The 51,070-nt window shown below is 41.3% G+C and carries 43 protein-coding genes and 1 tRNA gene; 37 read left to right on the top strand and 7 right to left on the bottom strand.

Annotated features, from left to right (window positions below; all coding sequences use genetic code 11):
• Positions 1 to 309 precede the first annotated feature (309 nt).
• The gene (locus AB3329_RS08760) at positions 310 to 1,140 is read right to left on the bottom strand and encodes an alpha/beta hydrolase (RefSeq protein WP_368395580.1); all 831 of its coding nucleotides are present in this window, start codon (positions 1,138 to 1,140) and stop codon (positions 310 to 312) included.
• A gap of 274 nt (positions 1,141 to 1,414) precedes the next feature.
• Here AB3329_RS08760 and AB3329_RS08755 point away from each other — a divergent pair, with 274 nt between their 5' ends.
• The 27 genes from AB3329_RS08755 (at position 1,415) to AB3329_RS08625 (ending at position 35,610) form a co-directional block, all read left to right on the top strand.
• Positions 1,415 to 3,877, top strand: a complete 2,463-nt coding sequence (locus tag AB3329_RS08755) for a bifunctional DnaQ family exonuclease/ATP-dependent helicase (RefSeq protein WP_368395578.1) — start codon at positions 1,415 to 1,417, stop codon at positions 3,875 to 3,877.
• Between the two features lie 31 nt (positions 3,878 to 3,908).
• Positions 3,909 to 4,373 (top strand): cell wall elongation regulator TseB-like domain-containing protein, encoded by a 465-nt coding sequence (locus AB3329_RS08750; protein WP_368395576.1) that lies wholly within the window; start codon positions 3,909 to 3,911, stop codon positions 4,371 to 4,373.
• 52 nt (positions 4,374 to 4,425) lie between these two features.
• Complete coding sequence (locus tag AB3329_RS08745; protein ID WP_368395574.1) at positions 4,426 to 5,604, top strand: pyridoxal phosphate-dependent aminotransferase; 1,179 nt, start codon at positions 4,426 to 4,428, stop codon at positions 5,602 to 5,604.
• Between the two features lie 27 nt (positions 5,605 to 5,631).
• Positions 5,632 to 6,978: an asparagine--tRNA ligase gene (asnS, locus tag AB3329_RS08740; protein ID WP_368395573.1), complete on the top strand. Its 1,347-nt coding sequence runs from the start codon at positions 5,632 to 5,634 to the stop codon at positions 6,976 to 6,978.
• 68 nt (positions 6,979 to 7,046) lie between these two features.
• The gene (locus tag AB3329_RS08735) at positions 7,047 to 7,427 is read left to right on the top strand and encodes a RidA family protein (RefSeq protein WP_368395571.1); all 381 of its coding nucleotides are present in this window, start codon (positions 7,047 to 7,049) and stop codon (positions 7,425 to 7,427) included.
• A 565-nt stretch (positions 7,428 to 7,992) separates the two neighbouring features.
• On the top strand, positions 7,993 to 9,840 hold the full coding sequence (locus tag AB3329_RS08730) for a hypothetical protein (protein WP_368395569.1): 1,848 nt from the start codon (positions 7,993 to 7,995) through the stop codon (positions 9,838 to 9,840).
• A gap of 3 nt (positions 9,841 to 9,843) precedes the next feature.
• Entirely contained in the window at positions 9,844 to 10,737 is an 894-nt protein-coding gene (locus AB3329_RS08725) for a hypothetical protein (protein WP_368395568.1), read from the top strand.
• Positions 10,738 to 11,176: 439 nt separating this feature from the next.
• Positions 11,177 to 13,009, top strand: a complete 1,833-nt coding sequence (locus AB3329_RS08720) for a DUF2194 domain-containing protein (RefSeq protein WP_368395566.1) — start codon at positions 11,177 to 11,179, stop codon at positions 13,007 to 13,009.
• 9 nt (positions 13,010 to 13,018) lie between these two features.
• Complete coding sequence (pelF, locus tag AB3329_RS08715) at positions 13,019 to 14,440, top strand: GT4 family glycosyltransferase PelF (RefSeq protein ID WP_368395564.1); 1,422 nt, start codon at positions 13,019 to 13,021, stop codon at positions 14,438 to 14,440.
• Positions 14,428 to 15,858, top strand: coding sequence for an exopolysaccharide Pel transporter PelG (gene pelG / locus AB3329_RS08710; protein WP_368395562.1), 1,431 nt, complete (start codon positions 14,428 to 14,430; stop codon positions 15,856 to 15,858). The genes pelF and pelG overlap by 13 nt, the downstream gene beginning before the upstream one ends.
• Before the next feature lie 93 nt (positions 15,859 to 15,951).
• Entirely contained in the window at positions 15,952 to 17,316 is a 1,365-nt protein-coding gene (locus AB3329_RS08705) for a DUF4832 domain-containing protein (protein WP_368395560.1), read from the top strand.
• 37 nt (positions 17,317 to 17,353) lie between these two features.
• Positions 17,354 to 18,367 (top strand): UDP-glucose 4-epimerase GalE, encoded by a 1,014-nt coding sequence (gene galE / locus AB3329_RS08700; protein WP_368395559.1) that lies wholly within the window; start codon positions 17,354 to 17,356, stop codon positions 18,365 to 18,367.
• Positions 18,368 to 18,548: 181 nt separating this feature from the next.
• Positions 18,549 to 19,439 (top strand): RNase adapter RapZ, encoded by an 891-nt coding sequence (gene rapZ / locus AB3329_RS08695; protein ID WP_368395557.1) that lies wholly within the window; start codon positions 18,549 to 18,551, stop codon positions 19,437 to 19,439.
• Entirely contained in the window at positions 19,436 to 20,413 is a 978-nt protein-coding gene (locus AB3329_RS08690) for a YvcK family protein (protein ID WP_368395555.1), read from the top strand. Before rapZ ends, AB3329_RS08690 begins: the two co-directional genes overlap by 4 nt.
• Entirely contained in the window at positions 20,410 to 21,321 is a 912-nt protein-coding gene (whiA, locus tag AB3329_RS08685) for a DNA-binding protein WhiA (protein ID WP_368395553.1), read from the top strand. Before AB3329_RS08690 ends, whiA begins: the two co-directional genes overlap by 4 nt.
• Positions 21,322 to 21,538: 217 nt before the next feature.
• Positions 21,539 to 22,936 (top strand): C69 family dipeptidase, encoded by a 1,398-nt coding sequence (locus tag AB3329_RS08680; RefSeq protein WP_368395551.1) that lies wholly within the window; start codon positions 21,539 to 21,541, stop codon positions 22,934 to 22,936.
• A gap of 269 nt (positions 22,937 to 23,205) precedes the next feature.
• Positions 23,206 to 24,714, top strand: a complete 1,509-nt coding sequence (locus AB3329_RS08675) for a zinc ABC transporter substrate-binding protein AdcA (RefSeq protein WP_368395550.1) — start codon at positions 23,206 to 23,208, stop codon at positions 24,712 to 24,714.
• Positions 24,715 to 25,041: 327 nt separating this feature from the next.
• Positions 25,042 to 25,992, top strand: coding sequence for a zinc-binding alcohol dehydrogenase family protein (locus tag AB3329_RS08670; protein WP_368395548.1), 951 nt, complete (start codon positions 25,042 to 25,044; stop codon positions 25,990 to 25,992).
• Between the two features lie 275 nt (positions 25,993 to 26,267).
• A complete protein-coding gene (locus AB3329_RS08665; RefSeq protein WP_368395547.1) occupies positions 26,268 to 27,005 on the top strand; it encodes a polyphosphate polymerase domain-containing protein in 738 nt (245 codons plus the stop codon).
• 136 nt (positions 27,006 to 27,141) lie between these two features.
• Entirely contained in the window at positions 27,142 to 27,825 is a 684-nt protein-coding gene (locus AB3329_RS08660; protein ID WP_368395546.1) for a DUF4956 domain-containing protein, read from the top strand.
• A gap of 429 nt (positions 27,826 to 28,254) precedes the next feature.
• Complete coding sequence (locus AB3329_RS08655) at positions 28,255 to 28,593, top strand: cupin domain-containing protein (RefSeq protein WP_368395545.1); 339 nt, start codon at positions 28,255 to 28,257, stop codon at positions 28,591 to 28,593.
• A gap of 3 nt (positions 28,594 to 28,596) precedes the next feature.
• Entirely contained in the window at positions 28,597 to 28,902 is a 306-nt protein-coding gene (locus AB3329_RS08650) for a cupin domain-containing protein (protein WP_368395543.1), read from the top strand.
• Between the two features lie 448 nt (positions 28,903 to 29,350).
• A complete protein-coding gene (gene wecB / locus AB3329_RS08645) occupies positions 29,351 to 30,505 on the top strand; it encodes a non-hydrolyzing UDP-N-acetylglucosamine 2-epimerase (protein ID WP_368395542.1) in 1,155 nt (384 codons plus the stop codon).
• Positions 30,505 to 31,293, top strand: coding sequence for a hypothetical protein (locus AB3329_RS08640; RefSeq protein WP_368395541.1), 789 nt, complete (start codon positions 30,505 to 30,507; stop codon positions 31,291 to 31,293). The genes wecB and AB3329_RS08640 overlap by 1 nt, the downstream gene beginning before the upstream one ends.
• A 142-nt stretch (positions 31,294 to 31,435) precedes the next feature.
• Positions 31,436 to 32,746 (top strand): glycosyltransferase family 2 protein, encoded by a 1,311-nt coding sequence (locus tag AB3329_RS08635; protein WP_368395539.1) that lies wholly within the window; start codon positions 31,436 to 31,438, stop codon positions 32,744 to 32,746.
• Positions 32,747 to 32,754: 8 nt separating this feature from the next.
• On the top strand, positions 32,755 to 33,858 hold the full coding sequence (locus tag AB3329_RS08630) for a family 8 glycosyl hydrolase (RefSeq protein ID WP_368395537.1): 1,104 nt from the start codon (positions 32,755 to 32,757) through the stop codon (positions 33,856 to 33,858).
• Between the two features lie 372 nt (positions 33,859 to 34,230).
• Positions 34,231 to 35,610, top strand: coding sequence for a collagen binding domain-containing protein (locus AB3329_RS08625; RefSeq protein WP_368395535.1), 1,380 nt, complete (start codon positions 34,231 to 34,233; stop codon positions 35,608 to 35,610).
• 352 nt (positions 35,611 to 35,962) lie between these two features.
• Here the strand turns inward: AB3329_RS08625 and AB3329_RS08620 are convergent, their stop codons facing one another.
• The 4 genes from AB3329_RS08620 to yghU all read right to left on the bottom strand — a co-directional run bounded on the left by AB3329_RS08620 (position 35,963) and on the right by yghU (position 38,771).
• On the bottom strand, positions 35,963 to 36,205 hold the full coding sequence (locus AB3329_RS08620) for a type B 50S ribosomal protein L31 (RefSeq protein WP_067061030.1): 243 nt from the start codon (positions 36,203 to 36,205) through the stop codon (positions 35,963 to 35,965).
• A 181-nt stretch (positions 36,206 to 36,386) separates the two neighbouring features.
• Complete coding sequence (locus AB3329_RS08615; RefSeq protein ID WP_368395534.1) at positions 36,387 to 37,334, bottom strand: DHH family phosphoesterase; 948 nt, start codon at positions 37,332 to 37,334, stop codon at positions 36,387 to 36,389.
• Between the two features lie 9 nt (positions 37,335 to 37,343).
• Positions 37,344 to 37,778 (bottom strand): GNAT family N-acetyltransferase, encoded by a 435-nt coding sequence (locus AB3329_RS08610; RefSeq protein ID WP_368395532.1) that lies wholly within the window; start codon positions 37,776 to 37,778, stop codon positions 37,344 to 37,346.
• Positions 37,779 to 37,979: 201 nt separating this feature from the next.
• The gene (gene yghU / locus AB3329_RS08605) at positions 37,980 to 38,771 is read right to left on the bottom strand and encodes a glutathione-dependent disulfide-bond oxidoreductase (RefSeq protein ID WP_368395530.1); all 792 of its coding nucleotides are present in this window, start codon (positions 38,769 to 38,771) and stop codon (positions 37,980 to 37,982) included.
• Between the two features lie 375 nt (positions 38,772 to 39,146).
• Between yghU and add the strand changes: the two genes are divergently transcribed.
• The 10 genes from add to AB3329_RS08555 all read left to right on the top strand — a co-directional run bounded on the left by add (position 39,147) and on the right by AB3329_RS08555 (position 46,279).
• Positions 39,147 to 40,166: an adenosine deaminase gene (gene add / locus AB3329_RS08600; protein ID WP_368395529.1), complete on the top strand. Its 1,020-nt coding sequence runs from the start codon at positions 39,147 to 39,149 to the stop codon at positions 40,164 to 40,166.
• Between the two features lie 41 nt (positions 40,167 to 40,207).
• The gene (locus tag AB3329_RS08595) at positions 40,208 to 40,651 is read left to right on the top strand and encodes a flavodoxin (RefSeq protein WP_067061047.1); all 444 of its coding nucleotides are present in this window, start codon (positions 40,208 to 40,210) and stop codon (positions 40,649 to 40,651) included.
• Positions 40,652 to 40,909: 258 nt separating this feature from the next.
• The gene (gene sufB / locus AB3329_RS08590) at positions 40,910 to 42,295 is read left to right on the top strand and encodes a Fe-S cluster assembly protein SufB (RefSeq protein ID WP_368395528.1); all 1,386 of its coding nucleotides are present in this window, start codon (positions 40,910 to 40,912) and stop codon (positions 42,293 to 42,295) included.
• A complete protein-coding gene (locus AB3329_RS08585; protein WP_368395526.1) occupies positions 42,288 to 43,028 on the top strand; it encodes a VTT domain-containing protein in 741 nt (246 codons plus the stop codon). Before sufB ends, AB3329_RS08585 begins: the two co-directional genes overlap by 8 nt.
• A gap of 2 nt (positions 43,029 to 43,030) precedes the next feature.
• Entirely contained in the window at positions 43,031 to 43,300 is a 270-nt protein-coding gene (locus AB3329_RS08580; protein WP_368395525.1) for a chorismate mutase, read from the top strand.
• Complete coding sequence (locus AB3329_RS08575; protein ID WP_368395522.1) at positions 43,297 to 43,680, top strand: fluoride efflux transporter FluC; 384 nt, start codon at positions 43,297 to 43,299, stop codon at positions 43,678 to 43,680. The genes AB3329_RS08580 and AB3329_RS08575 overlap by 4 nt, the downstream gene beginning before the upstream one ends.
• A complete protein-coding gene (locus AB3329_RS08570; RefSeq protein WP_368395521.1) occupies positions 43,673 to 44,002 on the top strand; it encodes a CrcB family protein in 330 nt (109 codons plus the stop codon). The genes AB3329_RS08575 and AB3329_RS08570 overlap by 8 nt, the downstream gene beginning before the upstream one ends.
• 263 nt (positions 44,003 to 44,265) lie before the next feature.
• On the top strand, positions 44,266 to 44,613 hold the full coding sequence (gene rplS / locus AB3329_RS08565; RefSeq protein ID WP_067061068.1) for a 50S ribosomal protein L19: 348 nt from the start codon (positions 44,266 to 44,268) through the stop codon (positions 44,611 to 44,613).
• A gap of 148 nt (positions 44,614 to 44,761) precedes the next feature.
• Positions 44,762 to 44,833 (top strand) — tRNA-Arg (locus tag AB3329_RS08560).
• Between the two features lie 237 nt (positions 44,834 to 45,070).
• Complete coding sequence (locus AB3329_RS08555) at positions 45,071 to 46,279, top strand: FtsW/RodA/SpoVE family cell cycle protein (protein ID WP_368395519.1); 1,209 nt, start codon at positions 45,071 to 45,073, stop codon at positions 46,277 to 46,279.
• A 305-nt stretch (positions 46,280 to 46,584) separates the two neighbouring features.
• Here AB3329_RS08555 and AB3329_RS08550 read toward each other — a convergent pair whose 3' ends face one another.
• Together AB3329_RS08550 and AB3329_RS08545 are read right to left on the bottom strand one after the other, a co-directional pair.
• Positions 46,585 to 48,051, bottom strand: coding sequence for an InlB B-repeat-containing protein (locus AB3329_RS08550; protein ID WP_368395518.1), 1,467 nt, complete (start codon positions 48,049 to 48,051; stop codon positions 46,585 to 46,587).
• Positions 48,052 to 48,389: 338 nt separating this feature from the next.
• Positions 48,390 to 50,705 carry a Spy0128 family protein gene (locus tag AB3329_RS08545; protein ID WP_368395516.1) on the bottom strand — a complete coding sequence of 772 codons (2,316 nt, stop codon included), beginning with the start codon at positions 50,703 to 50,705 and terminating at the stop codon, positions 48,390 to 48,392.
• Positions 50,706 to 51,070 lie beyond the last annotated feature (365 nt).

Below are 51,070 nucleotides of genomic sequence, written 5' to 3'. Positions count from 1 at the left end.
AATACTATCAAGTAAGTGAGATTTAATCTGATGTAGCATGATTTTTCCCTTTTTATTTTTAGTCTAGCATAGAAAAAAGTAACCTACCACAAAATATGATAGGTTACTTATCTTAATGACATTGGACCTTTGTCCCAGCCTCTTCATTTTGTTTTTTTAGATAAAAAGCTGTTAAAAATGCGAAAGGAGCGTCCCTGCCAGAACGACTGGAAAGTACAGTCGGCTGTTAGGCATAAAGCTCACTCTCCAATTTCTCAGTTCGGGCTGAGCTCACTCTGCAGCCTTTAAGCTGTGTTCAGCTCATTATAATCAGTCTTTTAGAGTAAACTGTAAAAATTCAACAAAATGATCGGCCCAGTGTTTTTCATGGTGAATCTCATTAGCCATAATACGTAGCCGAATATTCTCCAAAGGCAGTCCTGTTTTTATGAGAGACTGGTAATAGTGAAGACTGCAGTCAATGTAGGCCTGATTCATATTTGGAGCAAAGGCCTCATCCACCTCATCACCTTCTTTTGTTCCAACCTGAATGTAGACTTTGCTTTTTTGATTGAGACCATGGTGATTGCAGTAGCGCAGGAAATCCCGTTCACTAAACCATGAGGCCAATGAGAAGACACCTAAGCTGCCAAATATGTGTGGATAAGCAGCTCCCATATAGGCTGTGATAATACCGCCCATAGATGAGCCGGCAAGCAAGGTATGGGCTCTGTCCGGCTTAGTACGGTAGTGCCTGTCAATAAAGGGTTTAACAGTATTAACGACCCATTCTCCATACTCCATACCATCTCCTCCTACACTGGCCGTTTCCGGTGTCGATCCCACATCAGTCATCCAGGGGGCATATTCATTGAGTCGGTTTTCTTCAGCATTATCAATGCCAACGATAATGAGCTTAGGAAATTCCTTATGCTTTTTTATAGTCGGGATAATTTTCCAAGAATAGCCGGAAAAAGATTCCCTGCTGTAAAAAATATTCTGGCCGTCATGCATGTACAGAACAGGGTAGTCAGCCCATTCTTCCTTTTTATAATCCTTGGGAAGCAGCACCCGGATTCGCCGCTCTTCATCATAATAAGGCACATACAAATAGTGTTCTTTCATTTCGAGATAGTAATTGTTCAGTTTGGTCCGTCTCATGATTACTCCTAAGTATTGCAAATTCTTCTGTCTGAGTTTTCATTATACCATAAAGAGCCTGAGAAAAACACTTGGCTAGACCTCCGGAGCAGCTCTGCATTTGCTGGTCCAAAGCGTACAAAATGGCTGTATAAGTTGCTTAAAGCAGATTTCACTGTATTTTTAGGCTGTTTCTCTTTAAAAATTATGGGATTGACAGCCTCTTTTGTCTGTCAGAGAGGAAGCTGACTTACGGCTGATAAAAGCCGGCTTATTATGGTATAATCTTAGTGTTATGACTGATAAGAATGATAGAAAATACGCTATTGTTGATTTAGAAGCAACCAGTGCCAGTTCTTCGGCGATGATTATTCAGGTGGGAATTGTCATTATCAAAAATGACAAAATTATAGAGACATACCAAACGGATGTCAATCCTCATGAAAAATTAACGCAGCATATTACTGAACTTACAGGAATCACAGATAAGCAGCTGGCACTGGCTCCAGAGTTTTCTCAGGTGGCTCCGGCTATTTATGATTTGATAAAAGACTGTATCTTTGTCGCCCATAATGTCAAATTCGATGCCAATCTGTTAGCCGAACATTTATTTCTGGAAGGTTTTGACTTACGTACGCCAAGAGTTGATACAGTAGAGCTGGCTCAGGTTTTTTATCCGCATTTTGAAAAATATTCTCTGACCAGTTTAGCAGCAGAACTCCAGCTTGATTTAACTGATGCTCATACAGCCATTGCAGATGCACAGGCAACTGCTCAGCTTTTTTTTAAAATAAAAAAGAAGGTGGAAGCTCTGCCAAAAGAAGTTTTGGAAAAACTGCTGCCTTTGGCTGACAGTCTCCTATTTGAATCGCGTATTCTGCTTGACGATGCGCTGATAAAAGCTCCTCTGCTGTCAAAAACAGATTATGTTGAAACAGGTCAGTTAGTTTTAAGAAGGATAAAAGCACAAAAAGACAGCCGGGAATTATCGCAGGATTTTTCGGTCAATATTGCCTTGCTTGGGCTGGATGTACGCGAAAAGCAGGAAGCCTTTGCCCAATTAGTTGAGGACGGACTTAAGGACAGCCGTCCCAGCTTTTTAGAAGCTCAGGCCGGTCTTGGTAAAACCTATGCCTATTTGCTGCCTCTTTTGAGTAAAACCTCTGGGGAACAGCTTATTGTTTCAGTACCGACAAAGGTGCTGCAGGATCAAATTATGGCTAATGAAATCCAAAAGATTGAGGCTGTCTTCCGTATTCCCTGCCACAGTATTAAAGGGCCAAATAATTACATTAAGCTGGATGCTTTTGCAGAAAGTCTCAGACAGAAACATGATAATCGGCTGATTAACCGCTATAAAATGCAGATTATGATCTGGCTGCTGGAAACAGAAACCGGAGATTTGGACGAGATTCGGCAGAAGCAGCGATTTGAGAGTTACTTTGACTCTCTCAGGCATGATGGTAAAATCAGCAGAAAATCTCTTTATGCCACAGTCGATTTTTGGCAAAAAAGTTATGAAAAAGCTAAGACCAGCCGTCTGTTGCTGATTAACCACGCTTATTTTCTGGAACGTGTACAAGATGATAAAGCTTTTATTAAAAAGAAAGTTCTTGTTTTCGATGAAGCTCAAAAACTGTTACTCAATTTAGAAAATTTCTCACGAAAAAGCTTGAACCTAAATTATTTTTTATCAGTTATCCAAGAATTAAGTCATAAAAGCCATAAGCTTTTAGAAAACCGTCTGCTGGAAAGTCTGGCCTTTAATCTGGACGATCTTGTGACACAGTTTCATCAGACAAATAAAAACCGTCTGACCTCACAGGCAATCGGCCGCCTGCGTCAAAATTTGCTAGAGCTGAATTTAACAGAGCTGGCCCCGCTCAAAGAGCTGTTTGCTGAGCCCTTTACTGAATTTTGGCTGTCTTCAGAAATGGATCAGGAAAAGCGCCAAATCCACCTGAACGCCGGCAGAGAAGATTTTCTTGACTTTAAACATTTTTTGCCGGAAGTCAAAAAGCTTTATTTCATTTCAGCTACCTTAGATATCAGTCCCAAAGTTCATTTGGCGCAGCTCTTAGGATTCAGGGAAGCTGTTTTTGCGGGACTGTCCAAAACGAAGACTGACAGTCAGCACATCTGGCTTGATACAACGATGCCGATACTCAGTCAGCTTTCTTCAGCGGATTATGCGCAAGAGACTGTTTGGCGCCTGCTCAGACTGTTAAGACTGAAAAAACCAATTTTAGTGCTTTTCACTTCTGTTCAAAGTATGATGACGGTTTCCCATCAATTAGAAAAAACCGGTGTTTCACATTTAACTCAAGGGAAAAACGGTTCTGCCTCAAAAGTGAAACGAAAGTTTGAAGAAGGTGACAGCCAGCTGCTTTTGGGCACAGGAGCTTTTTGGGAAGGGACGGACTTTGTTGCCGCTGATCGGATGATCGAAGTCATAACGCGTCTGCCTTTTGATAATCCTGAAGATTTTTTTGTTAAAAAAATGAATAGCCGTTTAAGGCAAGAAGGGAAATCACCTTTTTACGATTACAGCCTGCCCTTGATGATTTTGCGGCTGAAACAGGCAATCGGACGAACCATGCGGAGAAACAGCCAGCGTTCCGCTGTCCTGATTCTGGATAAACGCGTCTCACACGCGTCCTACAGTTCCATGATTTATCAAGGTCTAAATGATGAATTTTACCTTTCTGAGCAAAAATTTGCTGACTGTCTGGCTGAAATAGAAAATTTTTTGATATAATGTTATCAATAGTGTATTTTAGGAGATAGTCATGAAAAAGGCAAAGCTGTTTAAACGGAGTCTGTTTGCTTTTAGCTTGTCTGTTTTTCTGGTTCTGCTGGCAGTTTTTTTGGTTTTATTTTTTGCAATGAAACCTAGCTTTGATGCTCAGCATTCTGCTGAAAAGATAGCGAGAAAACGGACAAATTTGGTGCACTTCACTGATTTTCAGCTTTATCACGGAAAAGAAACGTACTACAGTTTGTTTGGCACAACAAAATCCGGGATTAAAAAAGTTGTTGCTGTTGCTAAAAACGGTAAGAAGATTCATATCTATCGTTTAAACAGCGGTATCAGTCAAAAACAAGCGAAGCAAACAGCAAATGAAAATGGAGCTAAAAAAATAAAGACAATCACTTTTGGTGTTTACGATGATTTTCCTATATGGGAAGTTACTGCAGAAAATGGCTATTATCTTATTGATTTTGAAACAGGTGATTTTGTAAAAAAGAACTGACCAGCCTCTGCACAAGCAAAAAATGGACTGGTTTTATAAATAAGGAGGAACTATGGAACTAGCAAGGCGAGTATTGGATATGGAAGAAAGTGTCACTTTTGCAGCCGGAGCTAAGGCACAGGCATTAAAAGCCAGCGGGCGTGATATTTTAAGCTTAACTTTAGGAGAACCGGATTTTGTGACACCAGAGAATATTCGGCAGGCAGCTCAGGCTGCTATTTCAGACGGCAGGTCAAGTTTTTACACACCTGCCGGCGGTTTACCCGAATTAAAACAAGCGATCGCTCACTATTTTGAAACATTTTACGGATATTCTGTCAAGCCTAATCAAATCGTCGCCGGAACAGGTGCTAAGTTTTTGCTTTATACATTCTTTATGACAGTTTTGAATGAAGCAGATGAAGTGATTATTCCTACGCCTTACTGGGTCTCTTATGCAGATCAGGTTAAGCTGGCAGCAGGAGAACCGGTTTTTGTTCAGACCAGTGAGGAAAATTCTTTCAAAATCACAGTTCCTCAGCTGGAAGCAGCAAGAACATCTAAAACGAAGGTTCTTCTTCTTAATAGTCCGTCCAACCCGACAGGGATGATTTATTCTCCGGATGAGCTGGAAGCAATCGGCAACTGGGCTGTTGAGCATGATATATTGATTTTGGCAGATGACATTTACGGCCGGCTGGTATATAATGGCAATCAGTTTACATCGATTTCTACTATTTCAGAAAAAATAAAAGCCCAGACTATTGTTATTAACGGATTATCCAAGACCTATGCCATGACTGGATGGCGGGTTGGTTTTGCAGCCGGCAGTGAAGATATTATTGCCGGTATGGCCAAAATTGTCAGTCAAACAACTTCTAATTTGACAGCTGTATCACAGTACGCAGCTATCGAAGCCTTGACTGGGCCTCAGGATTCCATTGAAGCTATGCGTCAGTCTTTTGAAAAGCGGTTAAACACAATCTATCCTCTGCTTGAACAAGTACCGGGATTTGAACTTATTAAACCTCAAGGAGCTTTTTATCTGTTTCCTAATGTCAAAAAAGCCATGGCCTTGAAAGGTTATAATGATGTGACTGATTTTACGGCCGCAATTTTAGAAAAGGCAGAGGTTGCTCTGGTGACGGGAGCCGGATTTGGCGCTCCTGAGAATGTACGTCTCAGCTATGCTGCCGATCTTGCAACACTGGAAGAGGCAGTCCGCCGCCTTAAAGCTTTTATGGAGAGATAACAAAAAAGAGATTAGAAAAGAGAAAATATGTCGAAAAACTACGTTTCTATTGCTGATGTTAAAGACCATGTTGGTCAGGAAGTGACAATTGCCGCTTGGGTTGCTAATAAATCCGGCAAAGGGAAGATTGCCTTTCTCCAGCTTCGTGACGGTACAGCCTTTTTTCAGGCTGTAGCTTTTAAGCCAAATTTTATCGAAAAATTTGGCCAAGACAAAGGAGAAGAAAAATTCAATACAATCCGGCATCTTAACCAAGAGACAGCGATCCTTATCAGAGGGATTGTCAAAGAGGATAAACGTTCAAAATTCGGTTACGAGCTTGATGTGCTTGATCTTGAAGTGGTAGGTGGCAGTGAGAACTACCCTATTACACCTAAAGAACACGGAACAGACTTTTTGATGGATCACCGTCATCTATGGCTTCGTTCACGTAAACAAATGGCAATTATGCAAATTCGAAATGCTATTATTTATACGACCTACGAATTTTTTGACCGGAATGGATTTATTAAATTTGACAGCCCGATTTTATCCGGCAATGCTGCTGAAAATACAACTGAACTGTTTGAAACCGATTATTTTGGGACACCGGCCTTCCTCAGCCAGTCGGGCCAGCTCTATTTAGAAGCCGGCGCCATGGCTCTTGGACGTGTTTTTGACTTTGGCCCGGTTTTTCGAGCTGAAAAATCGAAAACCCGCCGGCATTTAACAGAATTCTGGATGATGGATGCAGAATACGCATTCTTAAGTCATGAAGAGTCACTTGACCTCCAGGAAGCCTATGTCAAAGCCTTAATTCAAGGTGTTTTAGACCGTGCTTCTCAGGCTTTAGAGACCTTGGAGCGCGATACAGATCTGTTAAAAAAATATATTGAGGAGCCTTTCAAGAGGATTTCTTATGATGATGCCATTGATTTGCTTCAAGAACATGAAGCAGACCAAGATACGGACTATGAGCATTTAGGACATGGCGATGATTTTGGATCGCCGCATGAAACTTGGATTTCTAATTATTTTGGCGTTCCTACTTTTGTCGTTAATTATCCGTCAGCTATTAAGGCCTTCTATATGAAACCTGTCCCGGACAATGAAGATCGGGTCCTCTGCGCCGACCTTCTTGCGCCGGAAGGTTATGGAGAAATTATCGGCGGCTCTGAACGTGAAACAGACTATAATCGCCTACTTAAAAAGATTCAGGAAAACGATCTTAATCCGGCCGACTATGATTTTTACCTTGATCTTCGTAAGTATGGTTCGGTACCGCACTGCGGCTTTGGTCTGGGGCTGGAGCGTTTGGTAACCTTTATTGCCGGCACCAAGCATATCCGTGAAGCCATTCCTTTTCCGCGTATGCTTCACCGTTTGAAACCATAAATAAGCAGCAGTCAACTATTTTGGACTTAAAACAGCTTTTTGTACACTGTAAAATGAAGGAGAGTATTATGGGAAACATCATTCATACTGATAAAGCACCGGCGGCCATCGGCCCTTATGTTCAGGGAAGGATAGCTGGTCCTTTTCTCTTTGCTTCCGGCCAGATTCCTCTGTCTCCCTCTACAGGCGAAATTATCGGCAGCACGATTGAAGAGCAGACTCAGCAGGTCTTGAAAAATATCAGTGCGATTCTGGAAGAAGCGGGAACAGATTTTGACCATATCGTCAAAGCAACTTGCTTTTTGAATGATATCAATGATTTTGCTGCATTTAACCAGACCTATGCTCAGGTTTTTAAAGATGACTTTCCGGCTCGTTCGGCAGTTGAAGTTGCTCGTCTGCCAAAAGATGTTAAAGTTGAAGTGGAAGTCATCGCCTATATTGACTAAATAACAAAACAAGGTGACTTGCAGTAACAGTGTGCTGCTCACCCTAAGCCGCTATATTTTCGTTAAAAAGAACATTTGGATTGGAGCAGATATCACTGCTCTGGTCTTTTTTTATTCCTGCCGATTTTTGGTTTATGTGTTTTTTTAATGGAGGAGCGGCTGGGTATTGAGAAACAGTAAAATCTCAATAAACGGATTTAGAAAAATAAGATGACTGGTTAAAAAGATCTGTACAGTCTTGCTATGGACATCTCAGCCAATGCCTTTGTAGCGTTAGACTAAGTTTTTATTTTCCTTTATCATATCATTTGAAAGAACAAATACTTTGAAGAATACGATAATATTTGAAAATATTACGAAAAGGAGTTAAAATAGAAACGGTGCGGACATGAAGTGTAATAATCCGAATAACATTGTAATAAATTACAATGGTTATTAAAAATTGAACAAGGGCCGAGCTTCAGAAAAAGACAGTCTGCTTTCATGCTGCTTGTCGCATGAGTCAGTTCTCTATTTTTGACAGCTTTCAGCTGCCTTCTGTTCTGATGTAAAAGGAGAGGTCAACTTGAAAACATTATTAATTGGCAACACAAAGGCTGTTACAAAGTCTTTCATCGAGGCAGCATTTCCAAAAAGCCGGGTCTTGATTTTAGGAGAAACCAGTTTAAAAACATCCCGACTGGATAAAATCACTGTCTTTTCAGATTATGTTAAAGAAAACTTTATCGAAGAAGTTTTTGAATCTTATGAGTTTGATCAAATCATTTATTTTTCTAACACTCTGTCATTTAAAAATGACAGTGTCGGTGAGCTGGAAAGGCTGCAGGCAGTTCTTCGTTATACGCAGGATCAGGAGAACCTGAAAGTTATTTATCTCACTGGTCCCGAAATTTCCAGCTATAAACAGGTGCTGGACAGAACTGCTGAGGACTTATGTCTGAATTGGAATAAGCGTTCTAGTTCAGGTATTAAAGTCCTCCATAGCCCTTATCTTTATTCAAAACAGTCAGTGCAAATCTTGGCAGGACTCTTGAAAGATACGGGCGATCAAGAAATAAAGGAGCTTTCCGAAAATTCTCAGGAAATAGCTAATTTTATCGATTTAGAGGAGCTAGCTGACCTTTTTTATAAGATTTTAGACAGCTGGGATACCAATAGCGATGTGTTCACAATTACCAATCCTTATAAAATAACTTTGCAGGAAGCAGTTTCTGCATTTAACCAACTTGCTGAAAGAGAAGTCATTTCATTCAAGAAGAAACAAGCCCAAAAGCGTGTTTATACGGAAAAACAAGAGGATATCCTCAAAAAACGCTACGGTTGGACGATGGCAGCTTCCGTTTTGGATAGGCTTCCTGAGCTCTATCAGCTTGCTGTCAAAGAAGCGAAAAAAATTCAAAAGCGGCGTCGGATAACTCATATTTTGCGAAGGGTCCGCTCTCAGGGACAGATTCAAAAATTGGGAGAAGTTGGAGTTCTCTTTCTATTATCTGAAATTCTTAATTCCTATACGAGCGCCAATCTGCAATTCAGACTTGTAGATATTCGCTTGCTTTTTGTAGTGCTTATCAGTACAGTGTTTGGAACTTATTTTGGTTTATTTGCTGCGGGACTGTCAGCTTTGGCTCTCTTTTTCTCCAATATGGCTTCGGGTACTGACTGGCGGATTATGCTTTACAACACTGAGCAGTGGGTGCCGTTTATTGCTTACCTGTTTGTTGCCGCTGTTTGTGGTTTTGTACAGACCAAAAATCAGGATGAGAACCGCTCACTGCAAAAGGAAAATGCTGTTTTAAAGGAGCAAAACACGTTTGTACAAAGTGTCTATGCCAATATTATACAAGATAAGCAGAAACTAAAATACCAAATTATCAGCAGCCGTGATGGGGCAGCGAAATTGTTCCATGTCTTTGAGGAGATGGACAATCATCCCTATGAAGATATTCTGCGTAACAGTACAGCTATTTTGGCGGAGTGGCTGGATTCTGATGATGTTCGTATTTATACCTTCCGAAACAGTGTGTTTACCGGGCAGCTTCAGGCTTCTTCCAAAGAACTTCCTGCTGGACAGCAGACCGTAGAATTGATGGATTTCCCTAAGGCTATCCGGCAAATCAAAAATGGCGATATCTGGGTGAATAAATCGTTATTGAAGCAGTATCCGACTTATGCTGTTGGAATCAGAATAGCAGGCAAGCTGCAGCATTTACTGTGGATTTCTGATATTAATCATGCTCAGCTGAGCCAGTACCAAATTAATGCTTTTCATATGGTCAGCCAAATGCTGAAATCAGCTCTGGAAAAGGCTTACTATCAAGAAAAATTTCAACGAAATATTGCTCAGGAGCATTCTCCGTTTGATAGTTCCGGCAATGACAGTGTCATTCATATTGAAGATAGAAGGGCTGATTAGCATATGGAAACAAGACTTGGTTTATTTATCCTTATTTTTTATCTGCTGCTTTGTTTAGGCTTCTATCTGTTTATTCGTAAAAAATTTGCCTTTCCGGCCTATTATATAATTTTTATCTGCGGATTACCGGTCATCGGTCTTTTGCTGATTGGGATTACGGCTGCTACACGGCAGGCGGGTTCTGGCAGAATAGACATGGACGATGACGAAGACGATATCAAACAGGAAGGGCCTAGTGACCGGGAGCTAATCCCAAATGATGAAAAAGACAGTAAAAACCTGATTTCTTTGGAAGAAGCCCTTCTTTTGGAAAATTCTGATTTGGCCAGAGATATTCTATTGGATATTATCGGTGAAAATCCGGAAGAATTTTTGGATTTGTTCTACTTGGCCAGACTTAATGAAGATGCTGAGGTTGTCCATTATGCTACGACAGTTATTGCAGAACTGTCTAGGCAGTATGATTTAAAAATAGCTCAGATGGAAAAGGCGCATGCCAAAGAACCGAATAATCTGGAGATTTTATCAGAATACTGTACTTTGATGAACTCTTATTTAAACAATGCATTTGTAACGGGACAGATGGCTCAGTCATTGCGCTTGGACCTGATAGGACTCTTAGAGGAAAAAATTCGATTGAAGGAAAGTTTGGCTGATTATGCTAATCTGGTTGAACATCTTTTGACTGTGCAAAATTATGACCGTGCTCAAACCAATATAGACTACATGATGCAAAACTGGCCCGAAAATGAAAAACCCTGGCTGCTTCAGCTGCAGCTTTTTCTTGGATTGCAGCAAGGAGATGAAGCGGTGGCTTTAGCCCAAAAAATGAAAGAAAAGAACATCTATATTTCTGCCGAAAATAGAGAAATCGTTGACTTTTGGCAGGCGGCATAAAATGAACACGCCCTAAGAGCTGTGCAAAAAAGATATAGCTAAATTTAGAATTGATTTCAAGATAGCTAGCCGTAGACGTCTGAAGGTTTTGTCGTCTTGGCAGCCGACCGTACCCTTCTAGTCGTCTTGGCAGAGGGGCGCAGACGAAATCGAAGATTTCTGGCTTACCGTCATTTTTGCTTTGCTCTTTTAACGGGCTTTGTATCTTGGTGTAATTGAACACGGCCTAAACGCTGCGGGAAAAAGCATGGTCAAAAATAGAACTGATTTCACAGTTAGGCAGCCGTAAACGTCTGAAGGCTTTGTCGTCCTAACGGCCGACCGCACCCTTCTAGTCGTTCTGGCAGGGGTGCGTCTGCGAAATCAGAGATTTCGGACTTACCGCCTATTTTCCTTTTGCGTTCTTAACGGCCTTTGTATCTTGGTGAGGAGTGAGAGAGTGAAAAAGAAAAGAAGGAAAATTTTCCGAAAAGAGGCTGTTTTTGTTCTAATTATTTTTTTAGCTATTACGGGCTTTCTTTTCGTACAAAAAAGAGGAGAAGTCTACAAAGTAGATTCGCAAAATGATACGTATCTCACAGGGGATGTTCCCTCCAGCAGTGAAGTGTTTGCGTCTTTAAGTAAGGATACTTTGCTTATTGTTGATTCAGCAGATCCTTCCAGTCTGGCTGCTCAAGAACAGTTTGAACAGATTCTAAAAGATATGAGAATGGGCTATCAGACTGTTGATGTCGAAAAAGAAACTATTCCTGATTTTTCAGCTTATCAAAAAGTCGTTATTCTGTTATCAGCACTTGATCTTATGCAGGAGCGAACTCCCGATTTAATGGCTTGGGTCTCTGACGGCGGCAATGTTCTGTTTGGGACAACTTTATTTCAAGAGGAAATCTTAAAGGGAATCGATCAGGATTTGGGTGTTGTGGATTCAAAGGCTGAAAATGCAGTAGTTACCAGTGTTTTTATTGATGAAGCTTTTATGATTGGCGGCGGGAAAGCCTATAAAATTGATGAACCCTTTGATGCTGCCAGAACAGTCTCTCTGACTGATGACAGCAAGGTTTATGCTTGGATTGATGATGATGCTAAAAATCCGCTGGTTTGGGAAAAAGACTACGGTTCCGGTCATTTTGTCATTGATAATTTAGGTTTTTATAATAAATCCGTTCGCGGGATACATGCTGCTTCTTACAGTCTGCTGACTGATATAGCAGTTTATCCTGTTATTAACGGATCAACTTATTATTTGGATGATTTCCCTTCTCCTGTTCCAGCTGGAGATGCCAGCTTCATTAAGCGTGACTACAATATGTCGGTCTCAGATTTTTACACCAATGTCTGGTGGCCGGATTTATTGAAGCTCCATGAAAAGTACGCTATCAAGTACACTGGTCTGGTTATTGAAAATTATGAGGACGATACTTCCGGAAACATTAAGCGTCAGGATGATACAGAGAGATTTAGCTATTTCGGCAATTCTCTGCTGGCAAATGATGGTGAAATCGGTTATCATGGCTATAATCACCAGCCTTTCAGTCTGGATAATGTTGATTATGGTGATATTTACCCTAACTATAAAACCTGGGCCAGTACAGAGGCTATGGCGGCGTCTTTGACAGAATTAGACAGTTTTATTAAAGATCTTTTTCCTAATATCGAGACGTCAGTTTATATCCCGCCGTCTAATGTTCTTTCGGCTGAAGGCCGGCAAATGCTGGTCAGCCAGTTTCCTCAGATTAAAAGTATTGCCAGCAATTATTTTTCGGATGACCTTGCTTACAGTCAGGAATTTGAAATTGCCGATGACGGAATGATTGAACAGCCACGGACGGTTTCAGGGACAATTTGGGATGATTACACTAAATTGACAGCTTTTTCTGAATTAAACATTCATTTTGTCAATAATCACTTTATGCACCCTGACGATGCCTTGGACGAAGACCGAGGTGCTGCAAATGGATGGGCAAAGATGATTGAGAGCTTTGAGAGCGATGTTGCCTGGCTGCAGGCATCTGCTCCTGGTTTACGTAATCTGACAGGATCTGAGCTTGCCGGAGCTGTGCAGCGTTATGCTATTTTAAAAGTCAGTCAGACCCAAAATGAGAATCATTTGGCTATTGAACTGGAAAACTTTCATGATGAGGCTTATTTAATGGTTCGGCTTAATAATGATGCCAAACCGGGGTCCGTTTCAGGAGGGGACTTAAGCCATCTGACCGGCAACCTCTATCTTTTGCATGTCAAAAGCGGGACAATCTCAATTGAATTAAATTAAGGAAATACGATGAAAATTTGTTTAGTTTTAGAAGGGTCTTACCCCTATGTTCACGGCGGTGTGTCGACTTGGGCCCACCAGTATATAACTGAAATGAAGGAACATGAGTTTATTATCTGGGCTATCGGGGCCAAGAAGAAGAAACGCGGTCAGTTTGTTTATACACTGCCTGAAAATGTTGTGGAAGTCCATGAAGTTTTTTTGGATGATTTAGATACGGATAAGAATGGAGCGTCTCGCCGCGGCCGAAAACAGCTGACAAAAAATGAATTTCAGGCCTTATCCCAGCTGGTATCCTGTGAGCAGCCCAACTGGTCGACTCTGTTCAAACTTTTCCAGTTGGGACAGCTACACCCAACCGAATTTTTAGAAAGTGAAGACTTCCTGCAAATGGTTAGGGAAATCTGCTCAGAAAAGTATCCTTTTATTCCTTTATCAGATGTCTTTCATACCATGCGTTCAATGCTGCTGCCTCTGCTTTGTCTCCTGACTAAAGAAGCACCAAAGGCTGATCTTTATCATGCGATCTCAACAGGTTATGGCGGTGTTTTAGCAACACTTGGCGGCCATGTTTATCACAAACCGGTTCTTTTAACAGAACATGGCATCTATACGCGTGAAAGAGAAGAGGAAATTATTCGAGCTGATTGGGTCTTACCTTCTATGAAAAAACAGTGGACTGATTTTTTCTATATGCTGTCAGAAGTAATCTATTCACGGGCTGACCGTGTCACCAGCCTTTTTACAAAAGCTCGGGAGACGCAGATTGAAATTGGCTGTGAGCCAGCTAAGTGTCAGGTCATTTCTAACGGTATTGACTATGACAGTTTTTCCAAAATCGCACGAAAAGAAGCTGACGGCTGGATTGATATCGGAGCAGTTATTCGCTTAGCAGCGATAAAAGACGTAAAAACACTGATTTACGCCTTTTATGAGGTATCCTCGCGTCTCCCTAATGTCCGCTTGCATATTATGGGGGGCGTAGACGATCAGGAGTATGCGAATGAATGTTATGCTTTGGCAGACAAACTGCAGCTGGATAATCTTATTTTTACAGGACGGGTCGATATTAAAGCCTATATGGAAAAATTGGACTTTACGGTTCTGACAAGTATTTCTGAAGGGCAGCCCTTATCTGTTTTGGAATCAATGGCTGCGGGGCGGCCCTGCGTAACAACAGACGTCGGCTGCTGCCGGGAACTGCTTGAAGGAAAACCAGATGACTCACTTGGTCTGGCAGGCTACTGTGTCCCGCCGACTTACCGCGAAGGTTTAGCTGAGGCAATGATAAAAATGAGTGAACATCCTATCGCCAGAACACAGATGGGAGCCATTGCTCAAAAGCGTGCTGAGCGCTATTATCAATATCCGCAAATGATTCAGCAGTATCGACAATTATATAAGGAGTATGAACGTTCATGGCAGGTATAGGTTTTGAACTAAGAAAAATTCACAATCGGGAAGGATTGCTGTCGAAGCAGAAGGCTTACAGTTATGCCGGTATTATTTACGGGGGACCGGTTATCTTAGGGATAGCGCTTAATGCTGCTGTTGTTTTTCTAAGCTTCACGGGGAAAATGGATAACAGTCAGCGTGACGGTCTGATGGTCTTGCTTTCTTATGCAATTTTAGCATCCTTGGCAGTGTCTAATCTGTTCTCTTTTATTGTTACGCGCTATATTTCGGATATGCTCTACGAACATAAAACAGAACGCATTTTACCTTCATTTTACGCTTCCAGTGCCTGCGCTTTGCTTCTGGGAGAAATTTTATACGGAACTTTTCTGACTGTTTCAGGTATTTCCCCCTTGGAGATGATTTTGTCTTTGCTGCTGTTTGGGGAATTAACGCTTATCTGGAATGCTATGAACTATTTGACGGTCATTAAGGATTACCGCAGTATTATCATAGGTTTTTTGGCTGCCATTGTCACTACCCTTCTGCTTGGCTTTTTCAGTCTCTCTCTGGCTTTTTCAGACGGCCTGCTTTGTAGTGTTGTTTTAGCTTACGGCCTGATACTTTTGTGGCTGGTTTGGCTTTTAAACCGATATTTTCCTGCTAATCACCGGCCTTCTTTTGAATTTTTAAAATGGTTTGATTCCTTTTTTGATTTATGCAAAGTCGGTATTTATTTGTTTATCGGGCTTTTTGCCCATATTATTGTTATTTGGTTCAGCCCTTTAGGCAGAGAAATGGCAGGCATTTTCCGCAGTGCTCCGGCTTATGATATTCCGGCTATGTTTGCTTTTTTGACCACCCTTGTGTCAACTGTTAATTTTGTGATATCCGTTGAGGTTTTCTTTTATCCGAAGTTTAAAACCTATTACCGGCTCTACAATGAAGGGGGAAATCTTTTAGAAATTGAAGAGAGTGAAGTAGAGATGCTGGAGGTTCTTAATAACGAATTAAAGTATTTGGGTTGGAAACAGTTGTTAGCTACTATTTTGATTATGTTTGCTGGAACGACACTTTTAGATTATTTGCCTCTAGGTTTTAATGGTCAGATGCGGGGCTATTTTCAGACTCTCTGTCTGGCTTACGGTCTTTATGCTGTCGGCAATGCCTATTTGATGGCCTTGCTTTATTTTGCTGATTATAAGGGAGCTAAGAAATGTGCAGGACTTTTTGCTGCGGCTAGCCTTTTCTTGACTATTGCTTCGCAGTTTTTTGATAAATATTTTTATGGTTTTGGCTTTCTTGCAGCATCAGCCTTGCTGTTTATCTTTGCCTCTGCCAGATTAAATGCTTTTACAGAAGACTTACCCTACCATGTGCTGGGCAGACAGCCGCTGAAGCATGCAGAAAAGAGCGGTTTTTTCACACATTTGGCAAACTGGCTGGGGGAATGAAGAAAGAACCTTTAATCGATAAATAGCTTGTTTAAACAGCGGTAATTTAGTATAATGACAGGGATATTTTACTAACTTAGAAAAGGCGGGATAATGAAAAAGAAAGTGCTGATAAGTTTTATCGTTCTGACTGTTGTCGGTTTAAGTTTTTTAATTTCAACTTATTTCATGAAAAGATCTATATATAAAAGGACTTATTCCTATTCGGATAACGTTTTAGCCAATCCCTTGATGGGGTACGCACCATCCGCCCTTGAAGATGTAGTATCTGATGATATCAGCTTAGTGTATGTGGACATTACCTGGAAAGAGCTGGAAGCTGAAAAAGGGGTTTATAATTGGGAAGCCATTGAAGAAGAAAACCAATTTGCCAGATGGCGGGATGAAGGTAAGCACATCGTCCTGCGTTTTGTTTTAGACTATCCGTCTGATGACAGACATCAGGATATTCCTGAATGGCTGACAGATGAGATGGCTGATCCAGGCGACTGGTACCGTTCTGAACTTGGTAAGGGCTTCTCACCGAATTATGCTGACGAAAATTTGATTAGCTATTACCAAAGGGCTGTAGAAGCAATGGGAGAGCACTGGGGAAATGAAGAGCTGATCAGTTTCATTGAACTTGGCGGCTTAGGACATTGGGGAGAATGGCATGTTGACCTTGAGGCTGGTATCAGACAGCTCCCTGATGCATCTGTGAGAGAACAGTATATAGAACCTTGGCTGTCTGCCTTTCCCAAGGCGGATTTGCTGATGCGCCGTTCTTTTAAAGCTGCTGAGAAGTACCAGCTTGGCCTTTATAATGATATGGCCGGCAATCTGACCAGTACCAATGAATGGCTGGACTGGATTGAGTCAGGCGGTGTTTACGACCAAACAGGAGAAAAAGATATTGTGGCCATGCCGGATGCTTGGCAGGAATCGCCAATTGGCGGTGAATTTACCAGCTCTAATACGATGAAGACTATGCTGGTGAAGAATTTAGAACAGACCGTCCGTCTCATCCGGGAGTCTCACACAACTTTTCTCGGTCCTAAAATTGCTCAGAATGTCAGCGATAACAAAAAAGGCTATAACACAGTTTTAAAAAATATGGGCTACCGTTTATGGCTCTCTGCAGCAGATCTGAAGGAGAGCGGCAGCAGTACAAAACTGACTATGACATGGAAAAATTCTGGGGTAGCCCCTTTTTACAGGGACTGGCAGGCTTATGTCTATGTTCAGGATCTTACAGGGAGAGTGGTTGAAAAGGCGGAACTCCCTCTTGAGCTGACCAGTTTGCTGCCGGATACAGAGCAAACAGTCTCCGTAGATTTAACGACAAAAGATGTGGTTGATGCTACTAAAAATCAATACCGTATTTCAATAGGAATTGTTGATCCAATGACAGGCAAAGATACTGTCTATTTTGCAGTGAAAGGTCAGGAAGAGCAAAATCGCTTGGTTTTATTTGAGTGACAGGCGTCCTGCTATTATTTAGAAAATGAGGTAAAATATGTCTATTTTAGTAACTGGAGGTGCCGGCTATATCGGCAGTCATACTGTTGTCGAACTGATTGCAGCGGGATTTGATGTGGCTGTAGTTGATGATTTTTCTAACAGCTCTCCTGAAGTATTAAACAGGTTGAAGATGATTACGGACCGGAAAATTCCTTTTTATGAAGGCTCAATCTTGGATAAAGAGTGCCTAAATCAAATTTTCAGGGAGAATGCGATTGAGTCTGTTATTCATTTCGCAGCATTTAAAGCCGTCGGCGAGTCTGTTGAGCAGCCCTTGAAGTATTATCATAATAATATTACAGGCACTATCACTCTTTTAGAGACGATGGCTGAAAACAGGGTTAAAAACATTGTGTTTAGTTCCAGCGCAACCGTATACGGCATGCATAATCCTTCCCCTTTAACAGAAGATATGCCGACTTCGGCAACCAATCCCTACGGTTATACAAAAGTCATGATGGAACAAATTCTGAATGATGTTGCAGCGGCAGATCCGGAATGGTCGCTGACCAATCTGCGCTATTTTAATCCTATTGGTGCCCATAAAAGCGGTCTGATTGGGGAAGCACCAAATGGTATTCCAAATAACATTATGCCTTATATTACTCAGGTTGCGGTCGGAAAACTGAAGGAATTGAATGTTTTCGGCAATGATTATGATACATCTGATGGTACCGGTATCCGAGATTATATACATGTTGTTGACTTAGCAGAAGGCCATGTTCTTGCTGTGAAAAACAATCTTAAACGAAAAGGAGCCAAGGTCTACAATTTAGGGACAGGGAGTGGATACAGCGTTCTTGATTTGGTTAAAACGTTTGAAACCATCAATCAAGTAACGATTCCTTATACGATTAAAGCACGACGTGCCGGCGATATAGCGATTTGCTATGCTGATCCGAGTAAAGCAAGGGCAGAACTGGGCTGGACGGCTAAAAGGGACTTATCAGATATGGTAAGAGATGCCTGGAGATGGCAAAGCCAAAATCCTGACGGCTATCAAAAATAAGTCTGGTGTTCCTGGTTGCAATAAGAAAGAAAAACACGGCTTTGCCGTGTTTTTATGCTATAATGGAAATTAGAACACAACTTATAGCTGGCTGACAGTAATAAGGCTGCTTCTAAGTCTGACAGACTGAGAGTTCTGCTAAAAACTGCAGTCAGCAACCATATCCAATAAGGAGCGAAATATGCCTGATAATAAAACCAGTCTTGTGATTGTCACAGGAATGAGCGGTGCCGGAAAAACAGTTGCTATCCAGTCATTTGAAGATTTAGGCTATTTTACTATTGATAATATGCCGCCGGCTCTGGTTCCTAAATTTTTAGAACTGGCTGAAACAAGCGATGACAACGACAAAGTTGCTTTGGTTGTTGATATGCGCAGCCGTCATTTTTTTAAAGAATTGCAGAAAATTCTGGATGAAATCGAGCTGAATCCGGCGGTTGATTTGCGCATACTTTTTTTGGATGCGACAGACAGCGAACTAGTCTCCCGCTATAAAGAAACCCGCCGCAGCCACCCGCTTGCCCCAGCTGGCCGCGTCATGGACGGGATTAAGATGGAACGAGAGCTTCTGGCTCCTTTAAAAAATTTAAGTCAGAACGTCGTCGATACGACAGATTTAACACCGCGGGCGCTGCGAAAAACGATTTCAGAACAGTTTTCCAGCGAGACAGACCAATCTGCTTTTCGGATTGAAATCGTAAGCTTTGGCTTTAAATACGGTCTGCCTTTGGATGCTGACTTGGTCTTTGATGTCCGTTTCCTGCCTAATCCTTATTATAATCCGCAAATGCGCGAACTGACCGGACTGGATCAAAAAGTCTTTGATTATGTCATGACGCATGAATCCTCAAAAAGCTTTTATCAGCACCTGTTGGACCTGCTTGTCCCTATTCTTCCGGCCTATCAGAAAGAAGGAAAATCTATTTTGACAATTGCAGTTGGCTGTACAGGCGGCCAGCACCGCAGCGTTGCCTTTGCCCACCGTTTGGCTGAAGAGCTCAAGACCAACTGGACGGTTAACGAAAGCCATCGCGATAAAAACCGCCGTAAGGAGACCGTAAATCGCTCATGAAAAAACCTAAAATAACTGTTATTGGAGGCGGAACCGGCATACCGGTTATTCTCAACAGTCTTCGCTTGGAAGATGTGGATATCACTGCAGTTGTAACTGTAGCCGATGACGGCGGTTCATCCGGTGAAATACGGTCAGCCATGCAGCTGACACCGCCGGGAGACCTGCGTAATGTTTTGGTCGCCATGAGTGATATGCCCAAATTTTATGAAAAAGTATTCCAATACCGCTTTAAAGAGCAAGATGGAGCTTTGGCCGGTCACCCTTTGGGGAATCTGATTATCGCCGGAATCTCTGAAATGCAGGGGTCAACTTACCATGCAATTCAGCTTCTGACAAAATTTTTCCACATCACGGGGAAAATCTACCCTTCAAGTGAGCAGCCACTGACACTGCATGCTGTCTTTCAGGATGGCCACGAAGTCGTAGGAGAAAGTCAAATTGCAGATTATAAGGGGATGATTGATCATGTCTATGTGACCAATACCTATAGCGATGAAGTACCTAAAGCCAGCCGCAAAGTGGTAGAGGCCATTATGCAAAGCGATATGATCGTTCTTGGGCCTGGCTCGCTTTTTACCTCTATCTTGCCTAACTTAGTTATTCCCGAAATCAGACAGGCGCTTGTCGATACTGCAGCAGAAGTAGCTTATGTCTGCAATATTATGACCCAGTACGGGGAAACAGAGCGTTTCACAGATGCAGACCACGTCGCTGTTCTCAACCGTCACCTCGGAAAAGATGTCATTGACACCGTTTTGGTCAATGTTGAAAAAGTACCGCAGGACTATATGGATTCAAATAAGTTTGATGAATATCTGATTCAGGTTGAGCATGATTTTCAAGGCCTAAGCCAGACGGTGAAGCGTGTAATTTCTTCAAATTTTCTGCGCTTAGAAAACGGCGGGGCCTTCCATGACGGAGAATCTGTTGTTGAAGAATTGATGAATTTAGTAAGGATGCGAAAAAGATGACCTTTACCCGGACAGTCAAGGAAGAGATTCTAAGTATACAGACAAACGACAAAAACGAATTGTCGGCAATTATCAAAATGTCCGGCAGTCTCAGTCTGACTGACCACAGCCTTAACTTATCCATAACGACTGAGAACGCAAAGATTGCCAGATATATCTATGCTCTTATTGAAAGCATTTACCATACTGTACCTGAGGTCAGCTACCATCAAAAGCCCAATTTACGCAAAAACCGAATTTATACCGTATTTTTAGCTCAGCAGGTAGCAGAGTTGCTATCCGATCTGAAATTGGCCGATTCATTTTTTGGCCATGCAACTGGAATTGAACCCCATATTTTGGACGATGATGAAGCCGGCCGTTTTTATTTGCGTGGGGTCTTTCTTGCTGCCGGAACTATTCGCGATCCTGAGTCAGGGAAGTATCAGCTGGAAATATTTTCAGTCTATCAGGATCATGCTGAGGATTTGGCCGATCTGCTGCACAAATTTATGCTGGATGCTAAAGTGATTAACCGTAAAAACGGAGCTGTAACTTATCTGCAAAAAGCAGAAGACATCATGGATTTTCTTATCCTAATCGGTGCAATGCATGCGAAAGAGGCCTTTGAGGAAACAAAAATAATGCGTGAAACACGCAATGATTTAAATCGTGCCAATAATGCAGAGACAGCCAATATTGCTAAAACGGTGGCAGCCAGCATGAAAACAATCAGCAATATCCTTAAAATAAAAGAGACCGTCGGTTTTGAAGCACTACCAGCCGAACTCAGGCAGGTTGCCCAAATCAGACTGGACCATCCGGACTATTCTCTGCAGGAAATTGCTGACAAATTGGATACACCTCTAAGTAAAAGCGGGGTCAATCACCGCCTGCGCAAGATTAATAAATTAGCAGCTGAACTGTAGAAGCGCCTGTTGCTGTATAAAACATAAGGTTAAGGGCAGCTGTTCTGTTCCCTTACGGTTGCCGCTGCGTCCGTTTTCCGTTTACATTCAAAAACAGACTGTCTTTTTTGCTTTGCTGTACATATTATGTGAAGTATCAGGAGGGTGCACTCATGAATGAAGCGCCAGATCCACTTGATTTGCATTTCGACAACATTTATCAAAAGGAGAAAACCAAATGGGCTGTACAACAATTTTAGTGGGGAAGAAGGCAAGCTATGATGGCTCTGCCCTGATTGCCAGAACAGAGGATTCACAAAATGGCAGTTTTTGCCCAAAAGCATTCAAGCTTATTCAGCCAAAGGACCAACCTGCTGAATACCAGTCAGTTTTGTCATCATTTAGGCTGCCCTTGACCGAGGAGCCTCTGAGCTATACCTCTGTTCCAAATGCTCTTGCTGATGAAGGCATTTGGGGAGAAGCTGGGATTAATGAAGCGAATGTTGCCATGAGCGCAACTGAAACAATTACCAGCAATGCGCGTGTGTTAGGTGCTGATCCTCTTGTTGCCTCTGGCATCGGAGAAGAAGATATGCTAACCTTAGTCTTGCCTTATATTCGATCAGCAAGGGAAGGGGTTGAGCGTCTGGGAGCCTTGCTTGAAAAATACGGCACTTACGAGGCCAATGGTGTAGCCTTTGCCGATCTTAATGAGATTTGGTGGTTGGAAACCGTTGGAGGCCATCACTGGATTGCCCGCCGTGTGCCGGATGACTCTTATGTGACGAATCCTAACCAGCTGGGAATAGATTATTTCGAGTTTAATAATCCTAAAGACTATCTCTATGCCAGTGATTTACGACGTTTTATTGAAGATTATCATTTGGATTTGACCTATACCCATGAGCATTTTAATCCGCGCTATGCTTTTGGCAGTCAAAGCGATAAAGACCGCCGTTATAATACACCGCGCTCATGGATTATTCAGCGCTTTTTGAATCCCGACGTCCAACAAGATCCTCAGTCTTTTTTCCTTCCTTGGTGTCAAAAACCTTATCGTAAAATAACAATAGAAGATATAAAATATGTCTTAAGCAGTCATTATCAGGATACCATTTACGATCCATACAGTTCTGCAGGCAGCCAGACGAGCAGGCGGCTTTTTCGTCCAATTGGGATTAACCGGACCAGTCAGACTGCTATCCTGCAGTTACGTCCTGATCAGCCTCAGGAAACAAGCGGTATTCAGTGGCTGAGCTATGGCTCGATGCCATTTAACACGATGGTTCCTTTTTTCACTCAGGTAAGCACAACACCGGCATATTTTGCAGAAACAGGAGAGAAAGTGACCACAGATAGTTTTTATTGGACAAATCGCCTGATTGCCGCTCTGGCAGACAGCCGCTTTCAGGAGCATGAAGAGGCTGTTATGGCTTACGTGGAGGAAACTATGGCGCGAGGTCATGCCATGATTAATAAAGTAGATCGTGCTTTGGCTGACGGCCGCTCTGTCGATTTTGAAGCTGAAAACCAAGCGATGAGCGACTTTGTCGAAGAGGCTACTCAAAACCTGCTTAGTCAAATCCTTTTTAAAGCCAGTAATTTAATGACTAACCGTTTCTCTGCCAGTGACTAAAGAGTCAGCTCTAAGTGACGCAGAAACAGACAGGGGCTATCCCTAAATTAGAAACAGAGACAACCGGCATTGTTTGCCGGTTGTTTTGCTATCGCTGATTTCCTTTTTGTTTAGGCAGCTTTCTGGTTTTTCAGCCATTATAATAAAACCAAATTATCTGCTGGCTTTAAAATTATTTTTTAGATTTTGAATAAAAATAGTGACAAACCTAAAAAGTTTTGCTATACTTAACTGGTAAACAATTAACTGGTTAACAAAAAGGAGGCCTTATGAAAAAGCAATTGGTTTGGCTGCTGAGTTTAGTCAGCCTGTTTTTAATCGGTTCAGCTGTATCAGTTAAAGCTGTTTTTGCAGATGAAAAACTGAATCTTGTGACAACTTTTTATCCCATCCATGAGTTTACTAAAGCCGTTGTAGGAGGTGAAGGCAAGGTCACAATGCTGATCAAAGCAGGAACAGAGCCGCATGACTTTGAACCGACCACTAAAAATGTGACAACCATCTCTGATGCCGATGTTTTCGTTTATATGGACGATAATATGGAGACTTGGGTGCAGGATGTCAAAAAATCTTTAGATTTAGATAAGCAGACCGTTATCAAGGCGACCGGAGATATGCTGCTTATGGCAGGCAGTGAAGAAGGTGAAGAAGAAGGGCATGAGGGACACTCTCACGCATACGATCCGCATGTCTGGCTCTCACCAAAGCGGGCAGTAACTCTTGTAGAAAATATCAGAGACAGCTTAATTAAAAAATATCCGGATAAGAGCACTGTCTTTACTGACAATGCCGCAGCTTATATTGAAAAACTTAAGAACTTAGATCAAGATTATACGGAGGCTCTATCTCAGGCTAAACAAACAAGCTTTGTAACCCAGCATGCTGCCTTTGGCTATTTAGCGTTGGATTACGGTCTGGAACAAATTCCTATTACCGGTGTTTCGGCTGAGACTGAGCCCAGCGCGAAACGTCTGGCCAGCCTGACAAAATATGTTAAAAAGTACGATATCAAATATATTTATTTTGAAGAAAATGCTTCCAGCAAAGTTGCAAAAACATTAGCTGATGAAGTCGGAGTTAAAACTCAAGTGCTCAATCCTCTGGAAAGTTTGAGCAAGAAACAAATCGAAGCAGGAGAAGACTATTTTTCTATTATGCAGGCCAATCTCAAAGCTCTGCGATTAACAACAGATGTTTCCGGCAAGACCATTAAGGCCGAAAAGGATACTGAAAAAACAGTGGCCAATGGCTACTTTGATGATGATGATGTAACCAACCGTTCTCTTAAGAACTGGCAAGGTGAATGGCAGTCTGTCTACCCTTATTTGACAGATGGTACACTGGATGAAGTGTGGGATTATAAGGCAAAGGCAAATAAAGATATGTCTGCCCAAGAGTATAAAGCTTACTATACAACCGGTTATCAGACCGATGTTGAAAAAATCACAATTGATGGTAAGAAAAAAACAATCACTTTCCAGCAAAATGGTCAAGAACATACTTATACCTATAAATACAAAGGGTATGAGATTTTGACTTATAAAAAAGGAAATAGAGGCGTACGTTATCTTTTTGAAGCAACAGACGATAATGCAGGAGAATTCAAATATGTCCAATTCAGCGACCACGGCATCACCAGCCAGAAAGCTGAACATTTCCACCTCTACTGGGGCGGAGAAAGTCAAGAAAAGCTGCTGGAAGAGCTGGAAAACTGGCCGACATATTATCCGGCAGATTTAAGTGGCCGAGAAATCGCTCAGGAAATTATAGCACATTAATGCTTGAAAAAGTGCGTCAAACGCATCCATCTAAAAAAAATTAAAGAGGCAGGAACTTTTGTCCCAGCCTCTTACTTTTTGAAAGGAACTGTACCTAGTGCCTGTCACTTTATTTTTATTGATTGTTGGGAGCTCTGTCAGCTGAGCAGCGATGATGTATTTTTTAGTATAAAGTAAAAAAGCTCTGCCTGCTGAGAGTATGGGCTGGCTTATGTTATGCCGTTTGATGTTTTGATATTTCTTTTACTTCTTAGTTCTCTACTTTTATTTACCATTTTTTTCTGCTTATGGTATATTATAAGTAAAAAGCAGAAGGGATATCGTCTTATGAAGGCAGCAGTTGTTTATCAGGCCGGCGGACCTGAAGTTCTTGTAGTAGAAGAGAGAAAGAAGCCAGAGCTTAAGGAAGGCTGGAGTTTGATTAAAGTTCTGGGGTTTGGTCTCAACCACTCAGAAATTTTCACAAGGCAGGGTCTGTCACCCAGTGTTACTTTTCCACGCATCTTAGGGATCGAATGTGTCGGTCAAATTGCGGAAACCACATCTGATGACTTTCAGATTGGTCAAACGATTGTTTCGATTATGGGAGAAATGGGTCGGGATTTTGATGGCTCGTATGCAGAATACACACTGCTGCCAAACAGCCAAATTTACCCTGTAGAAAGCCAGCTTCCTCTGGAGGAGCTGGTAGCTTTGCCGGAGACATATTACACTGCTTATGGAGCGCTTAAAAACCTGCAAATTAAGGCAGGTGATATAACCCTTATCAGAGGTGCTGCATCGGGAGTGGGTATTGCCATGCTGAGATTAATTAAGGCTAAGTTTCCTAATAATCAGGTTTACGGCAGCAGCCGCAGCTTATTAAAAGAAAAGGAACTTCTGCAAAAGGGTTTTGATGGTATCATTGTTGATCAGCAAAATACATTGCAGACGTCGCGGAGCTTTGATAAGATTTTAGAGCTGATTGGACCGGCTTCGATCAAGGATTCTTTCAGTCATATTAATGAACATGGCATTGTCTGTTCTAATGGCCAGCTTGGCGGGAAGTGGTATTTAGAAGAATTTGATCCGATTATGGAACTCAAAAACAACAGCTATCTGACCAGCTTTTATTCCGGCAGTGTCAGCCAAAAAGGGATACAGGAACTGCTGGATTATGTCAGTCAATATCATGTTGATGTCCGACCCGAAAAAATTTTTTCACTGGAGCAGATTGCTGAGGCACACAGCTATCTGGAAAGCCGCTCAGGATTAGGCAAAGTGATCGTTCTTAACTAAATTGTAAAAGACAGTTATCTAACTGTCTTTTTTGTTTAATAAAAAAATAAGGAAAAGGCTGTATTCTAATAAACATGATTTCATTCATTCGGTAATATTCAGATAACATCATAAGTTATGCATGCTTACAATATGAGCTTTAAGCTTTGTGTTGGAAGAACTCTGAGGAAAAGCAGTTTTGCTTGGATCAGGCACTGTCTTTTGAAGTCACTGAATATTAGTTTTGTGTTTGATTTATTTAAATAAACTGTTGTTAGAAATAAAGGAGAACAAACATGTCTAAAGAATTTGAAACCAGTTTTAAACGTATTGAAACGAAATATATTGTAAACGCAGAGAATGTCTCTTCTTTGCTTGCAGACTTGAAAGAATATCTGGTCGAAGATGATTTCCCCAGATCCACTATTACCAATATCTATTTTGACAATCAGGATTTTCAAGTCATACGTGATTCTATTGATGAGAAAAACGGCCGCGAAAAAATCCGTATGCGGACGTATGCGGATAATCCAACAGCAAACAGTCGCGTTTTCCTTGAATTGAAGAAAAAAGACGCCAAAGGTGTCGGTCACAAGTACCGCATTGCATCAGACTTATTTTCGGTTCTTCAGTTCATGGAAGACGGGAAAACAACCAATGCAACGGTCGATGACAAAGAGCTCATTAATGAACTGACAGCCTTAAAAGAACGTTACAACAACTTGGTGCCCAAAATGTATATCTATTATGAGCGTTACTCTTTAAAAGAAAAACACTCTATCGAAGGCTATCCACAGACAAAAGTCCGGGTTACAATTGATCAAAATCTAATTTTCCGCGACTATGATGTCACTATGCTGACAGAGCATTATGGGAGAGATTTAGTCGGAGAGGGGAAAGTGATTATGGAAATTAAGGCGCCGGGAGAACAGCCGGCATGGCTTCAAGAGATTTTAAAAAAGCATCAGATTGAACCGATTTCTTTTTCAAAATACGGCACAGCTTACCGCAAGTCACAAGGAATTTTGCAATAGCAGAAGCCTGATTTACTGTTCAAATGACTAATAGAGTTTTATCGCTCTGACAATATTCACCTGTCAAGTAAAGGCTTTTACTTGCTACAGAATTATATGAGCTTAAACATAAGAAGAAAGAAAGGACGGCAGAGAAATGACAGAATTATTTGACAGTGTTTACACACAGACAACAGCAGCAGTTGAGCCACGAATGCTTTTCTTATCTTTGATAACCGGTCTTATTTTAGGAGCAGCTCTAGCCTGGGTTTACAAATACCGCACTTTTTATACGAAAGAGTTTGTTGCCACCCTGATTTTACTTCCAAGTATTATTAGTTTAATTATCTTTTTGGTTAACGGCAGCTTAGGAACCAGTGTGGCGGTCGCAGGGACCTTCAGTTTGGTTCGCTTCCGTTCAGCAGCCGGCGGGGCCAGAGAATTGCTTTCACTCTTTCTGGCAATGGCGATCGGTCTGACTGTAGGTATGGGCTACCTTTTGCTGGCTCTCCTGTCAACGGCACTCTTTCTTATCATTTGGCTGCTTATGGAAAAATTTTCTTTATTCAATACCAAACAGACCAGACGGTATCTAACGGTAGAGGTACCTAAAGAAAAAGAAGAAGAGATGCGAATCAGCACCATCCTTAAGAATAGCTGCAATAGCTCAGACCTTATTTCTGTCAGCAGTTCTAAGGAAGGAAGTTACTTGCGTTTAGATTATGAGGTTGATTTAAAAGATGGTGTGGACGATTATTATCTAACTAATCAGCTGATTCACAGTGTTAACCGTATTGACCTCTCTCTAAGCAAAAAACTTAAGAAGAAAAAGAATCTTTAATGATTTAGAACGTTTCCAGCTGAAGGCTTTGCCGCCTTCACATCCGACTGCCCCCCTTCTAGTCGTTTTGGCAGGGGTGCGTCTGCGAAATCAGAGATTTCGGACTTACCGCCTTTTTGCTTTGCCTTTTAACAGGCTTTGTATCTTGACGAATTGAACACGCCCTAAACGCTGCGGGAAAAAGATGTCCTGACTTAGAATCTGTCGATTCGTCAGTCAGTCCCCTATTTTCCTTTTGCGTTTTTAACGGGCTTTGTATCTTGACTGGGAATTGTGGTAAAATAAAATTATCTGTTAAGGCAGTGTAAGGACTGTTTGGCAGTCAGTGGGCTAGAGGTTTGAAATTGGCTGGAGTAATGGCCCGTCTTTAACTAAGCGGGCAAAATTGTTTTCCAGTATTCATTCTGTGTAAAAAAAGGAAGTATGATAATGGCTTATATTAATAAAATTAAACAGGCACAGGTTCTTGATTTAAAAAAAGAAGTTCCTATAGAAGAAGATCAAATACTGTCTTGTACCTTGGTGCAGCGAAAAGATTTGGGACTGACTGTATTTTCACTGGACAAGGGGCAGGAAATCGGACGCCACACTGCATCAGGAGATGCGATGGTTAATATTTTAAGCGGCAAGGCTAAGATCACGATTGATCAGGATGACTTTATCGTCAGAGCCGGTGAAACGATTGTCATGCCGGCAGATATCCCCCATTCCCTGTATGCAGAGGACGCTTTTCAAATGCTGCTCACTGTCGTTAAGAAAGAGAATTGAATCATGAAAATTAATCTCAGTCAGATGGTTCGGTATCATGATGCTCAAATTACCAGCCGCTCTTTATCAAAAAAACTGGGTCTCAGCAACTCGATAATGATTTATGCTATGGATAAAGGGGAGACAATAAGCAGTGAGAACAGTCTGCGAACAAAAATTATTCAGGTTTTAGATGGCCGTTTAGAGGTAGCACTTGCTGACGAAACAGCGCAGATTTTATCCAAACAGGATTTAATGGTTATTCAGCAGCACCAGACTCACGCTTTTAAAGCCATACAGAGAAGCCAATTTTTACAGATAGAATTATAGGAATTTAAGCTGGGTGTGCCGGCAAATATGATGGCAGTAGACAGTCAGGGAATAAGACAGGTGTTAAAAACCTCGAATAAATACATGTAAACTCTTAGAAGTGTTGTGTTTATCAGCATACTTTTAGGAGTTTTTTTTATTGGGCAAAAAGGAAAAGGCAGAATCTTTTTCTCAGAAAGAAGAAGTTATTATTACAACTTTATAACAAAAACCTTAATTATTTATCCCAAAATGCTGTATTATCAAGGATTAAGAAGGGAGCAGCAAAAAAATAAAAAATATAATTTTTAACCAATCAGAAATATAAGAATCATTTGTTTTTAATATTTCTGTGAGATAATCACAAAAGTGCTTTTTGAGCTTTGATTATCAAGGTGTTCCGTTTAGTAACAAATTAACCAAAGTGTAAAAAAGACAATCAATTTATAAGGATTATTCTTATTAAGCTATGAAAAAAGTAAAAGTAATGCTTGTTTTCGGAACAAGACCGGAAGCGATTAAAATGGCTCCTCTTGTACATCAGCTAAAGAAGCAGAACGATTTTTTTGAGACAATTGTCGTTGTTACCGGCCAGCACCGAGAAATGCTGGATCAGGTTTTAAAAGTCTTTGCCATCACAGCAGACTACGATTTGGACATCATGGAAGCCAATCAAGGTTTAACGGATATCACTGCTAATATTTTTACGGCTTTGGATCCTGTTTTAAAAGAAAGCAGGCCGGATCTTGTGCTGGTTCACGGAGATACCACAACAACTTTTGCTGCTGCTACAGCAGCATTTTACAATCAAATTAAAGTCGGCCATGTCGAGGCCGGGCTTCGGACTTGGGACAAATATTCTCCTTTTCCTGAGGAAATGAACAGACAGCTGACTGATGCTGTAGCAGATCTTTATTTCGCTCCGACTGAAGAAAGCAGGCGGCACTTATTAAAAGAAAACCGTCCTGAGGAGACCATATTTGTAACAGGTAATACGGCTATTGATGTCTTGAGCCTGACTGTTAAAGACGGTTACCGCCATCAGCTTTTGGACAGCCTTTCTCCTGACCGCAAAATGATTTTGGTGACCATGCACAGGCGTGAAAATCAAGGGAAACCCATGCAGCAGGTGTTTAGGGCTCTCAGAGAGATTGCAGATTCTTACGATGATATTGATATTGTTTATCCGGTTCATCTCAGTCCGGCAGTTCAAAAAACAGCTCAGGACTTTCTTAGCGGCCATGATAAGATTCACCTAATTGCCCCTTTAGATGTTGCTGACTTCCATAATTTTGCTGCCAGAAGCTATTTCATTATGTCTGATTCAGGCGGTGTACAGGAGGAAGCGCCGTCTCTGGGGAAACCAGTACTTGTTTTGCGTGATAGGACAGAACGTCCTGAGGGTGTTTCGGCAGGAACCCTGAAGCTGGTTGGGACAGAAGGTCAAAATATTAAAAAAGCTGTAACAGAGCTGCTGACAGATTCAAAAAGCTATCAGCGGATGGCTCAGGCGGCTAACCCCTATGGTGATGGGGATGCTGCCAAACGCATCACACAGGCCATTGCTTTTTATTTCGGTCTGTCGGATAACCGGCCTCTTGATTTTGGAATTAAGGAGTCATAATGTATCAAAGAAAGTATCTTATTTTAGAAACATTGGGCCTCGTCTTACTGAGTGGGGCGATTGTTGCCTTTACGCTTACTCTGGCCGACGGCTTTTTATATGAAATTGTACTCCTGCTTATCCTTGCTTTGCTGAGTGCCGTTTTTCTCAGTGATATGATGGCAACATGGCTTACTTTATTTTCATTGGCGCTCTCGACCATTATTTTAGTAGCCGGTGTTGTTTATATTCCGCTTTATCAGAGACTTTTGCTTGCTCTTACCTTTCCGCTTGTTCTGGGGTTGGCTAAACGGCTGGCCTATCAGCACCATCTGCGCCTATCCAAAGTCAAAGATGAAACACAAAAAGCCTATCATTATTATCAGGATTATGCTGCAATGATTGAGACTGAAAGTGAAGAAGAACTGCAGATTTATCTGATGCACTGGGCTCACAATGACTATTTTGAGCAAATTCATTCTAAAGAATTCCGCCGAATGCTGAAACGAATCAAGATGACATTGCACAGATACTGCAATTACGGTTCAAAGATTTTTTATTTATCGGATGGTGATTTCATTATCTTTTCTTCCGATAGTAATGATAGTTTTCAGACATTTTTTCAAGAACAGGTTTTGCCTGAGTTAGCAACTCTGCATTTTCGCAACACCAAGAGTGTCCACGAAATTCAATATCAAGGTGGCTATCTTTTGCTTAATAAAGCTAATCTGCATGACTACCAAGATTTTGACGATGCCCTAAACCATTTGCTCAGACAACTGGAAACTGATATTATTGTAGAATATTAACAAGGAGCTTCTATGTTAACGGATATTTTTTTCATTTTTGCTTTAGTACTGAGTTTGTTTTTTGCGGGCTGTTTTTTAATTTTATTTATTTGTTATCTAGTTATTTATAATAAAGTCAATAAAAACTTTAAGGTGGTTAAACATGATTAGTCAGATTATTATGATTGTAACGCTGGTTTCAATCTGGTTTTCACTGGCCTGGAGTCTGATGACTCTATCTTCAGCTACACATTTTTGGCTGAAACACAGTAATTTTAAGGTTAATACTGATCCTTTAGAGGAGTATCCTGTAGTAACAATTGTTGTTCCTGCACATAATGAAGATGTCGTTATTGCACAAACAGCCAGTGCGATTTTGGATATGAACTACCCTCACGATAAAGTCGAACTTTTGCTGTTCGCGGATAATTGTGATGACAATACCTATTCAGAATGTCTGAAGGTAGAAGCACTGCCTAAGTATGCCGGCAGGGATATCACGATTATTGACCGAAAAGGGACAGGCGGAAAAGCCGGAGTGCTTAATGATGCTTTAAAGATGGCTAAAGGTGATTATATCTGTGTCTATGATGCGGATGCGATGCCTGAAAAAAATGCTCTCTACTTTTTAGTTAAGAAAGTTTTAGAAAATCCTGACCGTCATGTTGCTGCCTTTGGCCGCAATAAAACACGCAATGCTAAGCAGAATTTTTTGACACGCTGCATCAATCAGGAAATTGTTGTTACTCAGCGTATTCAGCACGTCGGCATGTGGCATCTGTTTAAAATAGGCCGCATTCCGGGTACAAATTTCATTATTAACCGTGAGTTTGTCGAAAGTATCGGCGGCTGGCGCAATGGTGCTTTAACAGAGGATACAGATATCTCTTTTAAAATTATGCAGAGTGGAAAACTGATTGCACTTGCCTATAATTCTGAAGCCTTTCAGCAGGAGCCTGAGACAGTAAAAACTTACTACATGCAGCGCAAACGCTGGGCAAAAGGCAATTATGAAGTCGTTCTGGCTAATTTTAAGCACCTTTTTGATAAAAGCAATTGGCGGGTAAAACTGGAAGTCTTTTACTATTCTTGTACGTTCTTCTGGTTCAATGCAGCCATTATTTTGTCTGACCTTGTTTTTCTGGCTAATATTACGGCTATGGGGATTCATCTGTTTGTTCCAGATGTTCGGCTGCCTTTTACCTTTGATTCAAGCAACATCTATATCACCCAGCTAATGCTCTTTAATTGGATATTGATGATTTTACTTTATCTTTTACAAATTAACATTTCCTTAGCCACACAGTTTGGACAGGCTACAGTCAGACAGGTGTGGCTGGCCTTAGCTGCCTATTTTACCTATGCGCAGCTGTTTATTATAGTATCTATAGATTCCGTTATCTCAGTAACTTTGGATAAAATTTTCCGGCGTGATGGGACGAAATGGGTTAAAACAAAACGATTTGCAGGTTAGGAGAAGATGTGAAGCGAACAAAATTTAGATTTATTTGGTTTACAGCGGTTTTAGCAGCCTTAGTAGCTATTATGTTTTATGCCAGAAAGGACAGCACAAGCATTTTGCAAAAAAACAGCTATAAGGAGTGGCAGCAGCACTTTGTTGTTGCAGGCCAGGATTATGCCTATGTCAAAACAAGCACGGACAAAGACAAAGATATTGTCCTGTCCGAAGCACAGGGCTATGGTATGCTGATTGCAGTTGATGCGGCAGAAAAAGGTCAAGCGCAGCAGACAGATTTTGAAAAACTGTACCGCTATTACCTTTCTCATAGGGAAGGAGAGACTCAGCTGATGTCCTGGCGGCAGACAGTTATTGACAATCAAGTTGGTGCTGAAGCTAATAATGCCACAGATGGCGACCTTTATATTGCCTATTCTTTGATAAAAGCGGCGAAACAATGGCCTAAAAAGTCTGATGAATACCTGCAGCAGGCTCAGGCGATTTTACAAGATATTCTGACATATAATTATAACAGCGAACAAAAAATTCTGACTGTCGGCAACTGGGCGGCTGCTGACAGTAAATTCCATAATCTTGTCAGAACATCGGACATCTTACCAGCTCAGTTTCAGGCTTTTTATGATCTTACAGGCAACCAAGACTGGCTGACGATTAAAGATTCAATGCTTTCCAAATTAGAGACTATCAGCCGTCAATATGAAACCGGACTTATTCCTGATTTTATTTGGGTTGACGGCGATTCAGTATCTCCTGCAGCGCCCAACGATATCTCAACAGAAAATGATGGGGACTATTCATACAATGCTTGTCGTCTCCCCTATAATTTAGCTCAAAGCAAGGATGATAAGAGTCAAAAAATAGTAACAAAAATGCTGGACTTTTTTATGGAGGAAGACAGTATTAAAGCAGGTTACAGTTTGGAAGGACAGCCTTTAAATCAGTATCAGGCCTCCAGTTTTTCCGCTCCGGTTTTTTATGCGGCAAATAAAAATAATGATTACCGCAAACTGGTTCAGCAGAACAAATACATTTTCATGACTGAACTCTCTTCCGAAAATTACTATGAAGCAGCTTTAGTCACTTTAGTCGCTTTAGAATCATTATAATATCAAAAACTCTTGGAGAAAGCCTAGTCGGCCGACCTCTCCAAGAGTTTTTTTAAAATAAGATACAAAGCCCGTTAAGAACGCAAAAGGAAAATAGGCGGTAAGTCCGAAATCTCTGATTTTGCAGACGCCTTCTTCAAGTGTATTTGTCTTCTTCTTTGTTTCAGGCTCAATGAACAAAAAGTGATAATTTGAATGAGCAAATGATTCATTTTTTAGATTATTAGAAGTATGAAACATTTTGGTTACAAATATTACATAACGTTTAGGAAACCTCAAGAAAGATTGTTTCTTTGTTATTTCTATGTTAAAATGGCAGGTATAGATGTTATTGCTACATCTATATTTATAAATAAAGAGGTTTTAACAATTATGGAAATGAAGCGAAAACTTTTAAGTTTACTTACATTTTTAGTGGCTTTAATAGGGATCTTTTCATTAAGTCAAACAGTTAAAGCAGAGTCGGTTACAAATTATACTAACACGGCTACTGTGACGAAAGAAGACGGGACTTTGCTGTCAGAAAATGCTTCGGTAGGTTACTGGGAGCCTTTAGCGGTTAGTAACCGTATCACTTTTCCCGATGAACAAGCTATCAAAGCAGGAGACACTTTAACGCTCAAATTGCCTGAGCAGCTGAGTTTTTCCACCACTATACCTTTTGAGGTCATGCATGACAGCGGTGAGTTAGCCGGTCAAGCTATTATTAATTCTGAAACAGGCGAGGTTACTGTGACCTTCACTGATATCTTTGAACGCCTCCCGCTTGATAAGCAAATGTCTTTAAATTTCAATGTGCTGGTCAATCACGATACAGTTCCTACGAATACCCCTATTAATATCACTTATGAAGGAATGGTTTATCCGCTGATAGTGGAAGAACATACGGTGGTACCTGTCAGTCCTGTTATTACTAAAACGGGCTATCAGGATAATCTTGATTCCAGTATCATCCACTGGCGTGTTTTAATTAACAGTCAGCAAAGTTCAGTTGAAGATCTGACGATTGCTGATACACTTGGCGAAGGTCAGGAACTGATTCCGGAATCAATGACTGGTGTTCAGGTTCAGTTTGTTGACGGGGATCCAGTCGATTCACTTGATGAGGCGGCTTCGCGTCCTTATCATTATGACTTTTCAGCAGGTATTACTTATACAAATGATGCGTTAGGAAAAACGAACGGTTTTACCTATACTATAGGAGGGACCAGTAACAATGCGGTCTTCCTTTCCTACAAGACGCGTTTGACTTCTGCGCAGGCTGCTGGCACGGATATGACAAATTCTGTTGCGATTTCAGGTCAAAATGTTACCTATACCACTGAGACAGGCTATGCCCGTATTGAAGCTGCTTACGGCAGTGCGTCATCAAGGATTCTTCCTAATGTGTTTGAGGAAACAACAACGACTACGCAGACAACAACAGAAAATGCAACGACAACTTCAGCACCAACAACAACAGAAAATACTGAAACAACAACAGCAGGGACGACAACGGAAAGTCCGGTAAGCACATCAGAATCAGCTACAACAAGTCCAACCAGCAGCGGTTCTGAAAGCACTGATACAACAAGTTCAGTTTCTGAAGGCAGTCCAGCAGCAACAACTGTCTCATCACAAGCTAAAAAAGCCAAGAAAGCTTCTCTTCCTAGCACAGGTGATGAAAACAGGTTTTTACTGCCCGCCATTGGTGCCATTGTAATCAGTGTTACAGTTTGGTTTTTCATTGGCAAAAAAGCTAAGAAAAATTAAGGATTACAATTTACATAAATGATAAACGAGGCTGGGACTTTTGTCCCTGCCTCGTTTCATTTTGCTGCACAAGGAATAACGACCTCCTACTCAACTGTGCGGAGGAGGGACAAAATTTAGCTGCCTGCAGCTGAAATGATAATAGCAGAGGCGCTGACTGAACAGCAGCAGGTCAGATGCCAAAAGTATCTACGGATTTAGTTAATTTATGCAGTCATGAGCTTAGTAAATGATTTTGTCCTGTTTTGTATTATATACAATATCATATTAAACGGAATCAAAGATAAAAAAAGCCAAATTCGATTTTCTCGAACTTGGCTTAATATCTTTTTTAGCCGGTAAATGCGGCTGCTTATTTGAGACCGTATTTCTTGTTGAAACGATCCACACGGCCGTCTGCTTGTGTAAACTTTTGACGTCCAGTGTAGAAGGGATGTGAGTCTGATGAAATTTCAACACGAACAAGCGGGTAAGTTTTTCCTTCAAACTCTACAGTTTCATTAGAAGTACGTGTAGAGCCGCTAAGAAACTGATAACCGGTAGTAGTATCCATAAAGACGACAGAGCGGTATTCTGGATGAATGTCTTTTCTCATTTTAAATTCTTTCCTTTCTGCCATGACAGTCGCCTGCCATAGTTGTTAACCATTTTATTTTATCAGAACTTAGATAGCTTGACAAGCTTTTTATTCAAAAAAATAGATTATTAGCTTGAGGCTGATAGAGGCTGATAGATAATGCTTAAAAAGATAAGACAAGATTTTTGGCCTCTGATTCTTACGGCTCTGAACTGTATTTTAACAGTGCCTTAATTTCTTGATAAATGACTTCGTTTTCCTCAAGGCTGTATGAATTCGCACCGCTGGCCAAAGGATGGCCGCCGCCCGCATGCCGCTTAGCGATGTCGTTGATGATATGTGATTTGCTGCGCAGGCGCACACGATAGTGGCCGTCAGGCTGTTCCACAAATATGGCCCAGACCTCCACGCAGTTGATTTTCCCTGGAGTAGCGACAATGGCAGATGTTTCAGGATCAGTAATATCAAATTTTTTCATCAGTTCCTGAGTTAGAACCAGACGAGCCGCACCATTTTCGTCAATTTCAAGATTAGATAAGGCATAGGCCTGCAGTTTTGCAATTTTTAAAGAAAAACTGTCCATTTGTCGTGCGATAGCTGCAAAATCAAAATGATAGTTTCTCAGCTGGCTGGCTATAGCGAAGGTTTTACTGCTGGTAGAAGGGTAGAGGAAACGCCCGGTATCACCGATAATTCCAGCATAAAGAAGGCGTGCTGCCTCATCAGAAAGTTTTAGCTGCAGGGTCATAGCAAAATCGGCGATAATCTCGCTGCTGCTGGAAGCGTCAGTATCAACATAGATAAGATCTCCATAGGCGTCGTCGTTAGGATGATGATCGATTTTAATGAGAAAATCTCCCCCTATATAGCTGCTGTTATCAATTCTCGGCCTGTTAGCAGTATCAGTTACAATTACCAGAGCATTTAAGTAATCGCTGTCACTTACAGTTTCCATATGTCCCAGCCAGGCTAGTGTAGGTTCATCGTAACCTGGAGTGATGACCTTTTTATCCGGGAAGTTGTGTTTAATGATTTCTTTGAGACCAAGCTGGCTTCCCAAGGCATCAGGGTCAGGTTTCATGTGCCTATGGATAATAATTGTATTATACTGCTTAATTTTTGCTAAGATTTGTTCAAATAGTGTCATAAAAAAAACTCAGTTCCTTTTTAAAATCATATCGATATGAGGGATGCCGTCTTCCAAGTAGCGGTCAGAGGCCGTTTGAAAACCAAAAGAGGCATAAAAATCTTTGAGGTAGAATTGTGCTTGAATACAGACAGGGAGTGCAGGGAAGCTTTCTTGGCAGACTTGCAGAGCCTGCTTAACCAGTTCCCTTCCAAGGCCGTTTTTTCGGCAGTTCCTTGCGGTTAAAACGCGCCCTAATGCGACACTTTCCCCTCTGGGGATTATCCGGCAGTAAGCCTGGATGTCACCGGCTTTTTTCCAAAAAAAATGCAGAGCTTCCAAATCATGTTTATCTACTTCTTGGTAGGGACAATTTTGCTCAACAACAAAAACGGCGACCCGTTCTTGGTAGATAGCGAAGAGTTCAGATTTTGTCAGTTCCTCAAATCTTTTACAGACCCACATAAAGTTCCTTTCTTTACGATGTTATTATACCATAAAAAAAGAGCGGCCCGAAAGCATAACATAGTAGCTTTCCGGTTTTACCGTTCTTTTAAAAGCTGAGAAATATCTCAAAACTGTTACAAAGCAGGAGCTTGGACCGGAGATTGGTCCAGAAGCTGAGGCTGTACTTTTAGAGACAGCAGCCAAAACAGCTCTCCTCTGTTATTTAATATCTTGGTATTTTGCCTGTAAACCGCGGATGACAGCAGGTCTTTCAGCAATTTTTTCAGTCCAGGCTTGTAAGTTTTGATAGGATTGGACATCAAGAAATTCCCCTGCTCTGTCCCAAATTTTATCTTGGGCCAGACGTCCGTACCATGACCAAATGGCAATATCTGCGATAGTATAGCTGCTTCCGGCGATATAAGGTTTAAGTGCCAGTTCTTTATCAAGCAGATCGAGCTGCCGTTTAGCTTCCATAGCAAAGCGGTTAATACTGTATTCAATTTTTTCCGGTGCATAATGGAAAAAGTGACCAAAGCCGCCTCCAAGAAACGGTGCAGCGCCGGTCTGCCAGAAGAGCCAGTTTAAGACTTCAGTCCGCTGGAGAGGATCTGTCGGAATCAGCTGATTGAATTTTTCAGCCAAATAAAGAAGAATATTGGCTGACTCAAAGACACGAATGGCTTTGTCCCCTGACTTATCAAGCAGAGCTGGAATTTTTGAATTGGGGTTGATTGCGACAAAGTCTGAACCAAACTGATCTCCTTCACTGATTGCGATTCGGTAAAGGTCATATGCTGCCTCAGTGATTCCCAGCTCCTTAAGTTCTTCAAACATGATGGTCGCTTTTATGCCATTTGGTGTGCCAAGGGAATAAAGCTGAAAAGGATTGCTTCCAGTTGGCAGTGTCTGTTCAAATCGGGCTCCGGCTGTAGGCTGGTTAAGGCTGCCCCACTGTCCGCCCATATTGACAGGATTTTTCCAAATTTTAGGTGGTTGATAATCTGACATTATTTTCTCCTTTTAAAATATAAGAGTATATGAACCGCGTATAAACAAAAAAAGAACAAATGCATGACAGCTGTTCTACACCGGATTTCGGATTCAATTCAAGGCAGCCAGAAAGGCAAAAAGAAAAATACCGGTCAATCATTAAAGTCTGTCATTTCTTACAACAATTCTGCTCAAGGCGTTTTGGCGTATCAGTCAGCATACTTGTGATATCTTAAATTTTTAAGAAATTACCGATCGTTGTGCTAAACTGCTTTTACTTTAGAGAGACGCCTTTGTTTTAACGATGTGATAAGCATAGCAAATTTACACTTGAATTTCAAATAAATTGTGTTAAGATAATAAAAATATCATTTTGCTACGGGAGGGCTGATAATGGATAAACAATTGCTGCAAGATTTAGCAAAAACCGAGCTGCACTGTCATTTAGACGGATCGATTTCGATGGAGACAATTCGTCTTTTGGCTGATATGGCTGGAATTATGCTGCCGCAATCAGATAAGGAGCTAAAAAGGTTAGTCACTGTGCCTGAGAAGACCGAGAGCCTGACCGATTATCTGAAGACTTTTGATTTTATCCGCCCGCTTTTACAGACTAAAAAAGCTCTGCAGACAGCTGCTTATGATGTTGCCAGACAGGCTGCAGCTGATAACGTCATCTATATTGAAATCCGTTTCGCACCGGAGCTGTCTATGGATCAGGGCTTATCTGCGTCGGAGACTGTCTTTGCTGTTTTAGAGGGCTTAAAACAGGCCAAAGCAGATTTTGGCATTCGGGGAAAAGTTATTGCCTGCGGGATGCGTCAATCCACTAAAGAACTGACTCGAGACCTTTTTGGGCAGTTGGCAGAACTTTCAGAGGCAGGATTTGCTGGCTTTGATTTTGCTGGTGATGAGCATGGCTTTCCTCCTGCAGAAATTGAGGATTTAATCCGCTATACTCAAACTTTAGGCCGCCCTTTGACCTTTCATGCTGGTGAATGCGGCTGTCCAAACCATATTGCCGATTCTATCGCTCTTGGGATTAAACGCCTGGGGCATGTAACAGCTATTCATAATCAACCTGAAATCATCAAATCTTTGGTTGAACATCAAGTGACAGCAGAACTTTGTCTGACCAGCAACCTTCAGACCAAAGCAGTAAAGAATTTATCTGATTTTCCTTATCAGGAATTGTATGACGCAGGTGCAAAAATTACCATTAATACTGATAACCGGACAGTATCTGATACAAATCTGACCAGAGAATATGAACTGTTTCATCAGTATTTTGCAGCAGATTTAGCAGATTTTCTGCAGTTTAACCGCAATGCTGTCCAAGCTTCTTTTACAAGCGATGCTGAAAAAAGGGATTTATTAGCAAAAATAGAAAAATTATATGCTGCATTCTTGTAGAAATATGCTAAAATAATAGTAATGTTTTATTGGAGGAAGAAATGGCTTTAGCTAAAATTGTTTTTGCCAGTATGACCGGAAATACTGAAGAAATCGCTGATATAGTCGCTCAAAAATTAGAAGATTTAGGGCATACGGTTGAAGTAGATGAGTGTACGACGGTTGATGCAGCAGATTTCGAAGATGTGGATCTGGCTATTGTAGCAACCTACACCTACGGTGACGGGGAGCTTCCTGATGAGATTGTTGATTTTTATGAGGATTTAGCTGATTTAGATTTGTCAGGTAAACTTTACGGTGTCGTTGGGTCAGGGGATACCTTTTATGATTATTTTTGCCAGTCTGTAGATGATTTTGAGGCACAGTTTGCTTTGACAGGGGCTTCAAAGGGAGCGGAGTCAGTTAAAGTGGATTTAGCTGCTGAAGACGAAGACATTGAACATTTAGAGGCTTTTGCAGAAGAACTCTCAGCAAAACTGCCTTAAACCATATCTGAAAGCCAAACCGAAAAAGCTGTTTGGCTTTTTTATTTACCAGACTGCAAATCTAATCATTATAAGGTAAGCTTGGGTGCTCCTATAAAACAATTTTGAGCCGTCTTCTCTTTCTCTTGAGAGAGGAAATCAGCCTCTGGTTTTTATTCATGAAATTGTCTTCAAAAGGGGGTATAATAGAATAAAAGCTTCAAGAATTATTGGTTTTAGACAGAAGATTTTCTGTAAGAGGGAGAAAAGAGGTGCACAATGGTAAAAAATAGGGAGTATGCCTTTGGTTTTCATGATGATGTCAAGCCGCTTTACTCGACAGGCAAGGGGCTGACAGAAGAAATTGTCCGCAATATTTCTGAAATTAAGAATGAGCCGCAGTGGATGCTTGACTACCGTCTGCAATCTTTAGAACTGTTCAACAAACTGCCTTTGCCTGACTGGGGACCTGACTTATCCGGCATTGATTTTGAACAGGTTATTTATTATCAAAGATATTCCGGTGAAACGGTTCGTTCATGGGATGATGTCCCTGATAAAATCAAAGAAACTTTTGACCGTTTGGGGATTCCTGAAGCTGAGAAGCAATTTCTGTCCGGAGCGGTGGCCCAGTATGAATCAGAAGTTGTTTATCACAATATGCAGGCTGAGTTTGAAAAACAAGGGATTATTTTTACAGATACTGACACCGCTGTCCAAAAGTATCCGGACTTGGTTAAAAAGTATTTTGGCACCATTATTTCTAATGCAGAGCACAAATTTGCTGCCTTAAACGGTGCTGTTTGGTCGGGCGGAACATTTATTTATGTGCCAAAAGGAGTTCAGTGTGACATTCCTGTGCAAACTTATTTTCGGATTAACGGTGAGAATGCCGGTCAGTTTGAACGAACTTTGGTCATTGTTGAGGAAGGCGGATCTATTCAGTATATTGAAGGCTGTACAGCCCCTACCTATTCTGCTAACAGCCTGCATGCAGCGACCGTGGAAATTGTCGTCAAAAGAGATGCCTACTTCAGATATACTACCATGCAAAATTGGTCGGACAATGTCTACAACTTAGTAACTGAGCGCGGGACCGTTGCTGAAAATGGGACTTTGGAGTGGATTGACGGCAATATCGGCAGTAAGGTCAATATGAAATACCCTTGTTCCATCCTCAATGGGCCTCATGCCCGAACAACTGTGCTGTCCATGTCTTTTGCCAATTTCGGTCAGGATTTGGATGCCGGCTGCAGGGTTTTTCACAATGCTCCCCACACTTCATCGACTTTAATCTCAAAATCAGTTGCCAAGGATGGCGGCAGAACAGATTACCGCGGTCAGGTCACTTTTGGGAAGGACAGCTCAGGTTCCAAATCACATATTGAATGTGACACGATTCTTATGGATGATTTGTCTTCATCAGATACCATTCCCTTCAACGAAATTCACAATGCTAATGTAGCTTTGGAGCATGAAGCTAAAGTTTCAAAGGTGTCTGAGGCCCAGCTTTATTATATGATGAGCAGGGGGATTTCAGAAGAAGAAGCGACTGCTATGATCGTCAATGGCTTTATGGAACCGATAACCAAAGAGTTGCCGATGGAATATGCAGTTGAATTAAATACTCTGATTAATATGAGTATGGAAGGCTCTGTTGGCTGAGAGTTTTGCCTTTCTTGCCAAGCGGTCCACTTTTCTTTATAATATTAGCAAGATGAAGAAAATCCATTTGAAGTATGACGATCTCAAGAAGGGGCTGCTTGTGGCCGGTCTTGTGCTTATCATTCTGTATTTTTTAATTTTTATTGTGAGGCATTATCAGGATATTGCAGCTGTTTTTTCTGCAAGGCAGCCTTTGGAAGATTTTGAGGCACATTTCAAGGCCCGAACGCTGCTGAATTTTATATTGCTTATCTTGCTGACAGCAGTAACAGCGGCTATTCCGTTTATGTCCAATGCTGTTTTTGCTGTTTTTAACGGGGTAGTCTTTGGGCCTTTGCTGGGTTTTGTTATGAATCTGTCCGGCAATATTATCGGGAATTTTTTCTTGATTCAGGTGATGAAGAGGGTCAATATTGCAGACAGAGATAGTCGGTTTCAGAAGCGGCTGGCTGAATGGGATGCTTTTGAAAATAAAACGACAGCCCTGATTATCGGCTATATGTTGCCGATTATTCCGACATTTATTATTGATTACAATGTGACGAAAATGCGGATTTCCTGGAAGCACTGGCTGCTTTGTGCTTTAATCGGAGTAGCTCCGACCAGCCTCCTCTATGCTTTTGGCGGCGATGCCATTTTATCCGGCAACATCAAACGCCTGGCTGTCATTTTGGTCATTATGATTTTGGTATACGGCAGTTATCGTTATTTTAAAAGGAGAAAAGAGAAATAAGTATGGAATTGGAACATATTCGCCAGCAGATTGATTTGGTCGACAAAGACTTGGTTGCCTTGCTGGAAAAGCGAATGCAGCTGGTAACTGAGATCAGTCAGTATAAAAAGGAAAAACAACAGCCGGTTTTGGATTCCGTTCGTGAGCAGACTGTCCTAAAAAAAGCAGCTGCCTATGTCGAAAATAAAGAATTTGAAAACAGTATTGTCAGTATTTTTTCTGATATTATGAAACACTCACGCGCTTATCAAACCAGTAAATTAGAAGAATGAAGAAAGTTTGGGCCTTATTTTTAGTTTTTATCTTGGCCTTTGTGGCTGGGATTATGCGCCATAGTTTGAGCCAGTGGCTTTCTCCGGGGTGGGGGACAGCAATTGTTAATTTTTCCGGGACTGTTTTCTTAGCTTTTTTTATCAAAGGGATCTTTTCTGAAAAAAAGGCATCAAAAAACCTATTAACTATTTTTAGCTCCGGTTTTATCGGCAGTTTTACGACCTTTGCCGCTCCTCTTTTGCTTATGCTTCAGGCTCTGCAGGAAGGCGATTGGGCTAAATTTAGCTTCTGGTTTTTGATTTATTTCTTAGGAGGCATAGGAGCAGTGCGTTTGAGCATTTATTTGGCCAAGAGAAGGATGGAGAGACAGAGTGATTAATATTTTAGGGATTGGTTTTGCCTGTGGTATAGGAGCTCTTTGTCGCTATATCTTATCGTTTGCTAACAGAAAAAACTTTCCTTGGGGGACCCTGATTAGCAACCTTTTCGCGGCTTTTCTTATAGGCTTTTTTTCGCGGCATCTGACAGATAAAAATCTCAATATTCTCCTATCTGCCGGATTTTTAGGGGGTTTAGGAACGTATGCTACCCTAAACTATGAATTTGCAGCCTTTTTCTCAAAACAATCCTATGCTTTTGTTTACTATAGCCTGACCTATGGCCTGAGGCTGTTTTTAGCCTACATCGGGATGTCAGTTTAAACAAGTCTCTGTTGAAAGCTTTAGTGTGCAGTCTCTGCTCTATTTTAATGACTGACACATCGGTAAGAAATACCGATACATTTAATCTTGAGTTATTTGTACCGGTATTAATTGGTTAAAAGTTTGCACTATTTTTCTGGTGAAAAGGACTGGACAGCTCTGCTTATTTCTGTTAGAATAATGGTTGTGCTTGTAAAGAAAGCGCAAAAAACAGCTAATCCGCTGGGACGGAGCTCTTATGATTAGTAAAGAAGGAGAATCACATGAATCCATTAATTCAAAGTGTAACTGAACAACAGCTGCGAACTGATATTCCTGAGTTTCGTGCCGGTGATACAGTTCGTGTTCACGCTAAGGTTGTTGAAGGAAGCCGCGAACGGATCCAAATTTTTGAAGGGGTTGTTATTTCCCGTAAGGGTCAGGGCATTTCTGAAATGTATACTGTTCGGAAAATTTCCAGCGGTATTGGTGTTGAACGGACATTTCCGCTTCACACACCGCGTGTTGAGAAGATTGAAGTTACTCGCCGCGGTCGTGTTCGCCGTGCAAAACTCTACTATCTGCGTTCTCTGCAAGGTAAAGCTGCACGGATCAAGGAAATTCGTCAATAAGAAAAAAGCTCTTTACAAAGGGCTTTTTAACTTTTTATTAAATGTCTTGCGGATTATCCCTTCAAAAATATAGAGCAGAAATATTTTTGCTGGCAGGGAGACTTGCATTCGGGCTGACTCTAAGGTACAATAGAAAGAGCTTATTTGTGTCCCCTTAGTTAAATGGATATAACAGCTCCCTCCTAAGGAGTAGTTGCTGGTTCGATTCCGGCAGGGGATATTGGCGACACTGGCCTGTTTTAGTGTTTTACCAATAGATAGAACATTTATAAAACGAGCTCTTACTTAAGAGACCAAAACCAGCAAAGCAAGCTGCTTAAGTGCGGCTTTTTCTTTTGCCTGCTGCATCTTTTAATGCTGAACTGCCGGTTCTGATTTATTGCTATCTTAGTCTGCCAATCTTGTAAGAAAAATGGTATAATAGGGGCGTTATTAGAAAAACGTAAAAGGAAGTATCATGGCACGTAAAAGAAATTCCATTGACAGTCGTATTGATTACTCAGTAGTGTTACCTGTTTTTATTCTTCTGCTTATTGGTTTAGCAGCAGTTTATATCGCAACACTCCATGATTATCCAAATAATGTCACTGTGGTGATGACCCAGCAGATTATTTGGATGCTTTGCGGCTGCGTTATTGCTTTTGTTGTTATGCTTTTTAGTACCGAGCTGCTTTGGAAGATCACGCCTTATCTCTATGTTTTAGGCTTGTTTTTAATGATTCTGCCCTTAATTTTTTACAGCCCGACCCTAGTTGAAGCGACAGGGTCAAAAAACTGGGTGACAATCGGTTCGGTCACCTTATTTCAGCCGTCAGAATTTATGAAAATTTCCTACATTTTGATGCTGGCCCGGTCAACTATCTGGTTTCATCAAAAATATCAGGAGCTGACCTTTAAGCGGGATTTGCGGCTGATTGGCATTTATGCTTTAATTACCCTGCCTGTTATGATCTTTTTGGGCCTGCAGAAAGATTTAGGGACAGCTATGGTTTTTATGGCTATACTGGCCGGTATGATTCTGATTTCTGGGATATCTTGGTGGCTGATTTTACCGGTTGTTTTGTTTGTCGCTCTTTGTTTTCTGATTTTTATCATTATCTTTCTTATCCCCAACGGCAAAGAGTTTCTTTTTAATCTGGGAATGGATACCTATCAAATTAACCGTATATCCGCTTGGCTGGATCCTTTCAGCTTTTCAAAAACAATTGCCTATCAGCAAACGCAAAGTATGGTTTCAATCGGTATCGGCGGCTTGTTTGGACGGGGATTTGGAGATGTTGCTTTGTCGGTGCCGGTTCGCGAAAGCGATATGATTTTTACGGTCATTGCTGAAGATTTCGGTTTTATAGGCAGTGCCATTGTTTTGGGGCTCTATTTGCTTTTGATTTACCGTATGATTCGTGTGACATTTGCTTCTAATAACCGGTTTTATGTCTATATTTCGACTGGTTTCATCATGATGATTCTTTTTCATATTTTAGAAAATATTGGAGCGGCTATTGGTATTTTACCGCTGACTGGCATTCCTCTGCCTTTTATTTCCCAAGGGGGGAGCGCACTTATCACCAATCTTATCGGCGTAGGCTTGGTTCTTTCTATGGGATATCAGAACAACTTAAATATTCAAAAAGAGATCGCTGAAAAATTTCTGAGAAGCCGGCGTTGAACAGTTAGATGGCAGATTTAAGCCATCTTTTTTTGTGCTTTCAGCAAGGAACGGTGTCAGCTCAGCTTAAAAACTTCGCTTTGAAATTTGGGCTAGGGCTGTTGAATAAGCTAACGGAGCTATATCTTACCGCCGTGTAATCAGCTCATCCAGAGGTTTAGGCGGCTATGGAAAGTGTTGAGAGGAGGCTAATCTTTAGTATTTCCTCTGCTGACTTAGGACTTTTTAGGTATATAAAAAGCTTATAGTAAAACAAGATATTTCACTATAAGCTATAAGAAAAATATGTCATATGAGGATAATAATTATTTCTTGGATTTGCTTACTCTAAAAATATAAATTGAAGTGATGATAGATACAATTCCTAATATGCTGAGCGCTGGCAGCCCTTTATCACCTGTATTCGGCAATATATTTTTAGTGACTTGATTAACTGAACTTTCTGAATTAACAGCAATACCGCCAATAGTTTTTGGTGTAATCTCTTTGGATCCGGTGTCACCAGCGTCACCTTTTTCCCCTTTATCTCCTTTGGATCCGGTGTCACCAGTATCACCTTTTTCCCCTTTATCTCCCTTGGGTCCAGCGTCACCAGTATCACCTTTTTCCCCTTTATCTCCTTTGGGTCCAATGTCGCCAGTGTCACCCTTATCTCCCTTATCTCCCTTAGATTCGGGTGTTTTTTCCTTATACTTTGCGTAGTAAACCAAATCCTTCTGAACACTAGTTGCTAAGATATCACTGTCACTAACAAGATTAGTCGAATTATCAACATACCAACCTAAAAAAGTATAACCTTCTTTGGCATTAACCTCAGGTAAAGTATTTGCAGTGGCATCAGAAACTGTGCTACTATTTCCTTCAATGTTATAATTCACACTAGATTGCCCTGCGATAGCCCCTTTTTCAATATCTGTCACAAAGGAAACGTTGTGGTTCGGCGCATCCCAAACTGCTTCTAACTGTATATCCTCAGTAATAGTGATACGCGCAATTTCTTCTAACGTGTAAATCCTGTCGCTGCCATTGACACGCCAGCCTTGAAAAGTCCAGCCATAAGCTTGTTCTTCAGCTGAGAGAGTTGGGATAGTTGAATAGCCAGCATACATCCCTAATGTATCACTTACTAGCACTCCGGGGAATGAAATAAATTGTCGATTGTTCGTACTTGTAAACGATTGTGGCCAGTCTCCTCCTCTATACCAGACACGATAAGATACCGCTGCTCCATTTTGATCAACTCCTTGAGAACCCTCTGGAAACTCTCCGTGGAGAGAGTAACTCATAACTTGTTTTGACTTACTCACCATAATCCAGTACAGTTTTTTAACTTCTGACTCTTCAGTAATCTCCACAACAGCTGTCATTTCATCTTGTAATACAAAGGGGCTATTCGGATTTTCCAATTGTTCTTTACTAAAAGGGAGAGGAAGCACTTTGTCATTAACATCCAGTAAAGTGACTGTATAGGTGCCGACAGGAAGATCAGGAATCCTGAATGTTCCCCTACCAGCACTTCCTGACAAACCGCTGTAAATCACTTGTCCTGAACTATCTTCTACTGTTGCATTTATACCATCAAAATATGCTGAAGATACCCATGATACTTGTGTTCCGTACCCTTTTCCATCAATTCCGGTAACAAAATTCCGAGCCGTCTCATTGGGAAAAAGTGAAATGTGACCTTCAATTTCTGCTGCTTCGACTGCGGAAACTCCATAAACAAACAAAGTGCTCATTAAAAAGAAGAGGGTTATTATCTTTTTAACCATTTTTAAACTCCTTTGATTTTTTTTGTTTAAAAACTGTTTTTTTTAACTGTTTTATAACTATAATTATATCCGCAAACAAACAATGTGTCAATATTTTGTTGTTTAAAAATGTTTAATTATTTTCAAAAATGAACATCCTGCTAACTTTTGAGACTGGTCCTTATCTTTTGACTAATGATCTAAGTAAAAGCTTGAGTTTTAATTTATTTTCGGATTATAGAGTAGTAATATTCTTAATAAATGGCAGAAAAAAGACAGGTTTCCAGTAAGAGGAAGACCTGTCTTTTGATATAAACGAGCAAAGTTTCAGTTTATTCAGCCTTCTTAGCAGCAAAATTTTATTGCCTATATGATTTACGGAAGTAAATTACTGTAAGGCTTATAGACAGAAGTGCAAAACCAAGAATAACTGCGCCAGTGGATGTGTCTTCACCGGTGCTTGGAAGTTTTTTCTTAGGTTTATTTGTTGTCGTTGCTGGAGTTGGCTTACCATTAGTTGTAGTGGTTGTTGTTGGATCCGAAGTACTTGTTCCAGAGGTTGTTGTTGAATCGGGTGTGTCGGCTGTCGTCGTTGTTGCTGGATCAGAACCACTTGTTTCAGTGGTAGTGGATTCTGTTGACTCTGTTACAAGGGTCGTTGTTGCTTCAGTCACGGTCGTAGTAACCGGTTGGGCAGTTGTAGTGGTTGCTGGGATTCCCGTTGTTGTAGAACTTATCTCTGATGTCGTGGTGGTTGCCAGAGTCGTTGTTGGTTCAGTGGTTGTCGTTGCTTCTGCAGTGGTACTTGCTTCCGATGTAGTAGTAGCTGCTGCAGTCGTTGTTGCAGGTTCAGTTGTTGTAGGCGCAGTCGTGGTTGTCGCTGCCGTTGTAGTGGTCGTGGTTGTCGTTGTCGTTGTTTCTGGTGTATAGATATTTTCAAAAACCGCATCATTGTCTGTGTAGGTTACGGTTGCACTCAGATTGCCCTGATCATCGGCTTCGACATTAACAGTGACTTTGATTGGCTCTGCATCATAGGTGATACGGTCAATTGTCTGACCGGCATTTGCTTCTGTAATGGTGTAGTGGTAAACACCGGCCGTATCATAGGTAAGCTTGGAGAATGTGATGTTGCCATCTGCATCGTTTTTTACTGTTTCAACGGCTTGGCCAGTATCATCATTAGTCAGTGTGAATTCAAATTCTTCTGCTTTTAAATCACGTCCTGTCAGCTTTTTAGTAGCAGCAATATCTGCTGTTGTCGTTTTGCGCTGGTTGCTGATTGTTCTAATCACTCCTTCTGAACCGACAGTCACCTTAATCGGAGTGGAGTCAAGTATATAACCCGTTGGTGCAGTCACTTCTGTAATAGTGAATGCGCCAAGCTTTACATCTTCTTCTGAATAGACGGAGGATTGTGCCACACCATTTTGGTCAGTTGTAACAACTTCTTCAGCTGCAGCTGCTCCTGCCGGAGGCGTGATTTTGAACTGAGCATTAGGAAGACGATCCAGTGTTTTGCTGTCTACTTTGTAAAGTGTGATGCGGTAACCAGTCTGCAATTGGATGGTACCGCCGGTTGTAACAAGGGAGTTGCCTGTATTATAATAAACCAACTGAGTGTTCGTGCTGGTAGCAGTGATATCTTTGTCATCGCCCTTCACTGAAACGGCATTCTGCACCTTGGTTCCATCTGCCGGTGCGGTTGTCTCATACTGAATCCGGAAGCTGGCAGGTTTTCCGTTTTTGACAAATGACGAAGCATTGTTAATTTTCAGAACAAACTGAGTGTGCGATTCGTTCCAGTCAATGGTATAGTCGGTTCCCAGTTTTAATTGCTCTTGATCCATGAAACTAAAGTCGCTGCGGTACCAACCAGCCGTCACTGTGACTGTCTCAGGAATGAACTGCATTGGTGAGTAGTCCTCAGAAACAGTATCTGTCACTTCAATGGTATCATAGGCTACCTGTCGCGTATTAATCCGCACTGTCCAGCCATGAACATACTGACCGCTCTTTCCAAGAGCTTCAGATGTCCAGTTTTTACCATACATAACTCCGCCAGTTTTGGCAAAATTTTCTTTTCCGATGGTGTCTGAATAGTCACTGCCTCCGCTAGGGGAAACTTTGATTTGGTGAGTAATGGTATTTTTAGTTTCAGTTGATAAAAAAGTGACTTCTGTATTTTCTGTCAGTTCCTCCGGCTTAAACTGAGTATAAAAGGTACCAGACACCCCTTGAATCTCTGTACCGCCTTTTTCTTTAAGGTAATCAGCCAGATTTTTAAGGGTAATAGTTGCAGTGCCGCCAGCTCCTGCCCCGTTTGAGACAACATTTGCTTCACCGACCGCTATGCCGGTAGCCTGATCGGTTAAATCAAAAGTTGTTTCTGTCACTGTCAGCGGTTCCGGAATAGTGAAAGTAAAAGTATCCCCATCACTAAGATTTCCGTCATAAGCACTCAAATCAAAGTTTACAGCATACCTGTAACTGCTGTTTTGAGTAAGCTGGTAAACCCCATTTGTCTGAGTGGCTTCTTTGCCATTTGCCACATCCCAAATGATGACATCTGTAATAACATTGGTCAGTTCCTTTGCACTTGCAGTTTCAGCAAAGGCCGTTACTCCAAATATAAGAAGGAATGGGGTTAATAAGCTAAGTATCTTTTTCTTCATTGAACCTCTCCTCGTAAAATAAGTTTATGGGGATTTTCAATCCCAAGTGTTAACAATTTTATAGCTTGACTATTGCAAGGTTTTCCAGAACAATAGAGTCATGGAATGGACTCATGGTTGTTTCTTTCTCTCCTTGTTGCTTAGACTTCATTTTAAAGTCTGTTACCCAAGCCTTGTCCCTACTTCCAACACACTAGCTGTTTCCACGACACTCACTTCTGTACCTAGTAGGGTACATGCGGCAGCTGAGCCAGTGACTAGAATTCTCTTATGCGAGGCTGTTGGTACAAGGTGTTTCTGGGGAACCTTACAGTAGTCAAGAAAACTTCCAAATCCAATTGAAAGGAGACCTTCCAAATGAAATG

The organism is Streptococcus huangxiaojuni, assembly GCF_040930515.1.
Classification (GTDB): Bacteria; Bacillota; Bacilli; order Lactobacillales; family Streptococcaceae; genus Streptococcus; species Streptococcus huangxiaojuni.
Note: the sequence above shows the minus strand (reverse complement) of the source record. Positions and strands in the feature narration are given on the sequence as shown.

What these genes read in the sequence shown, in the direction of transcription:
- AB3329_RS08655 (WP_368395545.1), top strand. Translation starts at nt 28,255, where the DNA reads ATGGCTTATATTAATAAAATTAAACAGGCACAGGTTCTTGATTTAAAA.
- galE (WP_368395559.1), top strand. Translation starts at nt 17,354, where the DNA reads ATGTCTATTTTAGTAACTGGAGGTGCCGGCTATATCGGCAGTCATACT.
- AB3329_RS08610 (WP_368395532.1), bottom strand. Translation starts at nt 37,778, where the DNA reads ATGTGGGTCTGTAAAAGATTTGAGGAACTGACAAAATCTGAACTCTTC.
- AB3329_RS08735 (WP_368395571.1), top strand. Translation starts at nt 7,047, where the DNA reads ATGGGAAACATCATTCATACTGATAAAGCACCGGCGGCCATCGGCCCT.
- AB3329_RS08725 (WP_368395568.1), top strand. Translation starts at nt 9,844, where the DNA reads ATGGAAACAAGACTTGGTTTATTTATCCTTATTTTTTATCTGCTGCTT.
- AB3329_RS08750 (WP_368395576.1), top strand. Translation starts at nt 3,909, where the DNA reads ATGAAAAAGGCAAAGCTGTTTAAACGGAGTCTGTTTGCTTTTAGCTTG.
- AB3329_RS08615 (WP_368395534.1), bottom strand. Translation starts at nt 37,334, where the DNA reads ATGACACTATTTGAACAAATCTTAGCAAAAATTAAGCAGTATAATACA.
- AB3329_RS08555 (WP_368395519.1), top strand. Translation starts at nt 45,071, where the DNA reads ATGGCACGTAAAAGAAATTCCATTGACAGTCGTATTGATTACTCAGTA.
- wecB (WP_368395542.1), top strand. Translation starts at nt 29,351, where the DNA reads ATGAAAAAAGTAAAAGTAATGCTTGTTTTCGGAACAAGACCGGAAGCG.
- AB3329_RS08690 (WP_368395555.1), top strand. Translation starts at nt 19,436, where the DNA reads ATGAAAAAACCTAAAATAACTGTTATTGGAGGCGGAACCGGCATACCG.
- whiA (WP_368395553.1), top strand. Translation starts at nt 20,410, where the DNA reads ATGACCTTTACCCGGACAGTCAAGGAAGAGATTCTAAGTATACAGACA.
- AB3329_RS08665 (WP_368395547.1), top strand. Translation starts at nt 26,268, where the DNA reads ATGTCTAAAGAATTTGAAACCAGTTTTAAACGTATTGAAACGAAATAT.
- AB3329_RS08670 (WP_368395548.1), top strand. Translation starts at nt 25,042, where the DNA reads ATGAAGGCAGCAGTTGTTTATCAGGCCGGCGGACCTGAAGTTCTTGTA.
- AB3329_RS08760 (WP_368395580.1), bottom strand. Translation starts at nt 1,140, where the DNA reads ATGAGACGGACCAAACTGAACAATTACTATCTCGAAATGAAAGAACAC.
- AB3329_RS08755 (WP_368395578.1), top strand. Translation starts at nt 1,415, where the DNA reads ATGACTGATAAGAATGATAGAAAATACGCTATTGTTGATTTAGAAGCA.
- AB3329_RS08650 (WP_368395543.1), top strand. Translation starts at nt 28,597, where the DNA reads ATGAAAATTAATCTCAGTCAGATGGTTCGGTATCATGATGCTCAAATT.
- AB3329_RS08550 (WP_368395518.1), bottom strand. Translation starts at nt 48,051, where the DNA reads ATGGTTAAAAAGATAATAACCCTCTTCTTTTTAATGAGCACTTTGTTT.
- add (WP_368395529.1), top strand. Translation starts at nt 39,147, where the DNA reads ATGGATAAACAATTGCTGCAAGATTTAGCAAAAACCGAGCTGCACTGT.
- AB3329_RS08625 (WP_368395535.1), top strand. Translation starts at nt 34,231, where the DNA reads ATGGAAATGAAGCGAAAACTTTTAAGTTTACTTACATTTTTAGTGGCT.
- AB3329_RS08745 (WP_368395574.1), top strand. Translation starts at nt 4,426, where the DNA reads ATGGAACTAGCAAGGCGAGTATTGGATATGGAAGAAAGTGTCACTTTT.
- yghU (WP_368395530.1), bottom strand. Translation starts at nt 38,771, where the DNA reads ATGTCAGATTATCAACCACCTAAAATTTGGAAAAATCCTGTCAATATG.
- pelF (WP_368395564.1), top strand. Translation starts at nt 13,019, where the DNA reads ATGAAAATTTGTTTAGTTTTAGAAGGGTCTTACCCCTATGTTCACGGC.
- AB3329_RS08545 (WP_368395516.1), bottom strand. Translation starts at nt 50,705, where the DNA reads ATGAAGAAAAAGATACTTAGCTTATTAACCCCATTCCTTCTTATATTT.
- rplS (WP_067061068.1), top strand. Translation starts at nt 44,266, where the DNA reads ATGAATCCATTAATTCAAAGTGTAACTGAACAACAGCTGCGAACTGAT.
- AB3329_RS08635 (WP_368395539.1), top strand. Translation starts at nt 31,436, where the DNA reads ATGATTAGTCAGATTATTATGATTGTAACGCTGGTTTCAATCTGGTTT.
- AB3329_RS08595 (WP_067061047.1), top strand. Translation starts at nt 40,208, where the DNA reads ATGGCTTTAGCTAAAATTGTTTTTGCCAGTATGACCGGAAATACTGAA.
- AB3329_RS08575 (WP_368395522.1), top strand. Translation starts at nt 43,297, where the DNA reads ATGAAGAAAGTTTGGGCCTTATTTTTAGTTTTTATCTTGGCCTTTGTG.
- AB3329_RS08705 (WP_368395560.1), top strand. Translation starts at nt 15,952, where the DNA reads ATGAAAAAGAAAGTGCTGATAAGTTTTATCGTTCTGACTGTTGTCGGT.
- sufB (WP_368395528.1), top strand. Translation starts at nt 40,910, where the DNA reads ATGGTAAAAAATAGGGAGTATGCCTTTGGTTTTCATGATGATGTCAAG.
- AB3329_RS08660 (WP_368395546.1), top strand. Translation starts at nt 27,142, where the DNA reads ATGACAGAATTATTTGACAGTGTTTACACACAGACAACAGCAGCAGTT.
- asnS (WP_368395573.1), top strand. Translation starts at nt 5,632, where the DNA reads ATGTCGAAAAACTACGTTTCTATTGCTGATGTTAAAGACCATGTTGGT.
- AB3329_RS08680 (WP_368395551.1), top strand. Translation starts at nt 21,539, where the DNA reads ATGGGCTGTACAACAATTTTAGTGGGGAAGAAGGCAAGCTATGATGGC.
- AB3329_RS08675 (WP_368395550.1), top strand. Translation starts at nt 23,206, where the DNA reads ATGAAAAAGCAATTGGTTTGGCTGCTGAGTTTAGTCAGCCTGTTTTTA.
- AB3329_RS08580 (WP_368395525.1), top strand. Translation starts at nt 43,031, where the DNA reads ATGGAATTGGAACATATTCGCCAGCAGATTGATTTGGTCGACAAAGAC.
- AB3329_RS08640 (WP_368395541.1), top strand. Translation starts at nt 30,505, where the DNA reads ATGTATCAAAGAAAGTATCTTATTTTAGAAACATTGGGCCTCGTCTTA.
- rapZ (WP_368395557.1), top strand. Translation starts at nt 18,549, where the DNA reads ATGCCTGATAATAAAACCAGTCTTGTGATTGTCACAGGAATGAGCGGT.
- pelG (WP_368395562.1), top strand. Translation starts at nt 14,428, where the DNA reads ATGGCAGGTATAGGTTTTGAACTAAGAAAAATTCACAATCGGGAAGGA.
- AB3329_RS08620 (WP_067061030.1), bottom strand. Translation starts at nt 36,205, where the DNA reads ATGAGAAAAGACATTCATCCAGAATACCGCTCTGTCGTCTTTATGGAT.